At 51.8% G+C, this 56,950-nt stretch carries 57 protein-coding genes (1 of these 57 only partly in view); 36 read left to right on the forward strand and 21 right to left on the reverse strand.

The features are described from left to right. Window positions 1-40 precede the first annotated feature (40 nt). Window positions 41-709, reverse strand: a complete 669-nt coding sequence (locus tag PPL9_RS21495) for a TlpA disulfide reductase family protein (RefSeq protein WP_057464644.1) — start codon at window positions 707-709, stop codon at window positions 41-43. A gap of 29 nt (window positions 710-738) precedes the next feature. Between PPL9_RS21495 and argH the strand changes: the two genes are divergently transcribed. From argH to PPL9_RS21520, 5 genes are all read left to right on the forward strand, one after another. Then, window positions 739-2,139 carry an argininosuccinate lyase gene (gene argH / locus PPL9_RS21500; protein WP_057464645.1) on the forward strand — a complete coding sequence of 467 codons (1,401 nt, stop codon included), beginning with the start codon at window positions 739-741 and terminating at the stop codon, window positions 2,137-2,139. Between the two features lie 139 nt (window positions 2,140-2,278). After that, complete coding sequence (locus PPL9_RS21505; protein ID WP_057464646.1) at window positions 2,279-2,548, forward strand: lipoprotein; 270 nt, start codon at window positions 2,279-2,281, stop codon at window positions 2,546-2,548. A 48-nt stretch (window positions 2,549-2,596) separates the two neighbouring features. Continuing rightward, entirely contained in the window at window positions 2,597-3,868 is a 1,272-nt protein-coding gene (gene lysA, locus PPL9_RS21510; protein WP_057464647.1) for a diaminopimelate decarboxylase, read from the forward strand. 96 nt (window positions 3,869-3,964) lie between these two features. Beyond that, entirely contained in the window at window positions 3,965-6,610 is a 2,646-nt protein-coding gene (locus PPL9_RS21515) for a TIGR02302 family protein (RefSeq protein WP_057464648.1), read from the forward strand. 130 nt (window positions 6,611-6,740) lie between these two features. Next, entirely contained in the window at window positions 6,741-7,373 is a 633-nt protein-coding gene (locus tag PPL9_RS21520; RefSeq protein WP_057464717.1) for a TetR/AcrR family transcriptional regulator, read from the forward strand. A gap of 56 nt (window positions 7,374-7,429) precedes the next feature. Here the strand turns inward: PPL9_RS21520 and PPL9_RS21525 are convergent, their stop codons facing one another. The 4 genes from PPL9_RS21525 to PPL9_RS21540 form a co-directional block, all read right to left on the reverse strand. Next, a complete protein-coding gene (locus PPL9_RS21525; protein WP_057464649.1) occupies window positions 7,430-8,731 on the reverse strand; it encodes a S41 family peptidase in 1,302 nt (433 codons plus the stop codon). Window positions 8,732-8,897: 166 nt separating this feature from the next. Next, on the reverse strand, window positions 8,898-9,296 hold the full coding sequence (locus PPL9_RS21530; protein ID WP_057464650.1) for a response regulator: 399 nt from the start codon (window positions 9,294-9,296) through the stop codon (window positions 8,898-8,900). Between the two features lie 14 nt (window positions 9,297-9,310). Next, complete coding sequence (gene hpt / locus PPL9_RS21535; protein ID WP_057464651.1) at window positions 9,311-9,856, reverse strand: hypoxanthine phosphoribosyltransferase; 546 nt, start codon at window positions 9,854-9,856, stop codon at window positions 9,311-9,313. Further along, window positions 9,853-10,818 (reverse strand): zinc-ribbon domain-containing protein, encoded by a 966-nt coding sequence (locus PPL9_RS21540; protein ID WP_057464652.1) that lies wholly within the window; start codon window positions 10,816-10,818, stop codon window positions 9,853-9,855. Before PPL9_RS21540 ends, hpt begins: the two co-directional genes overlap by 4 nt. Before the next feature lie 423 nt (window positions 10,819-11,241). On the opposite strand from PPL9_RS21540, the gene ftsE reads away from it, so the two are divergent. From ftsE to PPL9_RS21565, 5 genes are all read left to right on the forward strand, one after another. Further along, on the forward strand, window positions 11,242-11,901 hold the full coding sequence (ftsE, locus tag PPL9_RS21545; RefSeq protein ID WP_057464653.1) for a cell division ATP-binding protein FtsE: 660 nt from the start codon (window positions 11,242-11,244) through the stop codon (window positions 11,899-11,901). A 25-nt stretch (window positions 11,902-11,926) separates the two neighbouring features. After that, window positions 11,927-12,973, forward strand: a complete 1,047-nt coding sequence (locus PPL9_RS21550) for an ABC transporter permease (protein WP_057464654.1) — start codon at window positions 11,927-11,929, stop codon at window positions 12,971-12,973. Window positions 12,974-13,075: 102 nt separating this feature from the next. Continuing rightward, window positions 13,076-13,783 (forward strand): ElyC/SanA/YdcF family protein, encoded by a 708-nt coding sequence (locus PPL9_RS21555; RefSeq protein WP_208988152.1) that lies wholly within the window; start codon window positions 13,076-13,078, stop codon window positions 13,781-13,783. A gap of 137 nt (window positions 13,784-13,920) precedes the next feature. Then, a complete protein-coding gene (locus PPL9_RS21560; protein ID WP_208989532.1) occupies window positions 13,921-14,628 on the forward strand; it encodes a lysophospholipid acyltransferase family protein in 708 nt (235 codons plus the stop codon). A gap of 158 nt (window positions 14,629-14,786) precedes the next feature. Next, window positions 14,787-15,158 carry a hypothetical protein gene (locus PPL9_RS21565; protein WP_208980588.1) on the forward strand — a complete coding sequence of 124 codons (372 nt, stop codon included), beginning with the start codon at window positions 14,787-14,789 and terminating at the stop codon, window positions 15,156-15,158. A 13-nt stretch (window positions 15,159-15,171) separates the two neighbouring features. On the opposite strand, the gene PPL9_RS31510 is transcribed toward PPL9_RS21565, so the two are convergent. After that, complete coding sequence (locus tag PPL9_RS31510) at window positions 15,172-15,753, reverse strand: gamma-glutamylcyclotransferase (RefSeq protein WP_348271980.1); 582 nt, start codon at window positions 15,751-15,753, stop codon at window positions 15,172-15,174. Between the two features lie 37 nt (window positions 15,754-15,790). On the opposite strand from PPL9_RS31510, the gene PPL9_RS21575 reads away from it, so the two are divergent. Further along, window positions 15,791-16,834, forward strand: a complete 1,044-nt coding sequence (locus tag PPL9_RS21575) for a DUF2125 domain-containing protein (RefSeq protein ID WP_057464657.1) — start codon at window positions 15,791-15,793, stop codon at window positions 16,832-16,834. A 14-nt stretch (window positions 16,835-16,848) separates the two neighbouring features. Here PPL9_RS21575 and PPL9_RS21580 read toward each other — a convergent pair whose 3' ends face one another. Next, the gene (locus PPL9_RS21580; RefSeq protein ID WP_057464658.1) at window positions 16,849-17,310 is read right to left on the reverse strand and encodes a GNAT family N-acetyltransferase; all 462 of its coding nucleotides are present in this window, start codon (window positions 17,308-17,310) and stop codon (window positions 16,849-16,851) included. A 268-nt stretch (window positions 17,311-17,578) separates the two neighbouring features. Here PPL9_RS21580 and PPL9_RS21585 point away from each other — a divergent pair, with 268 nt between their 5' ends. After that, window positions 17,579-18,481, forward strand: a complete 903-nt coding sequence (locus tag PPL9_RS21585) for a CoA ester lyase (protein WP_057464659.1) — start codon at window positions 17,579-17,581, stop codon at window positions 18,479-18,481. Between the two features lie 91 nt (window positions 18,482-18,572). Continuing rightward, window positions 18,573-18,779, forward strand: coding sequence for a DUF1737 domain-containing protein (locus PPL9_RS21590; RefSeq protein ID WP_057464660.1), 207 nt, complete (start codon window positions 18,573-18,575; stop codon window positions 18,777-18,779). 64 nt (window positions 18,780-18,843) lie between these two features. Here the strand turns inward: PPL9_RS21590 and PPL9_RS21595 are convergent, their stop codons facing one another. The 4 genes from PPL9_RS21595 to PPL9_RS21610 all read right to left on the reverse strand — a co-directional run bounded on the left by PPL9_RS21595 (window position 18,844) and on the right by PPL9_RS21610 (window position 25,008). Beyond that, complete coding sequence (locus tag PPL9_RS21595) at window positions 18,844-19,893, reverse strand: cyanophycin synthetase (RefSeq protein ID WP_057464661.1); 1,050 nt, start codon at window positions 19,891-19,893, stop codon at window positions 18,844-18,846. Window positions 19,894-19,965: 72 nt separating this feature from the next. Then, a complete protein-coding gene (locus PPL9_RS21600; RefSeq protein WP_057464662.1) occupies window positions 19,966-20,655 on the reverse strand; it encodes an outer-membrane lipoprotein carrier protein LolA in 690 nt (229 codons plus the stop codon). A 254-nt stretch (window positions 20,656-20,909) separates the two neighbouring features. Beyond that, window positions 20,910-23,807, reverse strand: a complete 2,898-nt coding sequence (locus PPL9_RS21605; protein ID WP_057464663.1) for a DNA translocase FtsK — start codon at window positions 23,805-23,807, stop codon at window positions 20,910-20,912. Window positions 23,808-23,811: 4 nt separating this feature from the next. Next, a complete protein-coding gene (locus PPL9_RS21610; protein ID WP_057464664.1) occupies window positions 23,812-25,008 on the reverse strand; it encodes an aminotransferase class I/II-fold pyridoxal phosphate-dependent enzyme in 1,197 nt (398 codons plus the stop codon). A 202-nt stretch (window positions 25,009-25,210) separates the two neighbouring features. On the opposite strand from PPL9_RS21610, the gene PPL9_RS21615 reads away from it, so the two are divergent. Continuing rightward, window positions 25,211-26,215: a CorA family divalent cation transporter gene (locus PPL9_RS21615; RefSeq protein WP_057464665.1), complete on the forward strand. Its 1,005-nt coding sequence runs from the start codon at window positions 25,211-25,213 to the stop codon at window positions 26,213-26,215. A gap of 59 nt (window positions 26,216-26,274) precedes the next feature. Here PPL9_RS21615 and PPL9_RS21620 read toward each other — a convergent pair whose 3' ends face one another. After that, complete coding sequence (locus PPL9_RS21620) at window positions 26,275-26,538, reverse strand: DUF1674 domain-containing protein (RefSeq protein WP_057464666.1); 264 nt, start codon at window positions 26,536-26,538, stop codon at window positions 26,275-26,277. A gap of 212 nt (window positions 26,539-26,750) precedes the next feature. Between PPL9_RS21620 and htpX the strand changes: the two genes are divergently transcribed. The 9 genes from htpX to PPL9_RS21670 all read left to right on the forward strand — a co-directional run bounded on the left by htpX (window position 26,751) and on the right by PPL9_RS21670 (window position 38,394). Next, entirely contained in the window at window positions 26,751-27,776 is a 1,026-nt protein-coding gene (htpX, locus tag PPL9_RS21625; protein WP_057464667.1) for a zinc metalloprotease HtpX, read from the forward strand. Window positions 27,777-28,079: 303 nt separating this feature from the next. After that, complete coding sequence (gene rsmB, locus PPL9_RS21630; RefSeq protein WP_082597029.1) at window positions 28,080-29,528, forward strand: 16S rRNA (cytosine(967)-C(5))-methyltransferase RsmB; 1,449 nt, start codon at window positions 28,080-28,082, stop codon at window positions 29,526-29,528. Between the two features lie 273 nt (window positions 29,529-29,801). Beyond that, complete coding sequence (locus PPL9_RS21640) at window positions 29,802-31,460, forward strand: heparinase II/III family protein (protein ID WP_057464669.1); 1,659 nt, start codon at window positions 29,802-29,804, stop codon at window positions 31,458-31,460. 163 nt (window positions 31,461-31,623) lie between these two features. Then, a complete protein-coding gene (gene purH, locus PPL9_RS21645; RefSeq protein WP_057464670.1) occupies window positions 31,624-33,240 on the forward strand; it encodes a bifunctional phosphoribosylaminoimidazolecarboxamide formyltransferase/IMP cyclohydrolase in 1,617 nt (538 codons plus the stop codon). A 168-nt stretch (window positions 33,241-33,408) separates the two neighbouring features. Further along, complete coding sequence (locus tag PPL9_RS21650) at window positions 33,409-34,938, forward strand: glycosyltransferase family 39 protein (RefSeq protein ID WP_057464721.1); 1,530 nt, start codon at window positions 33,409-33,411, stop codon at window positions 34,936-34,938. 96 nt (window positions 34,939-35,034) lie between these two features. Beyond that, window positions 35,035-35,502, forward strand: coding sequence for a GNAT family N-acetyltransferase (locus PPL9_RS21655; RefSeq protein WP_208986367.1), 468 nt, complete (start codon window positions 35,035-35,037; stop codon window positions 35,500-35,502). 113 nt (window positions 35,503-35,615) lie between these two features. Continuing rightward, entirely contained in the window at window positions 35,616-36,359 is a 744-nt protein-coding gene (locus PPL9_RS21660) for a carbonic anhydrase (protein ID WP_244273436.1), read from the forward strand. 12 nt (window positions 36,360-36,371) lie between these two features. Next, window positions 36,372-36,824 (forward strand): GNAT family N-acetyltransferase, encoded by a 453-nt coding sequence (locus PPL9_RS21665; RefSeq protein WP_057464672.1) that lies wholly within the window; start codon window positions 36,372-36,374, stop codon window positions 36,822-36,824. A gap of 991 nt (window positions 36,825-37,815) precedes the next feature. Beyond that, window positions 37,816-38,394, forward strand: a complete 579-nt coding sequence (locus PPL9_RS21670; RefSeq protein ID WP_208989533.1) for a hypothetical protein — start codon at window positions 37,816-37,818, stop codon at window positions 38,392-38,394. Between the two features lie 187 nt (window positions 38,395-38,581). Here the strand turns inward: PPL9_RS21670 and PPL9_RS21675 are convergent, their stop codons facing one another. Then, window positions 38,582-38,908, reverse strand: coding sequence for a hypothetical protein (locus tag PPL9_RS21675; RefSeq protein WP_057464673.1), 327 nt, complete (start codon window positions 38,906-38,908; stop codon window positions 38,582-38,584). Window positions 38,909-39,323: 415 nt separating this feature from the next. Between PPL9_RS21675 and rmuC the strand changes: the two genes are divergently transcribed. Next, window positions 39,324-40,937, forward strand: coding sequence for a DNA recombination protein RmuC (gene rmuC, locus PPL9_RS21680; RefSeq protein ID WP_082597034.1), 1,614 nt, complete (start codon window positions 39,324-39,326; stop codon window positions 40,935-40,937). A gap of 245 nt (window positions 40,938-41,182) precedes the next feature. Here the strand turns inward: rmuC and PPL9_RS32530 are convergent, their stop codons facing one another. Together PPL9_RS32530 and acnA are read right to left on the reverse strand one after the other, a co-directional pair. Continuing rightward, window positions 41,183-41,353 (reverse strand): hypothetical protein, encoded by a 171-nt coding sequence (locus PPL9_RS32530; RefSeq protein ID WP_161831415.1) that lies wholly within the window; start codon window positions 41,351-41,353, stop codon window positions 41,183-41,185. A 294-nt stretch (window positions 41,354-41,647) separates the two neighbouring features. Beyond that, the gene (gene acnA / locus PPL9_RS21685; RefSeq protein WP_057464675.1) at window positions 41,648-44,323 is read right to left on the reverse strand and encodes an aconitate hydratase AcnA; all 2,676 of its coding nucleotides are present in this window, start codon (window positions 44,321-44,323) and stop codon (window positions 41,648-41,650) included. A 466-nt stretch (window positions 44,324-44,789) separates the two neighbouring features. Between acnA and PPL9_RS21690 the strand changes: the two genes are divergently transcribed. The 10 genes from PPL9_RS21690 to PPL9_RS21740 all read left to right on the forward strand — a co-directional run bounded on the left by PPL9_RS21690 (window position 44,790) and on the right by PPL9_RS21740 (window position 52,026). Continuing rightward, window positions 44,790-45,230: a cupin domain-containing protein gene (locus tag PPL9_RS21690; RefSeq protein WP_057464676.1), complete on the forward strand. Its 441-nt coding sequence runs from the start codon at window positions 44,790-44,792 to the stop codon at window positions 45,228-45,230. Window positions 45,231-45,370: 140 nt separating this feature from the next. Next, the gene (gene ccmA, locus PPL9_RS21695; protein WP_082597031.1) at window positions 45,371-46,084 is read left to right on the forward strand and encodes a heme ABC exporter ATP-binding protein CcmA; all 714 of its coding nucleotides are present in this window, start codon (window positions 45,371-45,373) and stop codon (window positions 46,082-46,084) included. Between the two features lie 11 nt (window positions 46,085-46,095). Continuing rightward, the gene (gene ccmB, locus PPL9_RS21700; RefSeq protein ID WP_181951980.1) at window positions 46,096-46,755 is read left to right on the forward strand and encodes a heme exporter protein CcmB; all 660 of its coding nucleotides are present in this window, start codon (window positions 46,096-46,098) and stop codon (window positions 46,753-46,755) included. Between the two features lie 178 nt (window positions 46,756-46,933). Further along, complete coding sequence (locus PPL9_RS21705; RefSeq protein ID WP_057464678.1) at window positions 46,934-47,713, forward strand: heme ABC transporter permease; 780 nt, start codon at window positions 46,934-46,936, stop codon at window positions 47,711-47,713. Window positions 47,714-47,718: 5 nt separating this feature from the next. Further along, window positions 47,719-47,949 (forward strand): heme exporter protein CcmD, encoded by a 231-nt coding sequence (gene ccmD / locus PPL9_RS21710; RefSeq protein ID WP_057464679.1) that lies wholly within the window; start codon window positions 47,719-47,721, stop codon window positions 47,947-47,949. Window positions 47,950-47,954: 5 nt separating this feature from the next. Further along, window positions 47,955-48,548 carry a DsbE family thiol:disulfide interchange protein gene (locus PPL9_RS21715; RefSeq protein WP_057464680.1) on the forward strand — a complete coding sequence of 198 codons (594 nt, stop codon included), beginning with the start codon at window positions 47,955-47,957 and terminating at the stop codon, window positions 48,546-48,548. Between the two features lie 122 nt (window positions 48,549-48,670). Next, a complete protein-coding gene (locus PPL9_RS21720; protein WP_057464681.1) occupies window positions 48,671-49,414 on the forward strand; it encodes a DUF1223 domain-containing protein in 744 nt (247 codons plus the stop codon). Between the two features lie 168 nt (window positions 49,415-49,582). Beyond that, entirely contained in the window at window positions 49,583-50,470 is an 888-nt protein-coding gene (locus tag PPL9_RS21725) for a cation diffusion facilitator family transporter (protein ID WP_057464725.1), read from the forward strand. A 224-nt stretch (window positions 50,471-50,694) separates the two neighbouring features. Then, the gene (locus PPL9_RS21735) at window positions 50,695-51,513 is read left to right on the forward strand and encodes an ABC transporter permease subunit (RefSeq protein ID WP_057464726.1); all 819 of its coding nucleotides are present in this window, start codon (window positions 50,695-50,697) and stop codon (window positions 51,511-51,513) included. Window positions 51,514-51,651: 138 nt separating this feature from the next. Continuing rightward, the gene (locus tag PPL9_RS21740; protein WP_208989534.1) at window positions 51,652-52,026 is read left to right on the forward strand and encodes a hypothetical protein; all 375 of its coding nucleotides are present in this window, start codon (window positions 51,652-51,654) and stop codon (window positions 52,024-52,026) included. 76 nt (window positions 52,027-52,102) lie between these two features. Here the strand turns inward: PPL9_RS21740 and PPL9_RS21745 are convergent, their stop codons facing one another. The 4 genes from PPL9_RS21745 to PPL9_RS21760 form a co-directional block, all read right to left on the reverse strand. Continuing rightward, a complete protein-coding gene (locus tag PPL9_RS21745; RefSeq protein WP_057464727.1) occupies window positions 52,103-52,468 on the reverse strand; it encodes a nuclear transport factor 2 family protein in 366 nt (121 codons plus the stop codon). Between the two features lie 364 nt (window positions 52,469-52,832). Then, window positions 52,833-54,149, reverse strand: a complete 1,317-nt coding sequence (locus tag PPL9_RS21750; protein WP_057464728.1) for an ammonium transporter — start codon at window positions 54,147-54,149, stop codon at window positions 52,833-52,835. A 17-nt stretch (window positions 54,150-54,166) separates the two neighbouring features. Next, entirely contained in the window at window positions 54,167-54,505 is a 339-nt protein-coding gene (locus PPL9_RS21755; protein WP_057464729.1) for a P-II family nitrogen regulator, read from the reverse strand. A 365-nt stretch (window positions 54,506-54,870) separates the two neighbouring features. Beyond that, complete coding sequence (locus tag PPL9_RS21760; RefSeq protein ID WP_057464684.1) at window positions 54,871-55,443, reverse strand: DUF924 family protein; 573 nt, start codon at window positions 55,441-55,443, stop codon at window positions 54,871-54,873. Between the two features lie 94 nt (window positions 55,444-55,537). Here PPL9_RS21760 and PPL9_RS34315 point away from each other — a divergent pair, with 94 nt between their 5' ends. Then, on the forward strand, window positions 55,538-55,762 hold the full coding sequence (locus tag PPL9_RS34315) for a sulfurtransferase TusA family protein (RefSeq protein ID WP_057464685.1): 225 nt from the start codon (window positions 55,538-55,540) through the stop codon (window positions 55,760-55,762). Between the two features lie 21 nt (window positions 55,763-55,783). Here the strand turns inward: PPL9_RS34315 and PPL9_RS21770 are convergent, their stop codons facing one another. After that, the gene (locus PPL9_RS21770; RefSeq protein ID WP_057464686.1) at window positions 55,784-56,077 is read right to left on the reverse strand and encodes a 4a-hydroxytetrahydrobiopterin dehydratase; all 294 of its coding nucleotides are present in this window, start codon (window positions 56,075-56,077) and stop codon (window positions 55,784-55,786) included. Between the two features lie 155 nt (window positions 56,078-56,232). Here PPL9_RS21770 and PPL9_RS21775 point away from each other — a divergent pair, with 155 nt between their 5' ends. Further along, window positions 56,233-56,718, forward strand: coding sequence for a low molecular weight protein-tyrosine-phosphatase (locus PPL9_RS21775; RefSeq protein WP_057464687.1), 486 nt, complete (start codon window positions 56,233-56,235; stop codon window positions 56,716-56,718). Window positions 56,719-56,785: 67 nt separating this feature from the next. Here PPL9_RS21775 and PPL9_RS33545 read toward each other — a convergent pair. Further along, on the reverse strand, window positions 56,786-56,950 hold part of the coding region annotated (locus tag PPL9_RS33545; RefSeq protein WP_208989536.1) for a phosphatase PAP2 family protein (this coding region is incomplete at its 5' end). 358 nt of the annotated region lie beyond the right edge of the window; 165 of 523 annotated nt are visible.

Genomic DNA, 56,950 nt, shown 5'->3' on the forward strand with positions numbered 1-56,950 from the left:
TTTTGAGATGTATCTAAGTAGCCGCTACGTGAATTTCAATTCACTGAACCTTTTTCTGTCCAGCCAGCGCGGCGTTGACCAGTGCGAAGGCTTCTGGGGCTGCCCAGTCGGCAGGGCCGAACATGGTGCCGATTTCGCAGCCGTCTTCACCAATCATGATTGTGCTTGGCAGGCCTGGGGCTTTGCCTTTGGTGCGCAGGTTGTTGAAGGTGTCCATGGTGTGGTCTGAGAAGTATGCCAGATCCTTCACGCCGATATCGCTCAGGAACTTCAGTGGCTTTGGATTGTTCTCGCCGCGGTCCATGTTGACGGCGATGACGTTGAACTCTTCGCTGCCTGCCTCACGCTGCAGTTTGTCCAGATGCGGCATTTCTTTGCGGCACGGAGCGCACCAGGTGGCCCAAAGGTTGAGCAGCTTGGTGCCTTTCAGGTCTGCCATGGTGATGAAGTTGCCGTCAGCATCATTAAATTTCAGCTCAGAGAGATTCAAAGGCTTCTCGGCAGGCAGGAAAGCGGCCACTTCGCCTGTGGTCAAACCCTTGAGATTTTTTGCGGTATTCATTGAAGAAGAGCAGGCGAGGGCTTGTGGATCCTCACTTTTTTGCTGATTAAGCGCCCATACGGCTCCGCCTACGACGACAAATCCAGCTAATGCTGCAATAAGCCCTTTTCCGAGGCCGAACTTTCCGGTAACTGTCAGTTTCTTCATATTAAACCCAAATCATAATGAGGCTAGACATGAGCAACCGCATGTGGGGGGGCCGTTTTGCGGAAGGGCCAGATGCAATCATGGAAGAGATCAATGCTTCCATTGATTTTGATCGCAAGCTCTTTCAACAAGACATAGCCGGGTCCAAGGCTCATGTTAGCATGTTGGCTGCACAGGGCATCGTTAGCGCAGAAGATGCCGAAAAGATAGCTCAGGGTCTAGACACAATTCTGTCAGAGATCGAAGAGGGCACCTTTACCTTCTCTCGTGCGCTTGAAGACATTCACATGAATATCGAAGCGCGTCTGGCTGAATTGATTGGCCCGACCGCTGGCCGTCTTCACACAGCTCGTTCACGTAACGACCAGGTTGCCACAGATTTCCGTCTTTGGGTACGCGACTCTTTGGACGATCTTGAGGCACAAGTGACCGACCTGATGCAGGCTCTTGCTGAAAAAGCAGAAGAGCATGCAGCAGTTGTGATGCCGGGCTTTACACACCTTCAGTCCGCGCAGCCGGTGACTTTCGGTCACCACCTGATGGCTTATGTCGAAATGTTCTCTCGTGATCGCTCCCGTCTTCAGGATGCGCGTGCGCGTATGAATGAGAGTCCTCTTGGCTGTGCTGCGCTTGCTGGTACATCTTTCCCGATTGACCGTGAGATGACTGCGGCTTCTCTGGGCTTTGATCGTCCGACTGCAAACTCTCTTGATGGTGTTTCTGACCGTGACTTTGCCATTGAAGCGCTGGCGGATGCGTCCATCTGTGCGATGCACTTGTCTCGTCTGGCAGAAGAGATTGTGATCTGGTGTTCTGCCCAGTTCGGCTTCATCAAGCTTTCCGACAAGTTTTCGACCGGTTCTTCCATCATGCCACAGAAGAAGAACCCGGATGCAGCTGAGCTGATCCGTGCGAAGACTGGCCGTATTTATGGCGCGTTGAACTCTCTTCTCGTGATGATGAAGGGTTTGCCGCTGACCTACTCTAAGGACATGCAGGAAGACAAAGAGCAGGCGTTTGACGCTCTGCCGAACCTGTCTCTGGCTCTGGCAGCCATGACTGGCATGATGCGTGACCTTGAGCCGAATGTGAAGGTGCTGAAGAAAGCTGCTGGTTCTGGTTACTCCACCGCAACTGATCTGGCTGACTGGTGTGTGCGTGTGGTTGGTATGCCATTCCGTGATGCTCACCATGTGACTGGTGCACTTGTTAAGATGGCTGTCGATAAAGGTGTAGACCTGCATCGCCTGACATTGGAAGAGATGCAGAGCGTTGAACCGAAGATCACGGATGATGTCTACAGCGTTCTTTCCGTTGATAAATCTGTTCGCAGCCGAGTTTCTTATGGTGGCACAAGCCCGGTGAATGTGCGTAAGCAATCTCGCCGTTGGCTTAAGCAGCTTGAGCGTGAGCAGAAGACGGAAAAGTAAGTCTGTTCTTCGGATGATCTTGCAGTCATCGTTGTTACGGTGCAGAAATAAAACTGAGAGTAGGCTCGGGTTCGCCCGAGTCAGTCCTTAGGTCGAATTTCTGGTTTGGTAAGATCATCCAGATTGGAGCAGAGAAAACATGAGCTCGCAAGGCATGAAAGACATTACAAAAAGCCGTAGTTCCAAGCTTTTGATTGGCCTCACAATTGTTGCACTCGGACTGAGTGTTTCCGCTTGTGGGCGTAAAGGCAGTTTGGAAACGCCAAGCCAAGCTCGGGCGACTGCAGATGGTGCACCGCCACCCCTGAACGATGCTCCTGTACCAGAGATCCCTGGAGATAAGGACGAAAGTCTGTTTCTGGATCCGTTGATTGGTGCGGATGAGGATGATCCCGACTTCAATTTTTAGACTGGTTCGCTAAGCCCACCGGGGCGGAGCCAGCGCAGAGGACCTACATTGCATTACTTTGAGTTTAAGGATGGCGTGCTTCACGCTGAAGATGTTGCACTGAGCGAAATTGCAGCGGAAGTTGGAACACCATTTTACTGCTATTCCCGCGCGACATTTGAACGTCACTTCAAGGTTTTTGATGGTGCGTTTGATGGAATAGATCATCTGACCTGTTATGCAATGAAGGCGAACTCCAACATCGCTATTTTGACGGTGTTGGCGAAACTTGGCGCTGGTGCGGATGTTGTTTCTGAAGGGGAACTGCGCCGTGCACTGAAAGCGGGCATTCCTGCAAACAAGATTGTGTTCTCCGGCGTTGGCAAGACCCGTCAGGAAATGCGCTTTGCGCTGAATGCAGACATCCTGTGCTTCAATGTGGAATCCGAGCCTGAGCTGAAGCGGCTTTCTGCCGTTGCTTCCGAGATGGGTAAGACTGCGCCGATTTCTCTGCGCATCAATCCGGACGTTGATGCGAAGACCCACGCTAAGATCTCTACTGGTCTGGCTGCGAATAAGTTTGGCATTGCCTGGGACCGTGCGCGCGCTGTTTACAACGAAGCTGCGCAGCTGCCGGGCCTGAAAGTGACTGGTATGGACATGCATATCGGCTCTCAGATCACTGAGCTTGGGCCTTTTGATGATGCTTTGGAACGCCTTGGTGTGCTGATTGGCATGCTGAAGGAAGATGGCATTGAGATTGACCACCTTGATGTGGGTGGTGGTCTTGGCATTCCTTACGGAAGCGGAATTGAAGCGCCGCTGCCAACTGAATATGCGAAGGTTGTTCGTAAGCACATTGAGCGCCTTGGCGTGACGCTGATTACCGAACCTGGCCGTTTGATTGCCGGAAACGCCGGTATTCTCGTTACCGAAACGATTTATCGTAAAGAAGGTGAAGCGAAGAACTTCGTCATCGTGGATGCTGCGATGAACGATCTGATCCGCCCAACTCTTTATGAAGCCCATCATGACATTGGTGCGGTGAGCGAAGAGCGTCAGACCGGTGAGCAGATGCTGGCGGATGTTGTTGGGCCAGTTTGTGAAACCGGTGACTACATTGCTCGTGACCGGGAGTTGCCGAAGTTTGAGGAAGGCGACCTGCTGGCTGTTTATTCCTGCGGTGCTTACGGTGCGACCCAATCCGGCACGTACAACACGCGTCTTCTGGTGCCTGAAGTTTTGGTTGATGGCGACAAGTTTGCGATCATCCGTCAGCGTCCAAGTTACGATGAGTTACTAAATCAAGACGTTGTGCCGAACTGGGTTGAAAAGGCTTAACTCTGTTTGAAAGCCCCTTAGGTTTGCCAGATTGCTGATCTACGTTAATCGCCGTATGCTCAAAAGAAAAAGCAGGCGGCGATTAGCGAGGCCTTTGTGACCCATCAGAATGAGAATGGCGGCAATAAAAACCTAAAGAATGCCATAGCTTCTGCAAGTGAATTGCGAGAGCATAAGACGCGTTATGGCGAAGGGGCCGGGCTATTTGGCCTGTGGCAGTCCCTGTTTTCTCAAAGATTATCCTATCGATTGAAAAGGCTGGCTTTTAAAGCGCAGCTTTATTTGTTTTGGGAGCGGTTTTGGCCCGCCATTCAGGTGCCGCTTATTGTGGCGTGCCTGTATGTTGCCGTTAGCTTTTTAGGGCTGTGGCAGCTGCTTGGGTTTTATGGCTCTGCGGTGGGATCAATCCTGTTTCTCGTTGTTTTCATTTGGAGTTGCTACCCGCTTTTACGTCTGAAGCTTCCCGATGAAGCGGAGGGGCTGCGCAAGGTTGAGCTTGCCAGTGATCTACCGCACCGACCTTTGCTCTCCTACAAGGATGAGCAGGCGACCGGGATGGATGATGAAGAGGCGCTTGCGCTTTGGTCTGCGCATCAAAAGCGGTTGCGAGAGCGGCTTAAAAACCTGCGTGTTGGGGGCGTTAATCCGCGCGGGTTTGCCAAAGATCCTTATGCCCTGCGTGTTTTCGCCGTTATGTTGCTTGTGGTGGGGTATTCCGTTTCGGATGCGAACCGGTGGTCCAGCCTTTTGGCACCGTTCCAGTCTCAGGGTGTGGGAAGTGTTTTACCTGCTCGCATTGATGCGTGGGTTACTCCGCCAGCTTACACGGGTGAGGCTCCTGTTTTCCTCAGCGGGGATGCCAATCAACTGCGGGATTCTCGAGATGCGCTCTCGATTGCCAGTGGCAGTGAGGTGTTGGTGCGGGCACAGGGCACTGGTGAATTCTCCGTTGTTTATTTTTCGCGCCGTGGACAAGAAGTTTTGGAACCGGAACGTGTTCAGCCGGGAGCTGGTGAAAGCTCTGCAGAGCTGAAAACCACCGAATGGCGGTTTCCGTTGAACTCAAGCGGACGCTTGCAGATCCTTCAAAATGACTCTCCGAAATATTCCTGGAAGATTGCTATTCGCCCTGACTTGCCGCCGCGCATTCGTTTGTTTGATGATCCGGAAGAGCAGCTTTCAGGCAGTCTCAAGCTGACTTATCTGGTGCAGGATGATTACCGCGTGGTTTCTGCTGAGGCTATTATGGAGCAGGTTCAGCGCGGGGATGAGGATAAACAAGGCCGATCTCTGGTGGAGGCGCCACGGTTTAACCTGAGCTTGCCGCCCAAAGATTCCAAAATGGCTGTTGGGCAGACCTTTCAGGATTTGACGGCTCATCCATGGGCAGGTTCTGAGGTGGCTCTTGTGCTTGTTGCTCGTGATGAGGCGGAGCAAGAGGGGCGCTCGCAGCCCGTTTATATCAAGCTTCCGGAGCGCCGGTTCAATAAACCTTTGGCGCGGGCTGTTGTTGAGCAGCGCCGTAATCTCGCAATGAACGTTGAGAGCTATCCGCAGGTGGTGGATGCGCTGGATATGCTGATGATTGCGCCGGAGCGGTTCATCGATGATGCAGGGTCTTATCTGCCGTTGCGGTTTGCTTATGCCGAGTTGGTTGCAGCCAATACGGATGAACAGCTGACAGACATGCTGGACGTGTTGTGGAACGTGGCGCTGACGATTGAGGATGGTGGCTTATCTGCTGCCGAGCGGGCTTTGCGTGAGGCGCAGGAGGCATTGCGGAGGGCATTGGAACAGGGGGCTTCGGAGCAGGAAATTGCTGAGCTGATGAGTGATCTGCGTAAGGCGCTGGATGATTATCTGAAATCTATGGCCCAGCAGATGCGCGAGAACCCTCAGCAGCTTGGTCAGATGCCGATGGATGAGAACTCTCAACAGATCACGCCACGAGATCTGGATGACATGTTGCGCCGCATGGAAGAGCTGGCGAAAACCGGTTCTTTGGAGGCGGCGCGTGAGCTGTTGGCGCAGATGCAGCAGATGCTGGAAAACATGCAGAACGCGCAGCAACAACAGCAAGCGCCAAGCCAGCAGCAACAAGAGATGTTGCAGGCCCTGGAAGATCTTGGTGAGATGATCCAGAAGCAGCGCAACCTGATGGATGAAACGCACCAGTTTGATCCGGATAGCCAGCAACGCCGGCCAGGCCAGTGCAATGACCAGCAGGATAAGCGAGGTCAGGGTGGTGAGATGAGCAATGAGGAGGCTCAGCAAGCCTTCCGCGAGTTGCAGAAGCAGCAGCGCAATCTTTCTGACGACCTGCAGAAGCTGCTCGACAGCATGGCAAACAACGGTGCCAAGCCGAGCAAAGATCTGGATAGTGCTGGTAACTCCATGGAGGATGCTGGTGACGCACTTGGAGCGCAACAGGCGGATGAGGCTGTATCTGAGCAGAGTCAGGCCCTGGAATCCTTGCGCAAAGGCGCTCAGCAGCTTGCAGAGCAACTGGCCGGACAGGCTGGTGGGCAAGGGCAAGCAACCAACTCTCCGCTGAACGAGGACCCGCTTGGCCGTATGCGCCGTGTTGAGGGGCCGGAGTTTGGCAGTCAGGTGAAAGTGCCTGATGAGATTGAGGTTCAGCGGGCGCGGCGTATTTTGGAAGAGCTGCGCCGCCGGCTTTCCGATCCCGATCGTCCGCAACTTGAGCTGGAGTATCTGGAACGGTTGATGAAGCGCTACTGATTTGCGGATTCAGGATGCTTTAATGAAGAGTTAGAAAACTAGATTGATCGCGATGTCGGTCCTTCCAGTTTTCTTTGCCATTTGGCGGCTCCTTCATTGTCGTGCCCGCTTTAGCTCCTGTACTTTCGCCATGAGCCAGACAGATCCAAACAAACCTGAAGTTCTGTCACACATCATCGAAGAGGTGATGGATGACTGCATCAGGGTGTTTGTGCTTAAAGGGCTGCAAGCCTGTTCCATGGAAGACTTCTATGAGGCCTGTGGACCGCATCGGGCGTATGTGGAAGAGCACTTCACGACCAAGCAAGACTTCTGCGCTGCGGTTTTGCTGTGGTGGCTCAACAGCATTTTTGCGGAGTTGAAAAGCACCATTTCGCTGCACTCCAATCTGCATTCGGCTATCGAAGCCGTGCTTTATGAGTTCATCGATATCTGTGTCGGTCATCGTGAAAGCAAGCACGGTGATAAATTTTGTGTGCTCGACAATATGGCGTTGTTTGACGAGGAACTGCTGGCGAAGTTTGCGATGTATTATCAGGAGGGTGTGAAGCATTTTCGCCTGAAGTTCATGGATCTGAAGAGTGAGCTTAAAGACCCTGATGACATTGAGAAGCTTCTGATCTTCTATGTGATGATCCTTGAGGGGCTTTATGTTCTGATCCGGCGTGGGTTCTCCCGCAATATGCTTTTTGAATATGCTGATATGAGCCTGCATACGCTGGAATTTTATGAGAAGCGCCCGTCTGATAAGGCAGCTGATTAAAGGTCCGCAGGTATCGGCTGCGAAACTGAAGCTGAATGAGGGCGTTAGAGACCGGTTTAGCTGGTCACGGCTTGTCTGAGTAGCTGCTGTGCAAGTGTGAGGGCGGGGTCGTTGCCTTGGCGGATGTCTTCTGGTGTTGGCATAACTGGATAATCCGGATGTATCCCAACTCCTTCAAACCTTGTCCCATCTGGAAAATCAGTACGCTTTGCCGAGATTGTGAGCTGTGTTTCGGGCAGAGGTGCCTCAAAATAGGGTTGTCCGGTTGAGCCCGCGGACGCTTCTCCAACGATTGTTGCGCGTCCGGAATGTTTTAGAGGTATCAAGAGATCTTCGGTTGCTGAGCCGCTGCCAATATCAATCAGAATAATCAGCTTTCCTCGAAACGGTGTGGCACTGGCTGGGAAGGTCTCGCCGTTTGTGAGGAGATGCATGGGCGTTGTTTCAGCGTTGGGCTGGGTGTGATGTGCGGAGAGTTCTCCGTTTTGCCATGCAGCCACGCCTTGTTCAGCTTTCTCCAGTCCGGTGATCTGAGGTGTTCGTTCCATCCAGATTGCGATCGGCTCCAGGCAGAGTTTTTTCATGAGCTTCATGGGTGTGTTGCCGCCGCCATTGCCACGTAAGTCAAGGATGAGTGGGGACTGGTTGTCGATCTGGCTTAGGAAGGCGAGAGCTTGTTCCTCGTACTCTGGTTTTGAGAAGCTGCGGATGATCAGGCGTGGATGCTTTCCCGACGTGTCGAGTTCAAATGCTTTAAGACATGAAAGTGGATGCTTGTGTCCTGCGCGGGTGGTCTGCAGGCTTTGCCCGTCGTGAAGAGTGATGTTGAGTTGGTTTGGCAAAAGAAAGCTATTGAATAGCAGCAGGTTGCGTTCTGCCGCTTCTGGCTTTGAGGCGCTGACAAGATTTGTGTACCTCGCAAAGAACTCATTAGCAGGAAGGTCATTGACCTGCTCAATGACGTCTCCGGTTTTGATGTCTGTGCGGGTTGAACCACAAACCGCCCAAGCACGTTTTGAGGCTGCTACGGGTAGGGGGCGTGTCCAGAACCCGAAACCTGAGTTTTGCAAGAGCGTGAAATCAATGAAGTGAGTATGCGCGTTCTTAAGGCGAGCCAGATAGCTCTGCGTTGCGAGCAGGAAGCCACGGCGATCTTCGACGTCTTCCAATGCACCCAGATAATGAAAGTAGAGATCTGCGTTGCTGGTTTCCGGGATGTTTTCCCAATGCGCGAAACAGCTCTCTACCGCTGAATATATTCGGCTGGCTGCATAATACTTTGCTACAGGAGGAAGGGGCGCTGCCGGGTCTTCCAAGCGCATCATTGCTTGTTGAAGGACAGAAGTCTCTTGTTCCATGGGAAAGCTCACTCAAAACCAACAATGAAATATGCGCATAGAAGATCAGGAAACCCCGATTTTGTACAGCGTGTTGGATTTAGGTTTGGCGCTTGAGACTGAAAAAACAAAACGCGACCGCTCGGAGGAGGGATCGCGTTTCTTGAAACTTTATTGGGGAAGGGCTTTAAGCAAACGCGGTTTGCTGAGAGCCTTCTTCTTCTTCTGCCAAGGCAGTGGTGACGGCTTTTCTGACTTCCACCAGTGAAAATGGTTTTGTCAGAACGTCCTTCACGCATTTACCGACTTCTTCAGAGCGTTCACGCTGGTCTGCGTAACCGGTCATCAAAAGGATTGGCAGGCCCGGATAGCGAGCGCTACTTTGCATCGCAAGTTCGATACCATCCATCTCCGGCATTCTGATGTCGGAGAGCAGAAGGTCAAACCTGCCCTGCTGTTGCAGCAGTACAAGAGCGGCTTCGGCGCCATCTTCTACGGCGGTCACTTTGTGCCCGTCCAGCTCCAATGCACGTTTTACAAAGGCGCGGACCGCATCATCGTCTTCCGTCAGAAGTATGTGAGCCATTATAGCCCCCCTAGTTAGTCGTCACCTTCCTGCGGCACGTAGCCGATGAATGGTAACTGTCTCCATGCATGCCCCATGTCCATGCCGTAGCCGACGACGAATTTATCCGGACAATCAAAGCCCGTATAATCCGATTTAACATCGGCTTTTCTGTGGTTCGGTTTGTCCAGGAGTGCAGCAATCCGGACAGACTTGGCTCCACGTTCGGCGATCATGTCGCGTGCAAACTTCAGAGTGCGGCCGGATTCAAGAATATCATCGACCAAGATGACGTCTCTTCCGGTCACGTCGCTTTCGATATCGCGGAGGACTTTTACCTCTCCTGACGACACCGTTCCACTTCCATAACTTGAAAGGTGTAAAAATTCCATTTCCGGAACGGAACCTGCTCTGTGCAAAGCACGGGCAAGGTCAGCTGCAAAAATGAAGCTTCCTTTCAAGACCGCTACTACGAGGAGATTGTGAGGCTTGTCCTGTGAGATAGCTTCTGCGACGGCTTTTACGCGTGCCGCGATTGCTTCTTCATCAAACAGCACGCGGATTTCCGGGTTACCGGTCATCTAATGCTCGCTCTTTTCTTTTGGCGCTCAACAAAGCGCAATTGAATGTCGGCGGCTCGCTCTGGCGGATTGTTTAGCCGAGCTCTGAACCGGGTTTTATCACCTGGTGCAAGCCAGTCTTCTCTTGGCTCAACAATCCAGGAGTGTATCTCTTGCGTGTCCAGTGAGCGCAACGCCAGCTTAATCGCCGGAATATACGTCTCGCTTCTTGTAATATTTTCTACAGAACCTTCCACAACAAGCACGACGGAACCGTCGTCCACCTCACGGAATGTTCTCAGATCCTTAAATACAAGACCACGCAGATTTACGGTCATACCAGCCAACTGGTAAAGACCAGCCAAATCGGGGAAGGTTCTTACGATTGATTCACGGTAGTGCACAGCTGAAAAACAGAGTGCGAGTGAAGCAGCAAGAAGACTTGCGCCCAGCAGGCCTTTCGCGCTTATAACACCTGATTTGCGGGATGACTTGGTTTTTTTTCTAGATCTTCGGTTGGACTTTTGAGAGGTGCCTTCAGATTTCTTTTTATCGTCGGGTTTATCCTCTTCAGAACCCGTTGGTTCTTCTGATGCCTCATAGGAGTTGCCGGCCTTGTCACTGGACTGAGTGTCGGTGTCCTTGCCCATAGAACCGCTTGAATCTGAAGGTTCTTCCTTGGGTTTTCCTACAAGGTCTTCTTCTGAAAATGCTTCGTGACGATCTGCTTTATCGCCGAGACCAGCCCAATCGCTTTCATCCAAACTTTCGGAGAACGAGGGCTCTTTGCGGTCATCATCGGGTGTTGAATTGTTGTGTACTTCGGGCTCAGCATCGAGTGCAGCAGCCCAATCGTCCTCTACCTCTGGTGTAACCTGCCAGATATGATTGCAGCTGGCGCATTTTACTTTGCGGCCAGTCTCTCCAATTTTGTCCGTTGGGATCTCGTAGGCAGTATTACATTGAGGGCAGATAATTTTCATCGAGCGTGGTCCAAAAGCGGTTGGCCTTTAAAAGGAATGGACAAGCCGCTTAAATCCTTCATTTTCTAGCGTATTCGTCTTCGAGAGCCGAAGGAGGCTGTCGGGAACACGTCTCAGAGCCACCAAATATGCAATATACTCACAAGTACTCAACTGCGTAGGCTTTGACTAGCCTAAATACTGGTGCTTCACGTCAGGTTGAGTGACTAGAATTTATACTATCTGAAGTATGAGGACCTCTATATCCTTAATGAAGTGTTAATTTATTCGAGGGATATCCAAAGGAACAGGCTCGCATAAATTTGCAGGGGTAAGTTCAGTCAAAAATTGAACGCGAGAAAATTATTTTTTAGAGTGATTTGCACGAGTTTGGCCTCATTTTTCTGATAAGGCGAAACCTTACGTCTGCTAGGGGAATTTTCGGTGATACGCTTTGAGAATGTGGGACTTCGGTATGGCATGGGCACTGAAGTACTTCGGGATTTGACCTTTTCCATTGAGCCGCAATCTTTTCAGTTTCTCACTGGTCCTTCAGGTGCGGGCAAAACCAGTTTGCTTCGCCTGTTATTCCTTTCTATGCGCCCCACTCGTGGGTTGATTTCTGTTTTTGGCAAAGACACCACCAAGATCGCAAAGGCTGAGCTGCCATCTATGCGCCGCCGGATTGGTGTGGTGTTTCAGGATTTCCGGTTGCTGGATCACCTGACCACCTACGAGAATGTGGCTCTGCCGCACCGTGTTGCAGGGAAATCCGAGGCAGAGTACCGTCCTGATGTGATTGATTTGCTGAAGTGGGTTGGGCTTGGCGACCGTATGCATGTGCTGCCACCTGTTCTTTCCGGTGGGGAAAAACAGCGTGCTGCTATTGCGCGGGCGTTGATCACGCGGCCTGAAGTTTTGCTCGCGGATGAGCCGACAGGTAACGTGGACCCGCCGCTTGCCCGCCGTTTACTGCGTTTGTTCATTGAGTTGAACCGGCTTGGCACTTCCGTGGTGATCGCAACCCACGATTTCCATTTGCTGGAGCAGGTGGAAGCTCGGCATCTTATCCTCAACGACGGGCGGTTGGCTGTTCATGACTGATACTCAGCAAAGAAGAGAACCGCCAATGTCTGGCCCAAAGTCCGGGCCAAAACGTGCGTCAGCTGGACAAAAAAGGCCTGGCAAGCCACGGAAAGGACCGCCAAAAGGCAAGGGTGGTCGCCCGGTTAAAAAAGCGGCGGGTGCGAAACCTTCCGGTTTACGGTTTAAGCTCAAAGAAAGACCTGCCCCGATTGTTCCGCCGCAGGCGATCTCCGGTCAGGCTTTGATGCTTGTTGTGGCGATCATGAGTTTTCTGGCCTGCCTGACCGTTGGATTTGTGGCCATCGTCAATGATGCGGCGAATGACTGGACCAATGATCTGGTGCGCGAGGTCACTGTGCAGATCCGTCCTGCGGATGGCGTGAACATGTTGCAGGAGATTGATCGCACGCTGGCTCTTGTTCGCGAGTTTCCCGGTGTTGGAGATGCGCGCGCTCTTTCTGATGAAGAAACCAAGGGATTGCTTCAGCCCTGGCTTGGGGAGGGGCTTGAACTGGAAGAGCTTCCGGTTCCGCGTCTTGTTCTGGTGGAGATAGATGATCCTGAGCTGCTTAATCTGGCAGATATGAAGGCTCAGATTGAGCAGGATATTCGTGCTGCGTCGGTGGATGATCACCGTGTCTGGAATCGTCAACTTTCAGCTATGGCGAACACAGCTGTGCTTGTGGGTTTTGGTATTCTGGTGCTCGTGCTGTTTTCCATGGTGCTCTCCGTCATTTTTGCGACGCAGGCTGCTATGTCCGGTAACAAGGATGTGGTTGAGGTGCTGCACTTTGTTGGCGCGGAAGTCAGCTTTATTGCCTCCGAGTTTCAGCGTCACTTCCTGGTGTTAGGGCTTAAAGGCGGGGTCATTGGCGGTACGATTGCCGCACTGAGCTTTCTGGTTATGGGCTTCTTTGGCAGCTCGGACATCACTTCCGTTAGCGGTAATCAAGTGCAGGCCCTGTTTGGGGCGGTGCAGGTGAGTGCGATTGGGTACGTTGGAATTGTTGCTGTTGTGGTGCTTGTTGCGGTCTTAACCGCCCTGACGTCTCGTCTGGCTGTCCACAGACATTTGGCAAATATGGATTAAGTGTCGTTTTCTTTCCATTTTCGCCAGTTCTGATATGTAGTCAGGAAAATATTCGTTCAGGTTTGTGGCTATAAGCATTGTAGCGACATCATGGAGCATTCTTTGAATACGCGCGACACAGCGGCTAAATTTAAAGCAACCGGTGAGCAAGAGCCGGTACCAGCCAGCGTTGATAAACGCCCTGGCCGGAAGTCGTTTGTCCGGCGCAGTGTCCGTTTTTTCTTTTTGTTGTTTCTGATTTGCTCTGTCGTTTTTGCAGCTGGCTTCTTGTGGTTTGTGGAAGTTTTGCAGCCCTCTGTGCAGGCGGTTGTACCCAAACATGCTGATGGCATTGTTGTTTTGACGGGTGGCCGAGACCGGATTTCGCAAAGTCTGGATCTTCTGGAAGTGGGAAGCGCGAAGCGTCTTTTGATCTCTGGCGTTCACCCATCAACCAGTGCAAAGCAGATTGCGCGGCTCAATTCCAAACGCATGTGGTTGTTTGATTGCTGCGTTGATCTGGACCGAAAGGCGCTCAATACCATCGGGAATGCCGAGGAAACTGCCAACTGGGTGCGAAAAAATCAGTTCAGCTCACTGTTGGTCGTTACCAGTGCCTATCACATGCCTAGAGCATTGGCCGAATTGCAAGTTCGCCTGCCGGATGCTGAGCTTTACCCAAGTCCTGTCTACCATAAAGAGCTGGATTTAGAGCATTGGTATGAAAGTTCTTCGATAACAAAGCTTCTCCTACGCGAATATGTGAAGTATATCCTCGTTCGGCTGCGAGTTGAGCTGGACGCTGTATTCCCTGTAAAACACTCCTCTTAATTTCGTAAGATGAAATCTGAATTCACCTTGGCATAGTGTCGGGTGGAAATGGTTGTGAAGGTCCTATGCTCGTCCTGCGTTCCGTTCTTTTTAACGTGCTTTTTTACATCAGTACTCTGATCATTATGATCGCGTGCATGTTTTTGTTCATTCTTCCTGTCCGGTATTGCTGGTGGTTGCTGCCATTCTGGGGCCGTGTAGAGAAGTTTTTGTTGCGTTGGGTTGGTGGTGTAAAATCCGAGATCACAGGCATCGAAAACCTGCCAGATACGGGCTGTGTCATCGTTTCCAAGCACCAGTCGGCATGGGAAACGTTTGCGCTTGCTGAGTATTATCGTCAGCCAACGTTTATCCTGAAGCGGGAGCTGCGCTGGGTGCCATTCTTCGGATGGTATCTGATGAAGTTCCGCCAGATTCCTGTTGATCGCGGTAAAAAGGGCAAGGCCCTTGCTGCCATGGGTAAGAGAGCTGCTGAGGCGATTGCGGAAAATCGCAATATCATCATCTACCCAGAAGGAACACGCCGTCCAGCTGGTGCTGAGCCACAATACAAATATGGTATCGTGCACCTTTATAAAACGCTGAACTGCCCGATTGTTCCGATTGCTCTTAACTCAGGTGTTTATTGGCCGCGTCGCCGGTTCTTCCGTTTCCCTGGTACGATCAAAGCAGAGATCCTTGAGCCTATTCAGCCAGGCTTGCCACCGGAGGAATTCTTCAAGCTTTTGCAGGAACGGATCGAGACTGCCTCTGACCGTTTGCTGGATGAAGCAGAAAAAGATACGCCGGATAACATTATCATCAAAGAAGCTCGTGTACTTCAGGCAGAATATAAGAAAAAATAAAGATTTTGCGTGGAAATCAGATGTTTCAAAGGAAGAAGGTCGCCTTTGCCTTAAAGGCGGCTTCTTTTTTTGACAATGCTCTGGCTTAACTTGTAACATGTTCGCAGTTTGTTCTATAAAGTACTATGGGAAATAGCAGGAGAAATCAGGAGAGTGCGTTGCAGTACTCATTGTTTGATGATCGCTTGCCAAGTGGCAGGTCTCCACGCGTGTCAGAGGAGCTAGGTGCTGGCAGCCAGTTTAAATACTGGTCTGGGGCATCCGGGCATCGTTACCTCTTTACCCGGATCTCTCCGGAAGAGGTTTCTGACTATGCGGAGAACCTTGTTCTGATCACAGACAAGAAGAGCGAAGCCGTTGTCTGGCTCGGGTTTTTGGGTATGTCGAATGAAAAGACCCCAATGCCTGCGCTGAAACCTTCGCAGGGTGCATACGTACATCTTCTGGCAGAAGACAGCGCGGAGAGGGATCGCGCTCACAATGATCTGCGTACGGGGATCTTTTCTTATATCAAGCAGGAAGACGAGTAGTCGAAACCTGAAGCTATATCGAGAGTTGTCGTGCCAGCCATTCTACGTTCTGGTCTTTAATACCCATTTCCTTCATATGCGCGTGAGTGTTGAGTACATACTCCGGATTTGCGCCAGACTGACCCACAGCCCCCTTTACAATCTGCAATTGGTCTTTTAGCGGTAACGCACCTGCATATTGCTCGTGTTTCTGGTCTGCAACGAATGTGACTGCACGAACTTTGGTGCCTTCCTCGTCCAGCAAACGGACACGGCGGTGTGTTTCCAGATACACCATGGTTTGCTGTTCACGCTCGCGGAGATACCCAAGTGTGTGCTGCCAGTTTTCTGGTGAGACCCTGAATGCCATGCCGATGCAAGCACCGCCTTTATCCAGCCCAAATACCAGTCCAGGGTTGTCTTGAGTCCCGCGATGAACCCATGAATACACGCAGAGAGATCTATGAACGCCATGCAAGATTGCGGGGACTGCTTGCTCGAAAGTAAAGCCAGGGCGCCAAATTAGTGAGCCGTAGCCAAATATCCATAAATCTCGCATAACTATTTTCTCGTAGAATTCTTTGAGTGACACGCCTATCAGGCTCGTAATCAGCATGCAACTCACAGCACTGTGTGAGGGTAACGGAGAGTAGATGACTGAACCAAAAGTATCCCGGCCTCCAAGAAAGTCGGCGTATTTCGTTTTGGCGATCCTTGTCGCCTTGATTATTGGCGGGTGGTCCGCCTATTGGGCAGTTGGGCGCGGTATTGTTTCTGACGTTATTCGCAACGGTGTGAAGGTTGCTGAAGCAGACGGCGGAAGTCTTGAATGTGGTGACCAGCAACTTGGCGGTTATCCGTTCCGATTTGAATTGACCTGTACCCCGTTCCGCATGGATAAGAACGGAGAGTGGTATTTTATCAATGAGTTACGTGGTGTAGCGCTGGCTTATAACCCGACCCATGTGATCTTTGAGGCGACTGGTCCTGCTGAGGCAAACTTTGGCCAGCAGGGGCCTGCATACTCTGCGCATTGGAAAACGGCTCAGGCGAGCGTGGTGGCTGAAAACAGTAAGCCTGCCAAAATTGACGCGGTCTTTAAAGAGCCGAAGCTGACTTACACCATTGGCGAGCAGTCTGTTGAGCTGAATGCTGAGCGGACAGAAGCGCATATGCGCCGCGTTGAAGGCAATGAGGACGCGCTTGATCTGGCTGTGCAGGTCAATGGCCTGACAGCAGGTAAAGTGTCTGATGATGTGCCGCTGGATATCAGCCTTGTTATTCAGTTGCCGGAGGGCTCGAAGCTTCTGGACGGCAAAGTTCGGAATATTGCTGATTTGATGGTTGATGAAGAATTAAAGGTCAACCTCTCCAGCTTGCAGCTGAAAAGCGGTGAGTTTTCCGTCAACACGGGTGGTGATCTGGTGATTGACCGTCAGGGGCGTTTGAATGGAACGCTGCCACTGGTGATCACTGGTATTCATCAGCTGGAGGATGTGCTGCGACCATTGTTCCCACAAGGCTCCAAGATGCTTGAATCGCTGCAAAAGACTGCGATGAGTATTGGGCAGGGAAGTGCAGTAAATGGCGTGCCGACGCTCAAGATCCCAGTGACCATAGAGAATGGGCGTGCTCGTATCGCGTTCTTTGATCTGGGGCCTGTGCCTCAGCTGATCATAAAAGAAAGCGGCTCGTAAGAGCCGCTTTTGGTTTATGCGAGAGCCAGACGGTCAATCGGGACGATGAAGCTGTCTTTGTCGTCTGGTTCTGCCAGATTTTCAAAGAGGCTGTTGTCGACCTTGTTTTTGTTTGGCACCAGCCAGCGGACGTGAAGCCAGTCACGTTCTTTACCGATCCTGGAGATTTCTTCCACGAGAGTGCGACCAATGCCGGTATGGCGGTGGTTCTGTACGACGTAGATATCATCCAACTGGCCAATGCGCAGGCCAGAGATCAGGTCTGGAATGTCAAAGAAAGCGGCAAAGCCAACCAGTGTCTCGCCTTCGAATGCACCAATGATTTCGATGGACTTGTCTTCGAGCAGGCGCTCGGAAAAGACTTCGTCCGGGCGACGTGGAGCGCCGCGCTTAAGAGCTTGCGCATTCTCTGCAATGAGAGGGGCCAAGTCTGGCGCGTCACCGGGTTTTAAGGCTCTAAAAGAAAGATCAGCCATTATACCTCTTCCCGTTCCTTCGTTTGATTTTGCGTTATAGAGTGACCCCAAACATCCCTTAAAATCAAGGTGTGAAAGTCTCATAGGGCTTGGAATTTTGTGGGATGCCTAATTCCTGAGGCTGGCTTGATTTTCATCGATGCTATTATTGCGGCCAAAGACCTAGTGTTTGACGGTTCAAAACTCGCAAATAGCACGAATGGTGAGTAGTGAAGGCGGATTGACGTCTCTAAACTCAGCCTGATTTTGCAACGCAACAGGAAGTGTCATGTCTAGCTCAGAGCAAGTTCATAATATCAGACCGCGTCGTAGTGCGCTTTACATGCCAGGTTCAAACGCACGGGCACTGGAAAAGGCCAAAGGGCTGGATGTAGATGTGCTGCTGCTGGACCTTGAAGACGCTGTTGCGCCTGATGCCAAAGAGATGGCGCGCACCCAGGTGTGTGAGGCTGTCGCTGGTGGCGGTTACGGGCATCGTGAGCTTGTTATTCGTATCAACGGGATGAAGACCCCCTGGGGCCAGGAAGACCTGAGAGCGGCTGTTGCTGCCAAACCGGATGCTGTGCTTCTGCCGAAGGTGGAAAGCCTCGCTGATATCAAGCCCGTTGCTGATTATCTGACAGAGCAGGGTGCTGACAGTGTTCGCATCTGGGCGATGCTTGAAACGCCGGGTGCGATCCTCAATGCCTCCGAAATTGCTGAGGCTGCTAAGGACCCGCATAATCGTCTGGATGTGTTCATCATTGGCACGAATGATCTGAGCAAGGAGAGTGGTGCACAAATCTTACCGGGTCGTGCTGTTTTGATGCCTTGGCTGATGACCTTCCTGGCGATCGCGCGTGTTGGTGGTGGGAATATTCTGGATGGCGTTTACAACAACTTCTCTGACCTTGTGGGCTTTGCGGATGAATGTAAGCAGGGCGCTGAGATGGGGCTGGATGGAAAGACGCTGATCCATCCTAAGCAGCTTGGGCCTTGCAACACTGCCTTTGCGCCGAGTAAGGCGGATGTTGAGTGGGCGAAGAAGATGATTGCCGAGTTTGAGCTGCCAGAAAACCAGAGCAAAGGCGCCGTGCAGGTTGACGGCAAGATGGTTGAGCGTTTGCATGCAGATATTGGCCGCAAAACGGTTGCGATTGCTGAGGCTATCAAGCGGCACGTGAACGCGTAAATTTGAACTCTGCGCACGTTTTAACCTCTGGTATCTGATAGGTGTGGCTGGTAGGTTCCCGCCCACACCAGAAGAATTTAAAGGAATAAACATGCGCCTTTACCGCCTCATCACCGAACCGGATTCTGCAAAGTTTTGTCACCGCGTCACTGAAGCGCTCAACAAAGGTTGGGAACTGCAGGGCTCTCCAACCATGACTTATGACGCAACTCAGGGCCTTACCATTTGTGGTCAGGCTGTGGTCAAGCATGTTGATGGTGAGAAGTACACGCCAGAGACCAAGCTTGGCGCTTGGTAAGACACGTTTTTGATTGATGTTGGAAGTGGCGGGAATTTCCCGCCATTTTGCTTTTGGGCTGCCGTTAGGCGCTTTCCAGCATGGCCTCTAAAACACCCCGATAGACCGCTCGAATGCGATGATGATGGTTTGGGGAAGCCTGCCAGAAGTTGGTGAGGCCGGGGCCTGCATTTAGTTCCAAGACATTTGCAGGTGTGTGGTCTTTGCTGAGGTCATCGCAAAGGATATCGACGCCTGCATAGCGCAAGCCGCATATGCGCGCTGCTTCCACGGCCAGATCTTTGAAGCCTTGCGAAGCTAGATCAGTGACGTCGACCGCTTCTCCACCGGTTGAGAGGTTGGCGTTGGAGAGAAGCTGCAGGAATTCTCCGTTATGGAGAGTGGTTGCCAGATTGTAGCCAGCTTCCTGAATGGCTTTGAGGATGCGCGGGTCGTCGTTTTCAACCTTATAGCCGCCGCTGCGGGTGGTGAGGGTTTTGATTTTTGCAGCCAATAGTTCTGCAATGGTGCTGGTGCCATCTCCGATGATGGAGAGAGGGCGCCGTTCGATGATGGCCAGAATGGTTCCATCAAGTACAATCACGCGGTAGTCACGGCCTGAGACAGCTTCCTGTATCAGCATGCGGTCGTTGGATCGCAAAGCGTTTGTGAGATGGGTGTTGAGTTCCGCCTCATCAGAAATCTTCTGAACGCCAACGCCTTGGGTGCCCTCATTGGGTTTTATGAAAACCGGATAACCCAGTGACTGAGCGATCTCGTCTGCATCTGTGAGCGTGTTCAGGCTTTTGGCGACATGCGGGTTGGCGGTGCTGAGTTGCCTGATGGCTTTGTCTGAATGTATGAGCTTGAAGTTTGGGGTTGGCAGGCCAGCGTCCTGTAGCAGGCGACCGCAGAAATCCTTGTCCCGTGCAGCTTCTCCAGCTGCATAGCTATTCAGTGCGAAGGCTCCGCCCTTGATGGGAAAACGTTTGCCGCCGCCTGTTTCGATATAGCCGAAATAGAAGAACTCGCTGTCGAGAGCGAGTTTGATGCCTTTCTCCTGACACAGCTCTGCAAGCAAGCGTGGGGCAAGAGGGAGGTTCGGCAGGTCAGGCGCAACAGGGATAAACTGCATTCAAGTTCTCAAGCTAATAAAAAAGGAGCGCCGAAGCACTCCTCTTCATACATCAGAATTTTGCTTAAGGCTCTAGTTGTTGCCGCGTCGCTGACGGGAATTCGCGATGTAATCAATCTTGAACAGATCCGGGTTAGTCGCGCCGTTCTCAGTCACGTCATAGATCGCAACAGACGTGTCATAACCCTGTGCGTCGCGTACAGTCCATTGTTTGAGCTTGTAGTTTCTTGCGTCGAAAATCAGCGTCAGGCGGCCAGATGTGAAACGGGTTTTATCATCTATAGCGATTGTGATGAGGTCAGGCTCAACAACCACGTTGGTTACATTGGCGTCTGTCTTAAGGTCGATTTTATCAGCCAGCAGGAAGCGCAGCGGTGTTTGGGAAAGAGGCCAGATGTCCTGTGTCTGCAACTTACGGTCCTTCACTGAAACCATGCTGCCGTCAGCAATGATGTCGAGTGTAGAAGGCTTGTTGTAGTAGAAGCGGACTTTGCCCGGGCGGCTGATGAAGAACTGGCCTTCTACACGCCCGCCGGTTGGGCCAAACTGCACGAACTTGCCGTGCATGTTGCGAACAGAGTTGAAATACTTGCTAACGGCGTCAATGGCTTGCACGTTGGTCAGCGCGACTGGCTGTGCCTGCTGGGCTGTTTGAGCGGCGGAGTGTTCCGCTGTCAGTGGGACAGAACCAATAAAAAGCGCTGCCGCAATTGCGAGGCTTTTGCCAATCCTACCAAAAGAGATCGCCTGAGATGCAATCATAAATATAACTCCGCTGTCAAAACTCGTAGAACAACCGTAAGGCGAGTTGATTAACTCTTCTCTAAATCCAGCTTGCGGTTATTTGTGAACCCTCATTCTGAAAGGCTATCGTTACCATAAGGCGAAGATGGGGCATATGCCTCAAATTCCATAAATTCGCCTAGAGATCTCCGAAAAGACTGATCAACTTTTCGGGAGTGTTTTACAGCAGTCTCCCCGTGATTGGCTATAGGCAGACTGCTGTAAGAGAGGTATCAGAACTGTTCGCCGTTTTCTGGAAGCAGGATCTCGCGCTTACCGGCATGGTTCGCTGGGCTGATCATGCCTTCCTGCTCCATGCGCTCAATGAGAGAAGCTGCACGGTTGTAGCCGATTGAGAGGCGGCGCTGAATGTAGGAGGTTGATGCTTTGCGGTCTCTGGCGACGATTGCAACGGCCTGATCGAACAGGTCGTTGGTTGCGTTGCCGGAGCCTTGGGTCAGAGCGTCGTAACCGCCTTCAGACTCAGCGTCTTCAGTCACGTCAGAGAGATAAGTTGGTGTTCCTTGCTCTTTGAGGTGTGAAACGATGTCTTCCACCTCATCATCAGCGACGAATGGGCCGTGAACACGTTGGGTTCTACCGCCAGCAGCCATGTAAAGCATGTCACCCATACCAAGCAGCTGTTCTGCGCCCATTTCGCCAAGGATTGTGCGACTGTCGATCTTAGACGTCACCTGGAACGAGATACGGGTTGGGAAGTTGGCCTTAATGGTGCCGGTGATGACGTCCACGGATGGGCGCTGGGTTGCCATGATCAAGTGGATACCAGCTGCACGGGCCATCTGTGCCAGACGCTGGATTGCGCCTTCGATGTCCTTACCGGCCACCATCATGAGATCAGCCATCTCATCGACGACCACGACGATGTACGGCATTTTCTCCATTGGCAGTTCTTCTTCTTCGAAGATTGGCTCGCCAGTGTTTTTGTCAAAGCCGGTCTGAACGGTTCGGGTGAAGCTTTCGCCCTTCTTCATGGCTTGCTCAATGCGGGTGTTGTACCCGTCGATATTGCGCACGCCCATCTTGGACATTTTCTTGTAGCGATCTTCCATCTCACGAACGGTCCATTTCAAAGCCACAACAGCTTTGTTTGGATCGGTCACAACAGGGGTGAGAAGGTGTGGGATGCCGTCATAAATGGACAGTTCCAGCATCTTTGGATCGATCATGATCATCTTACACTGCTCAGGGGTGAGCCTGTAGAGCAAGGAGAGGATCATGGTGTTTACGGAAACGGACTTACCAGAGCCCGTGGTACCAGCCACGAGCAAGTGCGGCATGCGGGCAAGGTCGGCGATGACGGCTTCACCATTAATGGTTTTGCCAAGTGCCATAGCCAGCTTTGCTTTGGATGCGTCAAAGTCCTCAGAATCCAGAAGTTCACGAAGGTATACGGTTTCGCGCTTGGCGTTCGGCAGTTCGATACCGATGGCGTTTTTACCCGGAATAACGGCCACACGTGCAGAGATTGCGCTCATGGAGCGGGCGATGTCGTCTGCCAGACCGATGACGCGGGAAGATTTGATGCCCGGTGCCGGCTCCAGTTCGTAAAGGGTTACAACAGGTCCCGGACGAACTGCGATGATTTCGCCGCGGACGCCAAAGTCACCCAGCACACCTTCCAGAATACGGGCGTTTTGCTCAAGCGCATCTTTGCTTAGGCGTTGTTTGCCGTCGGCTTGAGGCTCAGCGAGAAGCTCAATGCTTGGCAACTCAAACGGTGGTTGCTTGATAATTGCGGTAGATCTTTTTTCCTGAGCAAACGGGCGCGGTACAGAGCGTCCCGGAGCAGGGGGTGGTGGCTGTTGTTGAGGCGCCGCCTGCATTGGTGGTTCTTGCTCATCAGGACTTGCAATGCCGATCGGTGCATCTGGCTGAGGGCCGAGATGAAGGTCTTCGCCCTCATGGTATTCATCTGGTCCGAGCACATATCCCTGTTCATCATAAACAGGTTCACCTGCAGGAACGGGCTCCCACTGTTCTTCAGGATAGTGTTCGTTTTGTGCGGCGTAATGTTGGGTGTTGTCGTGTTGTGGGTCAAACTGCACATCTGACCGCTCAGCCTGATCTTCCTGCTGATAGTAATCGCTGAGGCCATCGTCTTCGACAGGCATAAGCTTGGCCGCTACTTTGCGTCTTAAACGGGAAACCAGTCCGCCTTTTTCAGCGGGCTCATCTTCATCAGCTTCGTGCTCATCCCACTGCTGATCTGCCTGTTGGTCTTGCTGTTCTTCTTCGTAGTATTCAGGTTGCTGAGGTTGGTTTGGATCATGCGGAGCTGCTGCATAATCGTCTTCCTGCCAGTTTTGCTCAGTGACCAGCTTGCGCTTGAAGACCGTGCGCTGGATCGCGCTGGTTGCCATGAGCTTCCAGTGGCTTAGCGCGCCAATGATTGCATAATAGCGATTGTTTTCGCCGTCATAGTCTTCCTCAGAATCTTCCGTGAACGGCAACGCTTCGTGAGGAGTGTATTCATCTTCAACAGCTTCATCTTCGTTGAACTCTGCCGGGGTTGGGTCTTTGCCGATGAGACCAGCTGCGTAAGCTAATAGCACAATTGAAGGCAGACCAAGGCCGACAGCACCGGTCAGGGTTCTCATGCCGGTTGAGAGCTCTGGCAGGATTGCGGTTGGAACTGAGAAGATCCAGTCGCCAAGGAAACCGCCAAGTCCTGTTGGCAGTGGCCAGCTTGACGGAATTGGAATGGCCGCCAGACCACCTGCAAACAGCACGGTTCCGACAAGCCAGGTCAGAAAGCGTTTGCGGGTGACACCGGATGTGTATTTGAGAGACAGGCGCCAACCCCAGATGAAGATGGGCACCAGAAAGACAGCTGTTGCCAGCCCGATTGTCTGCATCAGAACGTCTGCAACAATGGCTCCAGTCTGACCCAGTGCATTGTGAATCTCCGCATTGGTTGCGTGATTCAAGCTTGGGTCGTCCGTTGACCATGTTGCGAGGGCTGCCGCCACACAGAGACCGATGACGAGGATCACCGCGCCACCAATGACGATTATATTGCTTTTGATAAAGCGCTTGATCGGGCTCTCTGTATCAGCCAGTGAAACAGAGCTTGCTTTTGGTCGTTGCATTGCAGCAGCCTGACGCATTCAATTACTCCAGAGAGTCCAAAATTCTTCGGAAAGCTTCCTTGCTGACTTCCAAAGATTCAACGAGGGCGAGGCGGATGTATTTATCACCGGGGTTGGAACCGTCCGGCATATCCGAGGCGATGTAAGCTCCTGGGAGGGACTTCACGCCCACTTCGCGCCAGAGCTTTTCAGCGATCTGTGTTCCTGAACCCCAGCGGGATACATCCAGCCAGAGGAAGAAACCACCTTCTTTGCGTACTGAGCCAAACAGAGGAGACAACATTTCCTCAGCGGCGTCATACTTTTCATTGTAGAGGCGGCGGTTTTCGATCACGTGTCCTTCGTCACCGAACGCGCGTACGGCGAGTGCTTGCACAGGCATTGGGACCTGTGGTGCTGCAACGTTGCGGAAATCTGCGAAGAATTGGATGAACTCTGGATCTCCGGCAGCAAAGCCACAGCGTGCGCCGGGGAGGTTGGAGCGCTTGGACAGAGAGTTGAATGTCACGACATTTTTCAGCGTGCCATCAAGAGCTTCTGCGGCTTCCAAAATGCCTGTTGGAGGCGTGTCGCGATAGATCTCAGAATAGCACTCATCAGCGAAGAGCAGAAAGTCGTGTTTGCGTGCCAGCTTGATGAGCTTTTGCCAATATTCCATAGGCGCAACGGTGCCTTGTGGGTTGGCGGGGGACGCAAAATAGAACGCGACGGTGCGGTCGAGCAAAGCTGGATCGATGGCATCCAGATTTGGCAAAACTCCGTCTGCTGGTTCTGGCAAAAGAATTTCGTCAGCACCCGCAATATGAGCGCCAGCACCGTAGGATTGGTAAAACGGGTTCGGCAAAATAACAGCCGGCTTGCCGTCTTTCTTCAGATAATCGCGTGCGCAAACACAGCCAAAGACAAGACCTTCGCGAGAGCCGTTGAGCGGAATAACGCTTTTGTCTGGATCGAAGGCATCAGAGAGTTGAAAACGGTTTTTGACCCATTTGCCAACAGTTGCACGGAATTCATCAGTGCCACGAATTGCTGGGTACTTGCGGAAGCCGCTCTGATTTTCTTCAAGTACTTCAATGACGTAGCTTGGAGGTTCATGACGCGGTTCACCGATTGTCATGACAATTGGATCAAGACCCGGTTCGATTCCAGCGAGCTGCTGATTCAGCCGCTGAAACGGGTTTCCTCCGCTAGATTTTTTCTCAATTTCTTTCGTGGACACAAGAATTCTCGCAGGAATGATTTACAACAAATGCTCGGAGCACCAAAACTCTAGTGTTTTTTGGTAAATTGGCTGTTAACCAATTTACTGTGCGCTAAGCTGAATAGGTGTTTCTTCTGGGGTTTGTCATCTGATTTTTTAGAAGTGTGGGTTTTGATGTGTGTGCTGAGTTAGGATCGAACTTGGGCCGAGATTTGTCGAAATGGCACAAACCACAGAAAACATTGAGGCGAGCCATATTCATTTGGATTCCTCATTTGTCATTGTTTTTTCCAAGTCAAAAGGCACGCGCAGACTCACGTTAGAACAGTTGCGTGACTATGAGCTGGAGCCCGACGAATTTTATTGGGCTTATTTGCAGCGGGTTGCCGCTCAGAACCGCGAGTTTCTTGAAGAAGTTGGGCTGGAACACAGCGATATTGATGATCTTTTAGCCCGAGAGGTGCGTCCGCATTGCCATGTGCGCACAAGAGGGGCGTTTATTGCCATCAATGTTTTCAATGAGTTGCCCAAACAAGAAAGCGGCGACATGGAATGTGCCCAGATCTGGGTGGATGCTAAGCGGATGATCTGCATCTGGCACGATCCGCTGGATGTTTTTCAAAGTTTGCTTGAGGGATTCAAGACCCGTGTTCCACCAGAAAGCACGGCAGAATTCTGGGCTCGGTTGGTGCTGGCGATTGCGGAACGTGCTGAAGAAATGGTTGAGGTACTGCAGGACAGGATCGATCATCTTGAGGATGTGGTGCTGGAGACAGGAGACCACCCTTGGGAAAGCGAACTTGCGCAGGTTCGTCGGTTAGCAACCATTGTCAGGCGCAGCATGCTGGCGCATTTGGACATCTTGAGGAATTTTGAGATTGAGAAGTTTGAGTGGGTCAATCGGATCAACAAACGTCGCGTTCGTGAGGCGGGTGACCGAGCCCTTCGAATTGCCGAGGAGATGGATGCTATCCGTGAACGCGCAGAAATAGTTCACGACCAGATCATGTTTAAACGGTCAGAGAACACCAACCGCTACATGCTGATGATGGCGGCCATTGCCGTGGTATTTCTGCCGCTTAGTTTTGTGACTGGACTGCTGGGCATCAATGTCGGTGGCATCCCAGGAAGTCATGACCCGGTTGCGTTTAGTATTGTCAGCGGACTTCTGATCATTTTCGGCGTGGGACTGTTTGCAATCGTCCGATGGTTTAGGATTTTTTAGAAGGCTGGCTCCGTGCTTAGTCCTATCAGAAAGCCGGAACCACCATTTGGGAACGGGTTTTAGAAATCGCTGGTAATGCCTTTGACTTCCCAATCGCTGTAGCGGGCAGGATCCAATCCACCGCGGCCATTGAGCTCTTTCGGCATTTCTTTCTGGGCTGCGTCGATCTCTGTGCGGCGCTCTTCAGCTTCTTTTAAAGCACGTTGGGCAGCTGGGGGCAGGTCTTCAAACCGGCGTTTTTTTGGCGCTTCTTCAATCTGCTCCGTCGTATCGACTTCTTGTGTTTTAAAGTTTTCGACGGCTGATTTGTTGTCTTTTTCCATTTCAATCCCCGTTGGCTGATGCTGCTTATCGCTGTTGTAAGCTTGCGTTTGCCATTTGGAGCTACCACTTAAGCTGGTAGTGGTAGTTTCACAATGATCGCGTAGGCTTAGATATAGGCGCGAGAGCCTGTATTTTGCAATGGGCACTGCGTTCATTGGTGGATGACCGGTAGAATTGGCGAACTAAAAGAACAGATTGGAGCATTGAAACCATGAACTATGTACGGACCGGTATGCTGCTTGCGGCGATGACCGCTTTGTTTATGGGCATTGGCTTCATGCTTGGCGGCCAAACCGGCATGCTGATTGCTCTATTGATCGCCGGCGGCATGAACATCTTCTCCTATTGGAACTCGGATCGCATGGTTCTGTCCATGCACCATGCGCAGGAAGTGGATGAACGTCAGGCCCCGGAACTTTATGGCATGGTTCGTACCATGGCGGCGCGTGCTGAGCTCCCGATGCCAAAGGTTTATGTGATCAACAACCCGCAGCCCAATGCGTTTTCGACTGGCCGAAACCCTGAGAATGCGGCAGTTGCAGCAACGACTGGTCTTCTGAACTCTCTTTCCAAAGAAGAAGTTGCAGGCGTGATGGCGCATGAATTGGCGCACGTGAAAAACCGTGACACGCTGATCATGACAATCACTGCGACGATCGCTGGTGCGATCTCCATGCTGGCGAACTTTGCGCTTTTCTTTGGAGGAAACCGCAACAATCCGCTTGGTCTGATTGGGTCGATTTTGATGATGATCCTTGCACCAATGGCGGCGGCTTTGGTTCAGATGGCGATTTCCAGAACACGTGAATATGCGGCTGACCGTATGGGTGCGCAGATTTGTGGTAACCCGCTTTGGCTTGCTTCCGCTTTGCATAAGATTGCTGGTGGCGCGGCACGGGTTGTGAATGAAGATGCAGAACATAACCCTGCAACGGCGCATATGTTCATCATCAATCCGCTTTCCGGTCAGAATATGGACAACCTGTTCTCGACACATCCGAACACAGATAACCGGATTGCGGCGCTTCGTCAGATGGCTTCTGAAGCTGGCTTTACTGAAACGCGTAGTTCTGGTGGTGGTCATTTTAATGTACGCGAGACGTCACAAGCTCAGCCGCAGCGTGAAACACGTCGCCCAAGTGGCCCATGGGGAGCATCCCGCCAATCAGGCCAGCGCGGTGGGAATGACCAGCCTAGTCGTGATGAACCGCGGAAGCCCAAAGGGCCATGGGGCTAAAAGCAAGGGAAATCTGCGAATGCGAACCGTCTCTCGCATTTGCTTTGTTGATTGTACCGTGTTTACCTGAATAACTATTCGCGCTTCCCAAATTGTCTTTGCAATATTAAAGGTTCTGTGGTTAGCCGAGCAGGATTTGACAGTTCTCCTTTGGTTACAACTGGCAGTAATCCGCCGAAACTCTAGTGGAACCTGATGAAACCGGTTGGCCTCTGAGTGAGGCTCTTCACACAAGAATGCATCTTTAAAAGAATAGATGGCGCCGAAGGTCTGGCGACACATTCTGGAATACATGGATCAACGATGAGCGCAGAGCGTAAGAATACATCCTCTCAGGACAGAAACTCCAAGTTCAAGGGGAGAAAGCGTTCTGGAGCACAGAAGACTCCAAGAGACAATGACAGAGCTTCTGAAACGGAGAGCGTAGAGGGCACCTTTAAAGATCCCGGCTATGCTACTCGTAAGGTTGCCACCGATCTGATTGGTAAAGTTTTGAGCAAGCGCATGCCACTGGATGGTGAGCTTGATCTGAACAATGGTCATCCAGGTTATAAGCGCCTTGAGCCGAATGATCGAGCGCTTGTTCGTGCAATTATTGGCACTGCGCTGCGTCGCCGTGGTCAGATTCAGGATGTGGTTGATCGCTTTCTTGACCGTCCTATTCCTGAGAAAACCGGTCGCGTTCTGGACATTCTTCATGTTGCCATGGCGCAGTTGTTCTTTATGTCCGTGCCGGATCACGCAGCGGTTTCCCTTGCTGTGACGCTCGCTGGCCGTGATGCACGTGCCAAGCCGTATAAAAACCTCGTCAATGCTGTTCTACGCCGTGCAACACGTGAAGGTGCAGCGATAATTGCTGAACAAGATACTGCGAAGCTGAATGCTCCTGATTGGATGTTTGCACGCTGGTGCGAAGTTTATGGCGAAGAAGCTGCGCGTGCGATGTCCTCTGCGCATATGCAGGAGCCGTATCTGGACCTGAGCGTGCCAGCAGACCGTGATGATTGGGCAGAAAAGCTGGGTGGTGAAGTTCAGCTGGGTTACTCCGTACGCTTGCAGCCAGATGGGCCGATTGAAAAGCTGGAAGGCTTTGAAGATGGCAAATGGTGGGTTCAGGATGCTGCAGCTGCAGTTCCGGCTCGTTTGCTGGGTGATATCAAAGGCAAAGTGGTTGCTGATTTGTGTGCCGCCCCCGGTGGTAAGACCATGCAGCTTGCAGCCGCAGATGCTGATGTGACAGCTGTCGATATCTCAGCCCGTCGTTTGCAGCGTCTGACACAGAATCTAAAGCGTGTTGGTTTGGAAGCTGAGACTGAAGTTTCTGATCTTCGTGAATTTGTACCGGTTGATCTTTTTGACGCGATTCTTCTGGATGCACCTTGTTCTGCAACCGGTACCATTCGCCGTCACCCAGATGTGGCATGGCTGAAGCGTGAAGATGATGTGCTCAAGCTTGCTGACCTACAGTACGAGTTGCTTGAAAAAGCACTGGGTTGGTTGAAGCCGGGCGGAACTCTTGTCTATTGCACCTGTTCGCTGGAACAGGAAGAGGGTGAACTGCAAGTTCAGCGCTTGTTGCTGGAGCATCCTGAGGTGCAGCGTGTGCCTGTAACAGCTGATGAGCTGGGCGGCGTTGCTGAGGCGATTAATTCTCAAGGCGACTTCCGTGCGATGCCAGGTCAGAACCCATCCTCAGGTAAAACATCTGGTGGTCTGGATGGCTTTTTCGCGGCTCGTTTGCGTCTCTCTTAAAAAGAGCTGGTGGAATGTCACCAAGGATTTGCGCAAAGTGGGCATGGTTAACGAGATTTAAAGAGCTTGGGCGCAAACCATTTGTTAAGTTTGTTTAGAGCGTGTTGTTGCAAATCGCTTTCTTGCTCACGCTCTAAATCTTTGTTTTTGTGCGTATCCTTATCTGAAACCGAAACTGCTTTTCGGGGATACGCTCTAATGGAGTGCTGAAGGGGTATGACGGGCGCAACGGTGTCTGAAAGACTTAGAATCCTTAGTCTTTTGACACAAAACATGGCTCAAAACAGTCTGAACTGGGCGCGAGGGGGATCTATGTTCCGCTTGTTCTCGTTTGGAAGTGCGCCATCGCGTCTGCTTATCGCTCCTCAGGATTTGCGCACTGCAGATGCTACAAACGCCGCTGACATTTATGCTGGCCGGTTCCTGTTTGCCGGGCACCTGGTTGAGGTGGGCGGGCAATCTCCGTTTGATGTTGAGCCGCCAAATCTCCAATGGTCAAAAGCGCTGCATGGGTTTTCCTGGCTTCGCCATTTACGTGCTGCTGAGACCAACATGGCACAGCAAAATGCCCGTGCCTTGGTTGAGGACTGGATCAGGTCCTGTGGTCGCTGGCATGATAGCGGTTGGAAGCAGGAAGTTGTTGCGCGCCGTGTGTTGAGCTGGATGGCTCAATCTCCGTTATTGCTGACCGGATGTGAAGCGGATTTCTATCGTGCCTTCATGCGGTCGCTGTACCGGCAGGTGCGCTATCTACGCCGGACTATGAACAAAGCGCCGGATGGCTTGCCGCGTCTGACAGTTGCCATGGCGAATGCTTGTGCAACGGTTTCTATGGATGGGCAGGGGCGTCACGTCAAACAAGCTCTGAAGCGTCTTGATCAGGAGTTGAAGCGTCAAATCCTGCCGGATGGTGGTCATATCTCCCGGCATCCCGGTGCGATTATTGAGATCCTTGTTGATCTGCTTCCAATCCGTCAGGCGCTCGTGATGCAGGGGCAAACGGTGTCTCCAGTCATGATGGAATCCATTGACCGCATGATGCCGATGATCCGTTTCTTCCGTCATGGTGATGGATCCTTTGCTCACTTCAATGGCATGGCTTCTACGCCGGGTGATGTGGTTGCGACCATCCTTGCTTATGATGATGCACGTGGAACACCGCCTGTTAGTGCACCGCATTCCGGCTATCAGCGTCTCACTGGTGGTGATAGCCTTGTGATGATTGATGTGGGAGCGCCGCCGCCAACGCGTTTCTCCAGCAGTACGCATGCCGGTTGTCTCTCCTTTGAGTTCTCCTCAAAGCGCAATCGCATTGTGGTGAACTGTGGCGTCTCTACACGAGAGCAAGTTGCCTGGAAGATGGTGGCTCGTTCCACCGCTGCACATTCAACAGCCGGGATTGGTGATACGTCTTCTTGCCGTTTTCTGACGTCCTCTCGTTTTGATAAGGTGTTGGGTAATCCGGTGTTATCCGGTCCCAAAGATGTTGAAGCGGAGCGACAGGACACGGACCTTTCTGACCGTGTGATTGCGAGCCATGATGGTTATGTCGAGCGTTATGGCATTGTTCATGAACGTGATCTGACGCTGTCGCGTGATGGAACAGTTCTGGATGGAATTGACCGGTTCAAGCCAACGTCTGACAAGACAGAGGAAGAGACAGTCACGATCCGCTTCCACCTACACCCACAGGTAAGCTGCACCATGTTGCCATTGGGTGATGCTGCTGTTTTGCAGTGTGCGGATGGTGAAGCCTGGGAGTTTTCTGCTGATGGGATTGAGTTCTCTGTTGAGGAATCAATCTACCTGTCAGACGTTTTCGGTCACCGTCAAACGCAGCAGATTGTTCTTAGTGTTGGTGTAAAAGAAGCGCTGAGTGTGACCTGGATGCTAAGAAAGACAGCCTCTGCCAAGGCGCGGCGGAAGACCTAACGTCATTTGTGCTCTTGCCCTTTAGGGGATGTAAACTGCTCCTAAAGGTTACCCGTCAAACCGCTCTCAATCCCCATAAAATGGGTTCCCACAGCTGTGAATAAGTGTTATTTGGCGGGCGTCAAAACCCTTCCATTTTCTCTAAGAGAGTAGGCTTTTACCCATGGCCGTTGTCTCCAAAGGCGTTCCGATACCTGAACTCGTATCGGTTAAGCGTGCGCTTCTTTCTGTCTCCGATAAAACCGGTCTTGTTGAGTTTGCGAAAGCGCTTTCCGAACGTGGAGTTGAGCTGATCTCAACAGGCGGAACTCGCAAAACGATTGCTGAGGCTGGCCTCCCAGTTAAAGATATTTCCGAGGTTACTGGTTTTCCTGAAATCATGGATGGCCGTGTTAAGACGCTGCATCCTATGGTACATGGCGGATTGCTGAGCATTCGTGATGATGCTGAGCATGTTGCTGCGATGGATGAGCATGGCATCACTGGTATCGACCTGCTTTGTGTGAACCTTTATCCATTTGAAGATACGGTTGCATCTGGTGCTGACTACGCAAACGGTGTCGAGAATATCGATATTGGCGGTCCGGCGATGACACGCGCTGCTGCCAAAAACCATGCCTATGTAACCACTGTTGTTGACCCAGCTGATTATGCTGCTGTGGTTGTGGCGCTGGATACGCATAACGGTCAGTCTCCAATTGCTCTCCGTAAGAAGCTGGCGCAGAAGGCTTTTGCTCGTACCGCTGCTTATGATGCTGCTGTTTCCAACTGGATGGCAGAGCAGATTGATGAGGCGGCTCCGGATTATCGTGCGATTGGTGGTACGCTGAATGAAGTGATGCGCTATGGTGAGAACCCGCATCAGGCAGCAGGCTTTTATGTAACCGGTGAGAAGCGCCCAGGTGTGGCGACGGCTCGTCAGGTGCAGGGTAAGCAGCTCTCTTACAACAACATCAATGATACGGATGCAGCGTTTGAGCTTGTTTCCGAGTTTGATCCGGCTCGTACGGCAGCAGTTGCTATCATCAAGCATGCGAACCCATGTGGTGTTGCTGAAGCGCCTACGCTGAAGGAAGCCTACGAGAAAGCGCTGGCGTGTGATCCGGTTTCTGCGTTTGGCGGCATTGTTGCGCTCAACGGGACTCTGGATGCGGATGCTGCTGCTGAGATCACCAAGATCTTCACTGAGGTGATTATTGCTCCTGATGCGACAGAAGAAGCGATTGAGCTGGTTGCTAAGAAAAAGAACCTGCGCTTGCTCCTGACGAATGGTCTTTCTGATCCACGTGCCAAGGGTCTGTTTGTGAAGACTGTTTCTGGTGGCTTGCTGGTTCAGGATCGCGACAGCGGTGTTGTTGATGATCTGGATCTGAAGGTGGTGACAAAGCGTGCTCCGTCTGATCAGGAACTGGCAGATCTGAAAATGGCCTTCCGTGTTGGCAAGCATGTGAAATCCAATGCGATTGTCTACGTCAAAGACGGCGCAACTGTTGGCATTGGAGCAGGGCAGATGAGCCGCGTTGACAGTGCTCGCATTGCAGCACGCAAAGCTGAAGATGCCGCTGAGGCTGCTGGCCTTGCTGAGCCGTTGACCAAAGGTTGTGTGGTTGCGTCTGATGCGTTCTTCCCGTTCGCTGATGGTTTGCTTTCCGCTGCTGAGGCTGGTGCCACTGCTGTTATTCAGCCTGGTGGTTCCATGCGTGATGATGAAGTGATCAAAGCTGCTGATGAAGCTGGCTTGGCAATGGTCGTTACTGGAATGCGCCACTTCCGTCACTAAAGGGCAGCATCCTTTATAAATTCTGGGCCTTCGCAGGTTATGCTTGCGAAGGCTTTTTTATTGGCCGCGGGTTTTAATTAAAGCTGAAAGCCAATGCTTAGTTGTAATTGGTATGATGGAGGGAACGAAAACAAGGCGCAAAAGCGTCGATAACTGCGCATGGTACAGATGCTGCAAGATCAAAGTTTCCTTCCCAAACTTCAACGCGTCATAGTCTCGGATAACTGGGCTACGTTCATCGCGAAACACTTTGTCTGGCTTCTTGCTGGATACTTCATCGTCCAGACCATTATTCGTTATTTTGCGTCTCCCGTATTGGGCCTGGATGAAGCGGAGCAGATTATTGCGGCTCAGAGTTTTCAGCTTGGATATGGCCCGCAGCCGCCACTTTATACTTGGCTGACAATCGCTTTCTTCTGGGTGTTTGGAGAAGGGCTCTTTGCAACGGCTCTTCTTAAAAACACCTTGTTGTTTCTCGGCTATCTGGGTGTTTGGCTCACAGCGCGGAAGGCCTCTGATCCGACGTTGGCAGCTATCGGGACGGCCTCACTTATCTTTCTGCCGCAGATCTCCTGGGAATCGCAGCGGGCGTTGAGCCATTCAGTTTTGATGTTCGCGTGTTCTGCATGGACGGTTTATCTCTTCCTGACTTGCATCGAAAAACCAAGCTGGTGGCGTGCTGTTGTGTTTGGTGTTGTGATCGCAGCAGGTGCACTTTCCAAATACAACTATATGTTTTTGCTTGTCGCTTTGATCGTAGCTGGCTTTTGCATTGAGGACGGGCGCAAGTTCCTACGTTCAAAATACATTCTTGGTTCTGCTGCTGTTGCCGTCGTGCTTTTGCTTCCTCCTGCTTTCTGGATGTTTGAGAACCAGGACCTCATCTATGCACGTGTCCATAAGTTCGGAATCGAAAAGGTTGAACGGCATTTTCTGACCGGGTTTATCTCTCTGGTAAATGCAGCTTTGCAGTTTGTCATTGTGGCTGTGGTCCTGTTCTTTTGCGCATGGGCGACGAGCTTTTATTGGAAGGATGCTGAGCAGCACGACCAATATGTGAATGAGACCATTCGCAAACTTCTCACGCTTGTCGTTATCTTTGGGCTGGTTATTGCTGCTGTGTCTGTTGTTGCAAGTGGCGCGACCAATGTGAAAGATCGATGGCTTCAGCCAATCCTGTTTCTTGCTCCGCTGGTTGCTTCGCTGTGGCTGTTTGCTGAGGTCTCAATACGTCAGGCCAAGATCATTCTTGGAACAGCTAGTGTGCTGGCAGTGCTGATCGTTGTGCTCATTCCCTTCAACTTTGCTTTTGGCAGTTTTAAAAAGCCAAGTGCGCATTCGCTTCCTTCTCAGGCAATTGTTGATACGCTGGCGCAGTATGGTGTGCGAAGTGTTCTGACTACGTCTCACAGCATTGCGGGTAACATTGGCGACCTGAAACCGGGTTGGGCAGTAACCATTCCAGAGTATTCCGGAATCGATATCAATTACGCCTATCCGGTTGCGATCCTTTGGAAGGGGCACTCCAAGGCTGTCCCTGAGAACATGTCTGCCCTTTATCAGAAGCTTAAAGGCAAGCCGATCCCTAACAGTGAAATCCATAAGGAAGCTGCGCCTTACTATCATTGGTCGGAATATCCGTTCGAGTATAGCTTCATCATTGTTGAGGGGAATAATCAGGCTGCCTCACAGCATTAGAGTTATACGGCTAAATTCTCCCAGTTTTGAGAATGGGTGGATGCTCTGAAAATTGGTAGGCTGGTCATTGCGACTTGAGATCAGGGAGATGGGTCCGTGATATTCGATGAGATTACAGTGGAACCTGCCAGAGAAGCGGATGCGCATCGCTTGGGTGAGCTCGTCTTTGCGATGGAAAGCGAACTTTGGCCGGAAGATGAGCTTGATGTTGGGCAGTTCAAAATGACGGCTGAGGATATTCTGTCTGATGATGGCTCTCGCTATTGGGCTTATCTGGCGCGGTCTCAGGGGGAGCTTCTCGGGCTCATTACACTGTCGGAAAAGAAGGCCATTTATGCTGGTGGCAGGTTTGGTGAAATTGTCGAGTTTTACGTTGTGCCGTCTGGCCGGTGTGCCGGAGTTGGCAAGATACTACTGCAGCAGGCGGTGTTGAAGGGGCAGGAGATGGACTGGCCTTACCTGGAAGTGGGAGCGCCGCATCAGCCAGCCTGGAAAACGACGCTGAGTTTTTATCTTAATAACGAATTCAGAGAAATTGGTCCGCGGCTGGAAAGAGAAATTTAGGTGCGATTGCGAGTTCTTTTCGTTTAGGGCTGTTTCATTCAATTCAACAACAGAATGTCCAGAATGGGCTCTTAGGCTGGCTGCAACTTTTGTTGTTTGGCCAGGAGAAGCCTATGTGTTGGATGTGCAATGACAAAGCGGGTTTGGTTGGATCACCAGCGCGCCGCAAGTTTTTGAAAACGGCTGGTGTGTTTGGTGCCGCTTTGGCAACGGGTGGTGTTGGTGCTGTTTCGTCTGCCAGTGCGCAGGAGCCGCCTATTCCTAAAAACGAGATTGGTGGTGAGGCTGCTCTTAAGCGTTTGATGGATGGTAACAAGCGCTATGTTGAGGGGGATGTCACTCCTGCTGATTTCCAGAGTACCCGTGCAGCACTGGCTGCTGGGCAGAACCCGTTTGCGGCGATCCTTGGCTGTGCGGATTCCCGTGTGGCGCCGGAGCTGGCGTTTGATACGGGGCGTGGGGATCTCTTTGTCGTGCGTGTCGCCGGTAATGTTGTGACGCCGGAAGGGCTGGCGAGCCTCGAGTTTTGTGTTGATGTGCTGGGTACGCAGCTCATCATGGTGCTGGGTCACGAGAAGTGCGGTGCTGTGAAGGCGGCGATTTCTTCTGTTCAGAGTGGCAACCAATTTCCCGGTCATATTCAAACGCTTGTTGAGCTCCTTCGGCCTCCTGTGCAGCAGGCGCAGGGTGAGAAGGGAGATGTTCTCGTCAATGCCATCAAAGCCAATGTGCAGTGGGGCGTGACGGCTTTGCAGCAGGCATCGCCTATTTTGGACAAGCACTTCAAGGCGGGGACGTTGAAGGTGGTTGGTGGGGTGTATGACCTTGATACGGGCAAAGTTACAATGGTGACATAAGAGGGATCGCAGATGGTTGTTCCCATAATCAGGGTGTCTGAAGCGAAGGACCTTCCGGCTTTGCTGGAGCTTGAAGCGCATTATATGGCGGAGCTGGAACCGCAGAACTTTGAGCGGTGGAAGACGTGTGAGGCTGTGCATCGCAAGCGGATGGAAGAGGCTTTGCTGCGCACCTTTGCCGCTGAAATGGCAGATGACATCAAAGGCTATTGCTATTGGGGGCTTCTGAATGACAGTGCCCATATCTTCAACGTGTATGTGCATCCGGATTTTCGCCGCTATGGTTTGGCGAAGTATCTGCTTGAGCGCACGGAGGAAGATATTCAGCGCAAGGGCTTTAGCCAGTGGACGTTCAACCCGATCAAGACCCACCCTGCGAAGGTGTTCATTGAGCAGCTTGGCTATAGATTGCAGTGGGAAGATACGGATCGGCTTCACATGTTCAAGGAGAAGGCGGCGGCGTGAGCCTTCCTGTTTTGCAAACAGCTTTAGCACCGCTGGAAATGTCCGGCGGTGTTTTCACGTGAAACTCCCAAAATGGGGAGGGCAAGGCGAGCAGGCAGTGCCTGCGCATTTTATTGGTTATGAGTCTTCGGCATTGGCTGTCGCCTTGCCCGGGCATTTTGGTATGGACAACATCGCCTCTTATCCTGAAAGGCACGATAGCCAGTTTCCTGGAAGGACGATGGCTTATTCCAGCAAGTTTCCTTACTAAAACAGTTCCTTCATCCCTGACACGCAACCACTCTGACTGGTTCGTGTCACCGCGTGATGCCCTTCAGACTTGGGCCCTTCCTCTCAAACCATGCGGTCACGTTTGAAAATCGGTTCCACCGGACCTTTGAAAGATACGTTACTTCTCTCAAAAGCCCCACCCAGCCTACGACAAACTGACGGACGGTCCGCCAGCAGCCCGTTACGTAGGCATGGGAGTTAGTATGGCGGCATCTTTGGCCAAAGGGGATAAGTTTTTTGCAGGCCTCTCCGATGTCATCCCGATCCTCAGGGGCAGTGGCTGCATAATGTGTGCGGGTGTTTGTGAGGCAGCGATGGCTTTTGAGTGTGGGAGAGCATGAGAGAATAGAGCCGAGAGGGTTATGGTTATGGGTCCCGGGTCTTCGCTTTGCTGCGCCCGGGATGACACAAGGGGAGGTTGCGGATGAGGGAACCACAAAGGGCTTTTGTGGGGATTTTAAAGCGCTGCTTAGGTGATGTTGAGCGGTGGCCTCCCGGTGTCATCCTGGCCACCGAGCCGGGACCCACGGGAAGTGGCTGCATAACGTGAGCGGGTGTTTGGTGGAAGACGCTGTTGGGCGTTGATTAGGCGGATAACCGGGTGTGTGTTTGGCGAAGGTCAAGTGAGGGGTGGGGTGACGGGTGTATGAGTGGGACCTGCAGAGTGTAGTGGTGAGGTGCCGGGAAGGGTGCTTTCCGGGCGATTAGAGAGGTGTTTTCGTTGAAAGTTTCGTATCTGGCTCTCAGTCTTTTGGGTGGGGCAATGTTGTTTGCCGGTGGTGCGCAGGCGCAAGGCAAAATCACCAATCATCAGACCGAGGGAAACCTGCAGGTGACCCATAATGTGGGCTGTATTGCGCGGGAGGACGCCAAGACGAGTTACACTCCGGCTGACCTTTATGCGTCGATTTTTGATTGCATTGAGAAGGAGCAGTATGGCTCTGCCGTTGATCTTTATGTGATGGCGTTTGCGCGTGGCACCTTTGATATGCAGCGGGTGAAGGATAAGAGCGCGTATCAGGCGCTTTCTGTGCTGCGGATGGTGACTTTTCAAAGGATGAACGAAGCGCAACGCACTGCGTTTGGTGCAGCGCTGGAAAATTACAGCAAGGATGGCATTGCTGAGGCCTGTGACTTTCTGCAGGGGCAGGATGCGCCGGATTATTACCCTAAATACATGATTGCGCATGGTATGGGCGCGTTTACGAACAAGGACGATGACGGGCTGGTCACGCCGTTTGATGCCGCTGCTGCATGGCAACTGACCCTGACAAAAGCCGGCATTTGCGCTGGTAAATAAGCGCTGGCCTGCGGAGGGTGGTGGCTCCGCAGGCCAGCAGGGTGCTTTCCGCGAGGATGCGGGGTGTAGGTGCGTTCTCGCTTCCGGCACCGGAGCGGATGGCAGTGTTGCCAAATGCTCTTACACAGTGCGCCTACCTTTGCTCCACGTGGGCAGGTTCCCTTGCTTTGTGGAGCGCTGGGTGAGCTTACTCAGGAAGCGGAATTTTGGTGTTTATCGGCTGCGGATGAGCGACCCGCTCTCCTGCGTATTCCCGAAAAGCACTAGTGGTTTTCGGATTAGGATACGCATTAGATAAAGTTCCGCAGCGTTTTTGGAGTGCTCCCAGTCGGTCGTGGAAGGCATGGTGCAAAGTGAACAAAGCATCGCGTTCGCTGCTGTGCTGCAGTCTCTCAGTCAGCAATAAGTGCTGCATATAGCTGAGATTTTGCAGGTCAGAGACGACGACGAGGACTTCGTCTATTTCATTTTGGAACGTATTTGTGGTGCCACAGGCACATGCGGAGTCGGTCATTCTCAATCCCTTTGTCTTTACAGGGTTGAACAACCGCGCGACAGCAAGACTTTCTAGGGCCCACTGGCGAGCGGGAGGCTAGAAACCTGTAAGACAGACAGGCGAGTTTATTCCCCTCCGAAGAAGGTATTGTATTCACCGCCCTCCCGCTCATAGCAAAGGGTTTGCGCGCTACCTATAAAGCAGGCACAAAAAATCCGCCAGTTAACGGGAGCGGTTACCGCTGTCTTAGAGGAGGTTTCTAGGCCTCATGTATGAATGTGGAATGAAAACCTGAGGTTGTCAAATTGTCGGTTTTGACGAGGGTGTGGATGGTGGGGGAGAGAAATAAAACCTAGAGATGTGCATTGTTCATTGAAACTTTGATTAAAATAAGCTCATTATCATAGTGTTCAACTTCTAGTTGGTGATTATGATGGAAAATTTTGCTGAAGTTAGTGTGATTGTATCGGGTATTTCGTGTCTTTTGATATTGATTGTATTGCTCAAGATTCGAAAGATTGGCGAGAGTAATGATGAGGTTAAAATTGCAGAAGATCTCTCTCATGTTAGATCTTCTAATAGTGATATTTCAAATAAAATTGATATCCTAAAAGAACTTATCAGCTCAAATAATGAATCAATCAATTCTCATCTTAGTAAGCAACGTGAGGAATCTGGCAATAGTGCATCCACTCTTCGGAAGGAGGTTGTAGAAAGTATAAATAAACTTTCTGATTCAAATAGAGATCAGTTCAAGCTGTTTGGTAATACTCTGAATGATCAGTTAGATAAATCTACAAAAGTACAAACTCAATTGGCCAAGACACTCAGCGAACAACAAGATGCGTTGAAGCAAAAATTAGATGAAAAGATCAAAGATCTGAGAACAGATCTTGAATCTCAAATCCAATCGCTTTCAAAACGGAATAGTGAAAGGATTGGTGAACTCACAAGTGTGCAGAAGGAGCAGTTTGAACTCTTTACTAAAACATTGAGTGAGGGACAAAAACGGCATGATTTAGGACAAGAGAAACTCACTAAATCGCTAAATGAACAACAAGAAGCGTTGAGAAGCAAACTTGACTCGAAGCTCAAAGATCTCAGTGATGAAAATGCGAAGAAGCTTGATGAAATGCGGAAGACTGTAGATGAGAAGCTACAGTCTACTCTTGAAAAGCGTCTCGGAGAATCGTTCAAGCAAGTAAGCGACCGCCTTGAGCAAGTTCATAAAGGGCTAGGCGAGATGCAAACGCTTGCTGGGAATGTCGGAGACCTGAAAAGAACACTCACAAATGTTAAAACTCGCGGTACATGGGGAGAAGCACAGCTAGCGAGCTTGCTTGCTGATATGTTGACTGCTGATCAATATATAGAAAATGCTGAAGTTAAGAAAAACTCTCTTGAACGAGTAGAGTTTGCAATACAGTTGCCGGGGAAAGATGAAGATGAAGCGTCGGTATTGCTACCGATAGATTCAAAGTTTCCGGTCGAAGCTTATGAGCGACTGCGCGATGCCGCCGAAATTGGTGATAAAGGGCCTGAAGAGAAAGCAGCAGCAGAACTGGAGCGAAGCATTGTTAGTTTCGCAAAAACAATCAGTACAAAATATATAAATCCGCCAAGTACTACCGATTTTGCGATTATGTATCTGCCAACGGAAGGACTTTTTGCTGAAGTTCTTCGCCGTCCAGGGCTTGCTGATAAACTTCAAAGAGAACTCCGAGTTATAGTAACTGGCCCAACGACATTTGCAGCACTTCTCAGTAGCCTGCAAATGGGTTTTCGTACTCTTGCTGTTCAAAAAAGATCCAGTGAAGTTTGGCAGGTACTGGCCGCAGTAAAGACTGAATTTGGAAAATTTGGGAAAACCCTTGCTAGTGTTCGGAAAAAGATCGATGCAGCAGGAAAAGAGTTTGAGAATGTAGAGGTGAGGACCAGAGCTTTAGATCGTAATTTGAGAACGGTTGAAGCTCTGCCTGAAACTAGCTCAGAAGAGGTTCTAGGTATTCAGGCAGCAATAAAAGAAGGTGCATTAGATCCAGTTTGAAGCAAAATTCATTGCTTCGTGAGGCTATGTGCAAGAAGCGGGTCCTCGAAGGACCCGTTTTCATATCTGAGTGATGCTTTAGTACGTTGTAGAGTACATCGGCGGCTTCGGTGCGTTCCAGTAGGGTTGTGGCTAAGGTTTGAGCGCGTGGCTCTGGGTCCCGCATCGCGCTGTGCTTGTGCGGGATGACGGGGGGAGCTGCTCTTTGTTTAGGGTAGCGGTGGAAAGTTGTTTGTGTTCTGGCGTTATGGTTCCGAGGAGCCTTCGTGCCGGTCGCTAAAGTTTGCCCAGTTGTTGCTTTCAGTGAAACTCCCGTCTTTCAGCGCTTTTGATCTGCGAAAATAACCGAGATAGAGGAAAACAGCGCCAATGAGCAGAAGGATGCTGAGGCGGAGGAAAATGGATGTTGCTGTCAAAGTGACTTCCAAATGAATGTAATTTTTATGAGATGCATCTTATGCGGGAAAATTGACTTTGTGTAGCCTCCCGCCGTCTTCCCGCACTTGATGCGGGATCCAGCGCGGGGGGTGGTTAAGGTTTGAGTGTGTGGCTCTGGGTTCCGCATCGCGCTGCGCTTGTGCGGGATGACGTCGGAGGGGATTGCTTGTGTGGGATGACATCGGTGGAGGTGGTGGCTCAGAAGGTAGGGCCGCCAATGAAAAACGGGCCTTGGAGGGCCCGTTTTTGTGTTTGTGGTGTGTCTGGCAGTTTTAGCCGGAGACTAAGTTTCTCAGGACGTAGTGGAGGATGCCGCCGGCTTTGATGTATTCTAGTTCGTCTTCGGTATCGATGCGGCAGAGGGCTTCGATGGTTTTCTTAGTGCCGTCTGCGAATTCGACCTGAATGTCGACCATCTGGCGGGGTTTGAGGTCTGCTACGCCGAGGATGGTTACGCGCTCAGTGCCATCGATGCCGTGGGACTGCCAGCTCTCGCCCTCTTTAAACGTGAAGGGCAGGACGCCCATGCCGACGAGGTTGGAGCGGTGGATACGCTCGAAGGATTGAGCGATGACAGCGCGCACGCCTAGCAGTTTGGTGCCTTTTGCCGCCCAGTCGCGGGAGGAGCCCGTGCCGTATTCCTTGCCAGCAAACACCACAAGCGGGGTGCCAGCGGCCTTGTATTCCATGCAGGCGTCGTAGATCCAACGCTGCTTGCCGTCCTTTGTGGTGTAGCCACCTTCCACACCCGGCACCATCTGGTTTTTGATGCGGATGTTGCCGAAAGTGCCGCGCATCATGACTTCGTGGTTGCCACGGCGGGAGCCGTAGGAGTTGAAGTCTTTTGGCGCGATCTGATGGGATTCAAGGTACTGACCTGCCGGGCTGTCTGCCTTGATCGCCCCAGCTGGGGAGATGTGGTCGGTGGTGATGGAATCCAGGAACAGACCCATGACTGCCGCGCCCTCAATATCGGTGAGGGGTGCTGGCTCCATGGTCATGCCTTCAAAGTAAGGCGGGTTTTGCACGTAGGTGGATGCTGGTGGCCAGCCGTAGGTCATGCCGCCTTCCACCTTGATGTTCTGCCAGTGCTCGTCGCCCTTGAACACATCGCCGTAACGCTCTTCAAACATCTCTTCCGTGATGGAGGAGCGGATGAGGTCGGTGATCTCTTCCGTGGTTGGCCATAGATCCTTCAGGTAGACGGGGTTGCCGTCCTGATCTTTGCCGAGCGGGTCTTTGGCCACGTTGATGTTGAGCGAGCCAGCGATGGCGTAGGCGACAACCAGTGGCGGAGAGGCCAAATAGTTGGCGCGTACATCCGGATTGACGCGGCCTTCGAAGTTGCGGTTGCCCGACAGCACGGAGCACGCCACGAGGTCGTTGTCGTTGACGGACTTGGAGATTTCCGGCGGCAGCGGGCCTGAGTTACCAATACAGGTGGTGCAGCCGTAGCCGGTGAGGTTGAAGCCGAGGGCGTCGAGGTCTTCCTGAACGCCAGCTTTTTCCAGATAATCCGTCACCACCTGAGAGCCGGGCGCTAGTGAGGTTTTCACCCATGGCTTAACCTTGAGGCCCTTGGCGCGGGCTTTGCGGGCCACCAGACCAGCGCCGATGAGAACGGACGGGTTGGAGGTGTTGGTGCAGCTTGTGATCGCAGCGATGACGACGTCGCCATTGCCAAGGTCATGGTCGCGGCCTTCCACCGGTGCGCGTTTGAACTCTTCGCCTGCCTTCTTGAATTCCTCCGCCATGGTTTTGGCAAAACCTTCTGAGGCGTCAGCGAGGGAGATACGATCCTGCGGGCGCTTTGGTCCGGCGATGGATGGCACAACGGTGGAGATGTCCAGCTCAAGCGTATCGGTGAAGGTTGGCTCCGCGTGGGTGTCGCGGTACATGCCCTGCACCTTGGCGTATTCCTCCACCAGCGCGATACGGTGGGCGTCGCGGCCCGTGGACTTGAGGTATTTGAGGGTGTCGCTGTCTACCGGGAAGAAGCCACAGGTGGCGCCGTATTCCGGTGCCATGTTGGCAATGGTGGCGGCGTCTTCCAGCGAGAGGTTGTCGAGGCCGGGGCCGTAGAACTCTACAAACTTGCCGACAACGCCCTTCTTGCGCAGCATTTCAACCACGGTGAGCACGAGGTCGGTCGCGGTGATGCCTTCTGCCATTTCTCCGGTGAGTTTGAAGCCGACGACTTCCGGGATCAGCATGGAGATCGGCTGGCCGAGCATGGCCGCTTCGGCCTCAATGCCGCCCACGCCCCAGCCGAGGACCGCAAGGCCGTTGACCATGGTGGTGTGGGAATCGGTGCCGACGAGGGTGTCCGGGTAAGCGACGGTTTCGCCGTTTTCTTCTTTCGTCCAGACGGTCTGGGCGAGGTACTCAAGGTTGACCTGGTGGCAGATGCCGGTGCCTGGAGGAACAGCGCGGAAGTTATCAAACGCAGACTGACCCCAGCGCAGGAACTCATAGCGCTCGTTGTTGCGCTCGTATTCGCGTTCCACATTGAGCGCGAAGGCAGAGGTGGTGCCGAAGTAGTCCACCATGACGGAGTGGTCGATGACAAGATCAACGGGAACCAGCGGGTTCACCTTTTTCGGGTCACCGCCGAGGCTGACGGCAGCATCGCGCATGGCGGCAAGGTCAACAACGGCTGGCACGCCGGTGAAGTCCTGCATGAGCACGCGGGCAGGGCGGTAGGCGATTTCGTGGGTGGAGGTGCGGGTGGTGAGCCATTCGGCGACGGCGCGAATGTCGTCCGCGGTGACGGTGCGGCCATCTTCAAAACGCAGAAGGTTCTCTAAAACCACCTTCAGAGAGAAAGGCAGCTGGGAGACGCCCTTAAGGCCGTTCTTTTCTGCTTCGGGAATGGAAAAATAAGTATAAGACTTGCCGCCGACTTGCAGCGTTTGTTTGGCTTTAAAACTGTCTAGAGATTGTGTCATTCGGCGATCTCCTTATTTCGTTTCCCGCTGTGAACAGGAAACGGAGCTTTGAGCTGGCGAACCTCTCCGATATCTCCCGGAGTTTGGCGGTTCGCCGTCATGGCGTTGGCTTGATCATTTAACAAATGCATTAAAAGCGCTTCTTGAAATTCAATCAGCTTATAGTTGTCGTCCCTATAGCGTCTTTCTGACGCAGGTTCCAGCTGAACCGCAGCGGAAGGCTAATAATTTACCTAGGGTGAGATTAGGCCGGAACGGGGCGCTCGATCAAGCGGGTTTGGGTTTGTATCAATCACATTATATACAACGGTATACAATGTGTCTAGCCTGTGATTTGGTCCTTTGTGGCTTTAAAGGCTCGGAAGGGGATTATCGGTAGGATGCTTCTGGTTCACCTAAGAATAATCGCCGGAAGTGGCGAAAAAGTGCGCAGAGAATAGCTGAAAACAACAGAAAGGCGTTTCCCATGAAATCTGCAGTTTTGGTTGGTGCTTGTTGTCTGGTGTTGGGCGGATATGTCATCAGCGCCCTGGCCGAGGAGAATGGAGAGGCTTACTCGAACACCGAGGTTTTGCTGCATAAGAGCGAGACGACGATTACAAAGCAGCCTTTGTTCTATCCGACTGGTCGGCAGGCTCAGGTGACGTCCCTCATCATTACGCTGGCACCGGGAGAGGCTGTTAAAGAGCACATGCATCCCATTCCTCTTTACGGATATATACTTGATGGTGAGCTGACGATCACCTATGAGAAAGAGGCTCCTCTGACCTTTAAAAAGGGGGAGGCGTTTATTGAGGCCGTCAATACCTGGCACTACGGTAAGAATACCGGAACAGAGCCAACGCGAATCCTAGCTGTGTTTATGGGAGCGAAGGATTTGCCGAATGTAATACGGCCTCCTGAATAAAGTGGTTTGCGCAAAGACGGGATCATGCAAACTGCTTTAATTCTTTGTTGGAGCGTATCTTATCCGGAAATCGGATCCACTTTCGGGATACGCCGTCAGTTTGGTAAGCAGTGTGAGCTGCTGTGGTGGTTTCGGGCGCGATGAACCAATTGAAGTTAGTCTGTCAGGGTGTTGCATGTGATCGCGGTGGCCGCAGAGTTTTGAACCATGTCGACTTTGAAGTTGGTTCAAGCGAAGCTCTGATTGTCCAGGGTCCCAATGGTGTCGGTAAATCCAGTCTGCTGCGCGTGATTGCAGGACTGGTTGCGAAAGCGAACGGCACGATTGAGCTGGAAGGTGGCATGCCCGAGCGCTCCGTTGCCGAGCATTCGCACTATTTCGGGCACCTTGATGCATTAAAGCCGTTGCAATCCGTCCTTGAAAACCTGAGTTTCTGGCGCGATTTCTTTGAGCCTGCTGCTTTTGGTGGCGGCAAAGTGCGTGAGAGCATGAGCGAGCTGGAAGCGCTGGATACTCTTGGTATCGCGCATACTGCCAGTTTGCCTGCAGGATACTTGAGTGCTGGTCAGCGCCGACGCCTTTCGGTGGCGCGCTTGCTGGTGGTGCCGCGTCCAATCTGGTTGCTTGATGAGCCGACATCCGCGCTTGATAAAGCCTCTGAAGAAGTGTTGCTGGGGTTGATTGCCGATCACATCCACGCTGGTGGCCTTGTGATTGCTGCAACGCACCTGCCGCTCAACCTGCCAAACACCAAGTTCCTCAATCTGTCGCCTGTGACGACCGAGAGTGAGCATATGTTTGCCGGAGCGGATCTGGACGATTATTTCGACGAAGACGAGCAGGACGAGGGCTGATCATGAGTTGGATGAAGAGTCTTTTTGTCCGTGAATACCAACTGGCGAACCGCGTTGGTGGTGGTGCGCTGATCGGTGTTCTGTTCTTTCTGGCTGTGGTGACGATCTTTCCATTCGGTGTTGGGCCGGACATGATCCTGCTGTCTCGCATTGGCGCTGCGATCCTTTGGATTGGCGCATTGCTGTCGACTTTGCTGGGATTGGATCGCCTGTTTCAGGCTGATCGCGAGGATGGAAGTCTCGAACTTCTGGTGATGTCCGGGCGTTCGCTTGAGCTGGTTGTGTTGATTAAATGTGCTGCCCATTGGGCGGCGACGGGTCTGCCGCTGGTGTTGGCGACGCCGGTTTTGTCTCTGTTTGTGGGTCTGGATTTCCAGAGTATCGTTCTGGTGACCCTGACCTTGCTTGTTGGCGCTCCCGCATTGACGCTTGTTGGTGCGGTTGGCGCTGGTGTTACCGTGTCCATGCGGCGGGGTGGGGTGTTGCTCTCCATTCTGGTTATTCCGTTGGCAATTCCAATCCTGATCTTTGGTGTGAGTGCCGCGACAGCGGGAGCGATCGACTCCAATAACTTCCTCGTTCCGTTCCTGTTTTTGTGTGCTCTGACACTTTTTGGTCTTGTTGTTGGACCTCTCGCAGCAGCTGCAGCGCTTCGCGTTTCTGGTGACTGATGACGGCAGCCGTGAGGCTGCTGAAATTGCCAGAAGCGTTAAGTCTATGTAAAATCGTCTAAAATGGGTGAAATCCCGAAGAAGTGAAGCGTCAAATTGCGCGTAATCAATGACTGTGATGGGTCCGTGACACTATGTACACATTGATGCTTCGTCATTCTCAGTTTAGAACGGCTCTATGACCTTATACGATCTTGCAAACCCAACCCGGTTCCTGAAGCTTGTGAAAGCGGTGCTTCCCTGGCTTATCGTTGCGACGGTCGCTGCGCTTGCAGTTGGCTTGTACTTCGCGTTTTTTGTTGCGCCTGAAGATTATCAGCAAGGTCAGACAGTGCGCATTATGTTTGTGCATGTCCCTGCTGCCCAGCTTGCATTGATGTGTTATGCAATGATGGCACTTTCTTCGATTGGTTCTCTGGTCTGGAAGCATCCGCTGGCTGATGTTTCGGCTAAGGCGTCTGCACCTATTGGTGCTGCATTCACATTCCTGGCTCTGTTTTCCGGCGCTGTCTGGGGCAAGCCAATGTGGGGCACCTTTTGGGTCTGGGACGCAAGATTGACCTCCTTCCTTGTGCTGCTGATTATGTATCTTGGCATTATCGCGCTGTGGAAGGCGATTGAAGATCCTATCAAGGCTGCAAAAGTAAATGCGATTATCACGTTGGTTGGCGTGATCAACGTCATCATCATCAAGTTTTCCGTTGAGTGGTGGAACACACTGCATCAACCGCCGAGCATTATTCGTGCTGATGGCCCTGCCATTCACTCTTCCATCCTTATCCCGCTTGGTTTGATGGCTTTGGCTTTTGTGCTTTTGTTTGTGACTTTGCATCTGATGAGCATGCGTAACGAGATTATGCGCCGTCGGATCAGAGCAATGCGGATGCGTGCAGCATCCGTTGCTCCGGCTGCGTCCAGCAGCACGGTCACGAAAGCAGCTCCTGCTGGTGCGAGGTAAGGACAATGGATTTTTCAGAGTTTGGTCGTCACGCTGAATATGTGATTGCTGCTTATGCGATGGCTGCACTTGTTATTGCTGTGCTGATTGTCTGGGTGCGCTCAGACAAAACTCAGCTGGACAAAGAGATGCAGGCGTTGGAAGCAAGCGGCATTCGTCGTCGTTCCACACGCCGTGCTGGTCCTTCTGTCAGCCAGGTGGTCTCTGCAGGTTCTGATGAAAAGAGTGAGAGCTAACAGGAATGGCTAGTGAAATGGACGAGGAAAAGAAATCAGGCATTTCTCCGCTGTTTCTTCTTCCGCTGATTGTTTTTGGTGCTCTTGCGGTTCTGATGGGTTTCATGATGCTTTCAGGCCATGACTCTAAAGAACTGCCATCTGCCTTGATTAATAAGCCGGCACCTGAGTTTGCGCTTCCTCCTGTTAAGGGGCTGGAGCGTGATGGGCAGCAGGTTCCCGGGTTCCAACGCAGTGATCTGCTTGGTCAGGTGACTGTGGTGAACATCTTTGCATCCTGGTGTGCGCCTTGCCGTGCAGAACACAAATACTTGATGGATCTTGCCAAGGATGATCGTTTTGAGATTGCTGGTCTGAACTACAAGGACACTGACGTTAAGGCGAACCGGTTCCTTGCTGAGCTGGGCAATCCTTATGATCGCGTTGGTTTTGACACTGGCCGGGCTGGCATTGAATGGGGCGTTTACGGGGTTCCTGAGACGTTCATCGTCGATGAGAAGGCTCAGATCCGCTATAAGTTTATCGGTCCATTGAGTGCCGCCAGCTATCGAGATGTCTTCTTACCAGAGCTTGAAAAAGTGCTGACTGAGTCCAAATAGAAGCAGTGCCCCTGATGCCTTCGGTTTTCAGGGGCTCACTGTGATGTGATTCTACAGTTATCTGGTTATTGTTTAGGTTAGCGCTGCATCAGCGATGACTTGAACAATTGCGAAGGGCCGAAATGCGGTGGTTTTCTGTAAATAGATTGACGGGTGTTATTCTCGCAGCGGGAATTGGTTTTGCGACCTCTCTCTCAGCTCAGGCGGAAACACCAAAGGCTGTGGTTGAGCTGTTTACCAGCCAGGGCTGCTCGTCATGTCCACCTGCGGACCAGTTTCTGGAGGAGCTTGTCTCAGACCAGAAGGATGTGGTCACCCTCTCTTACCACGTAGATTATTGGGATTACTTTGGCTGGAAGGACACTTTGGGTTCTCCCGTGTTCACTCAGCGCCAGAAGGATTATGCCAAGAGCCGTGGTGATGCGCAGATCTATACGCCTCAGGTTGTTGTGAATGGCCGTGGGCATATGGTCGGCAGTGATCGTGGTTCTGTGAAGAATGCGATCCGCAAATCCTCTGGCATGAGCGTTCAGGTTGAAGCGATGCTTGATGACAACGCGCTTGAAGTTCAGCTCTCTGGTTCCTTGAAACAGCCAGATAAGAAGGCTGACGTTTATCTTCTTGGAATTGACAAAGAAGCAGTTGTAGAGATTCAGCGCGGTGAAAACGCTGGCACAACGCAGACTTATAAGAACGTGGTGCGCAGCATCATGCCGATTGGCATGTGGTCTGGTACTGCTGAAGTGTTCCGTTTGCCACGGACCGCTTTGAAGATGTTCGATTCCAAGAACTGGGCTGTTTTGGTTCAGACAAACTCCGGTGAGATGCCAGGCGAAATCATTGGTGCAGCTTTTTACGACAAGTAGAATTGGCCGATAAATTGCGAGTGATTTTCATTTGCAAACATTGAGTGCAAATAAGCATAAAAACTGGCTGTTTGACCCTGTTCCATTGTTTAATATGCCACTGAAACCTGATAGAGGACGATAACTTTCTAAGCAGTCGTCGAGTTTGAATTAGGGTGGATGTGGCACATGGACCAGAGCATGCGCTTTGCGCTGGGCAGCATCGTCATTGGCATACTGGTATTTACTCTTAAATACTTTGCCTTTGCGTTGACTGGCTCCATTGCGTTCTATTCCGACGCTCTTGAAACCTCCATCAATATTGCGAGTGCTTCTGCTGCTGCTGGTGCTTTGTATCTGGCGCGCAAACCTGCTGATCAGAACCATCCCTATGGGCACTACAAGGCAGAGTATTTTGCTGCTGTTCTTGAGGGTGTTCTGATTGTTCTGGCGGCGATCCTAATCCTGCGCAAAGCCTATATGGGTTTGACTGAGCCTTATGAGCTTGAGGTCAATTTTCAGGGTATCGCGCTGAACTTCCTGTCTTCCGTTATCAACCTGTTCTGGGCAATGGCCTTGATGCGCATCGGTCGAGCACATCGCTCACCTGCGCTGCAAGCGGATGCCCGGCATATCATGACGGATGTTTATACATCTCTCGGTGTGTTTGTTGGTATCGCTGCTGTGTGGGCAACAGGCTGGCAGATGTTTGATCCGATCCTTGCGGGGATTGTTGCGGTTAACATCATGTGGTCCGGTTGGAAGCTGGTGCGTGAATCTGTTGGTGGCCTGATGGATGAGGCGGCTCCCGAAGAGGAGCAGGAGGAAATCCGGGCGTTGATCTCCAAGTTTGGAGATGGTGCGCTGGAGGCTCATGACTTGCGGACCCGACATGCTGGACATGTGACGTTTGTTGATTTTCATCTGGTTGTACCAGGTGAGATGAGCGTTCTGGATGCCCATGCGATTTGTGATCGTATTGAGGAAGGCATCGCAGAAAAGATGCCGGGCGCACGTGTGACCATCCATGTTGAGCCGGAAAATCATGCCAAGCATTCAGGAATTGTGGTTTTATAGGCACTTAGAGAGCTTGAAACCTGGACTGCGTAGTTCTACGGTGTTTCCGTTGTTGCTGCGTTCTGTTGGTCTGGCTGCCTTTTGCCTTCTCTCTGGAACGATCCTTTAAAGCAGTTTGCCCGGAAACGGGGCCACTCCTACTGCTTTCAGTATTGTTGATTGCGTCTTTGTCTTCGAAAACCATGCTTCGTGGTGGGGGACTGCGCTTCGTTTCTGAGATGAATATGCCCCGCAAACATTTCTTTGATCACCTTATTCTGCTTATCGGCGTGTTTTTGATCGTCGGGCCGGTGATCGTGATCGTTTTTTCTTCAACGCACTCTGGCGCTACGCTTGGTCAGGATGGCCTCCAGTTTCTGCCGGGGCCTTATGGGGTGGAGGTGTATAGCCGGGCGCTGTTTGAAGGGCGTGGGTTTACTGGCGGTGTCACTGGCATAACCATGGCGTTGAACTCGCTCTATCTGGCCGCAGGGTTTGCACTGGCAAAAGTGGCTGTTTCTCTGTTGGCAGCGTATGCGCTGGTGTTTTTTCGGGTGCGCTTTGGGACGTTCTTTTTCTGGGTGATCCTTTGCAGTTTGCTGCTGCCTTTGGAATCCCGGTTTCTGCCGACATATGCTGTGACCAGCAAGCTTGGGCTCGTGAACTCCTATCCGGGCTTGATGTTGCCGCTGTTGGCTTCTGCGGTTGGGACATTCTTCTTCCGCCAGTTTTTTCTGGGAGTGCCGACTGAGCTTTCTGAGGCTGCGCGGATTGATGGGGCAGGGCCGATCAAGTTTTTGAAAGACGTTCTGGTGCCTGCATCTGCACCGATGATTGCAGCGCTCGGTCTGCTGATGTTTGTGCAGGGATGGAACCAGTATCTGTGGCCTGTGATGGTTTCCAGTGAGGAGACCAGAATGACATTGGTGCAGGGACTTAGCTTGGTCGGGCGCACAAGCCCGCAAGGTTTGGCGCTTGCTGTGCTGGCCATGTTGCCACCGATCCTGCTTGTGGTGTTCTGTCAGAAAGCCTTTGTGAAAGGGCTGACTGATGGGCGTCAATGATCACAGAGAAATCTCAAAGAGACCATAATTTCTGTCTTCTTTGAGACAGCGCTGCTTTGCGACCTTGCTACTTCTATGTGGGTTACAGGTATCTTGTGAGCTTTGCTCCAGATGCGTCTCACGGAAGAAGGTCTCGGAATGATAATGCGTGGTTTCAAAGCACTTGCTGTTGCTGCTTCAATCGGTTTTGTCGGGTTGGTCTCTCAAAGCCCTGCTTATGCATGGGGTGAGTTGAGCTGCTCAGATCTGAATGCGACTATTTCAGACATCGATGATATTTCCGATGAAGTCTTCTTTGAAGGTAGCGTTCGTGCTGGCTCAAGTGCTGATGGTGTTCTGGGTCAACTGATTGATGTGGGTCGCTTGCTGAGCGAGCTGGAGGGTGATGGTAAACTGGACCGCGCGGTTGACCGGTTGGAAGATGCATGGATCGATGAGGACTGGAGCGGCTACTCCTTTGCTCTGGATGATATCGCAGATCGTCTGGACTACTTTTACTATCGCGACTGCTGAGCAAGTGCCTCAGCTTTCGAGCGATGCGACCAAGTCCGGCCATGTGCCGGGCTTTTTTGTGATCTGCCTCGTGATCTCAAGATGCGGCGCTGAAGTAGTCTTCTCGCAGCAGCGCGGTACCGTCTGATTGCAGAACCCAGAGTTCTTTGGAGATGTTGCCGTGGGCTTTGTTCATCTTCCAGTCAGAAGAAAGGATTGCGGAGCTTTCGCCTGATGCGACGATTTTGGGGTTGATGTACTCGATTTTTGAGAAGCCTTCCCGAATGAGCATTTGCCAGAACTCGAGAATTTCGGCTCGTCCGTGATAGGTGCCAAAGGGTTTGGCCTCCATAACAGCGTTTGCCTCATAGCAGTTGGCACAAGCTTGAGCATCACCCGCATTGAACGCGTTCTGCCACTTCTGGCTGGCCTCTTTAACTGCTGCTTCCAACTCACTGTTCATCATTGGACTCCAAAGCTCGGGCGCTTGCGCCTCTTTGTTTGGACGTAGGATGAAGAGCGAATCTTGATTAGAAATGGACGTATATGGCATTCCTGAAAGTACCACCTATGAAAGGTGAAGTCCGTCTTTCAAATGTGGTAGGCGGATTTGAACCGACTAGTAAGCTGGGGTATCAACATTCCTAAGCTTTTGGGTTGCTTTGATTTTGTAGTATTTAGCGTTTGAACACAGAGCTATCTATTGAGAGAAAATGATAGGCTGGCAAATGCTGCTATAGAAAAAGCCCGGCGGTGGTTGCCGGGCTTTGTGATTTCATCTTTTAGTTCTGGGAGAGTGTTTTGATCCTCCCAGAATTGGTGCGAACTCAGAGGCGCTGGGAGCCGGTTCCGAATTCTGGATAGGCTTCTACACCAATTTCAGCTTTGTCGAGGCCCATGGCTTCGTCTTCTTCTGTGACACGCAGGCCGACCACCAACTGGATTGCATACCAGACAATGGTGGAGGCCACGAAGGTGAAGATGCCGACGGCTGCAACGCCGATGAATTGGGTAACGTAAGACGCGTCAGAGTTGGACAGCGGCACGATGAGCGTTCCCCAGATGCCAGCCAGCAGGTGAACCGGGATTGCGCCAACCACATCATCGATCTTCAACTTGTCGAGCATTGGTACTGCGAAGACGACAATTGCGCCACCAACGCCACCAATTATGACGGACTGGAGTACGCTCGGAGCCAGTGGTTCAGCGGTAATGGAAACAAGACCAGCCAATGCACCGTTCAGAGCCATTGTAACATCGACCTTCTTGTAGAGGGCCTGTGTCAGGGCAATTGCGGAGACTACGCCGCCCGCAGCAGCCATGTTGGTGTTTGCGAAGATGCGGGAGATGTCTGTGACGTCACCAATGGTGCCCATTGCGAGCTGGGAAGCGCCGTTGAAGCCGAACCAACCGAGCCACAGAATGAAGGTGCCCAGAGTTGCCAGTGGCATAGAGGAACCCGGCATGACGTAGACCTGACCGTTTTTGCCGTACTTGCCTTTCCGCGCGCCGAGGATGATTGCGCCGGACAGTGCTGCCCAGCCACCAACGGAGTGGACGAGAGTGGAACCAGCAAAGTCGGCAAAGCCTATTTCAGAGAGCCAGCCAGCACCCCACTGCCAGGAGCCGGTGATTGGGTAAAGAACACCTGTGAGGATGACAACGAAGATCAGGAAAGCCCAGAGCTTGATGCGCTCTGCCATGGTGCCCGACACGATGGAGGCTGTGGTTGCGCAGAAGACCATCTGGAAGAACCAGTCGGACGCTGTCGAGTAGCCTGCGTCCAGAGCATCGCCGCCGACAGGGTCAAAGGAGTATGGGCCAAAGGAACCCATGAAGCCGCCATCAACGCCAGTGTACATGAGGTTGTAGCCGGTGATCCAGAACATCAGACCAGCGATGGAGTACAGGGCGATGTTCTTAAGGCACTGCATTGAAACGTTTTTGGTGCGGACGAGTCCAGCTTCAAGCATGGCGAAGCCTGCAGCCATCCACATCACCAGAAAGCCGCCAATCAGGAAGAGCAGGGTGTTGAAGATGTAGGCGGTGTCGACAGCTAAGGCGTACTTTTCTTCTGCCATAACTGGAGCTGCGGAAAGTGCCAGGAGTGAGCCTGCGGCGACAAGGGTGGAGGTGCGTTTCATATTCTCTGTCCCCTTCATTATATTGCTTCTGCGTCGGCTTCGCCGGTGCGAATACGGACGACCTGATCAATGGAGTAGACGAAGATTTTGCCGTCACCGATCTGGCCGGTCTTCGCTGCACTGCCAATGGCTTCGACAACTTTGTCTGCCATGTCTGTTGCAACTGCGACTTCGACCTTCAGTTTTGGGAGGAAGGTGACGGCGTATTCTGTGCCGCGGTAGATTTCGGTGTGCCCCTTCTGCCGGCCATAGCCTTTGACTTCGGTTACCGTGAGCCCCTGGATGCCTAAAGTGGTGAGTGCGTCGCGCACTTCATCCAACTTAAAGGGCTTGATGATTGCCATAATGATTTTCATGTCAGATTCCCGTTCCCCTCTCTCATCGATTGCGCCGTAAAGAGTTCTGGAGACCTCTTTGGGACCGGGAAAGTTGCCAGTTATCTGGTCGTTCTCAGAATGCCCGGCCGGCACGCTTGCCCTCTCTCTTTCAAGGAGCGTGCCAGTTTTGAGAAATATCGATTTTTACGTAGATTTTGGAGGACGGAGGTGTTGGAATAAACTTGAAAATTCAGCGGCTTGATTGAAATTTAATTTTCTTGTTGTGACGTTGACGTAGTTGGGAGGCGCAGAATGTGACTGTCAATAAAATAAGCAGAGCCATAAAATGACTCTGCTTATTTTGTAATCATGTATGGTATGTGTTTAATTTTTGATCAGATTGCTTATGCTCTGAAACCACCAGAGGCGAGAAACTCAGTTTCTTCTGGTGTTGAGGTTCGACCGAGCACTTCGTTGCGGTGAGGAAAGCGGCCAAACCGGCGGATCACGTCCATATGGATTAGCGCGTAATGGTAGGTGTCCTGATCGCCAAGACCGCGGAACAGGTCTACGCTCAAATCCTGCATGTCCATCTCTTCAGAATGCTCAAATGGCAGGAAGAAGAACATGCGATAGCCCATAGGAAAGGCGGTATGGAAGTCCTTGTTCAATGATTCAAGAGCGACTTTTACAGCTTTGGGATCGGATGCAAATGCTTTTGAGGAGCCGCGGTAGATGTTGCGCGGGAATTGGTCGAGCAGCAAAAGGAGGGCCAAAGTGCCGTGAGGCGTCGCTGTCCAGGTGTCGTAATCTCCGCGATTGGCGGCTTCTACGTCGGCTTCAAAGTTCTCACGAATTTCCTGATCGAACGCTTCGCCGCCGTTGAACCATTTGGGGCCGCCTGCCGTCCACCAGAAGTCCAGAATCTCAAGCGCTTCGCTGGTCTCTGTTTTTCCGTCCAGTTCCATCGTCGCCATGGTCTACTCCCCAATATTCACTTTACTGTTGCGCAAAGTTTCGTTAGCCCAGCATCAAACACAGTGCCACACTCGAGTACCTGGTGAAACATTGGTGGAAGATTCAAATATTTTGGACCTGAGAGGTCTCAATTGCCCACTACCGGTGATGAAGACGCGCAAGCATCTTAAGCGTATGGCAAAAGGCGAGCAGCTTGTTGTGAAAGCTACTGATCCAATGTCTGCAATCGATATTCCACATATGTGCCAGCAAGACGGCCATGTGCTGATTGAGAATAAGATGGTAGGTGACGTGCGTCAGTTCAAGATTGAATGCTGATTGCGCTCTTCCTGGAAAAGATTAAGCGTCACACAGCCTGTCCAGTTTGCGGGCGAGCTTGAAATCCAACTCGGTCAGCCCACCTGCATCATGGGTGGTAAGTAACACATCCACTTTGTTGTAGGTGTTCGTCCATGTAGGATGGTGGTTCATCTTTTCTGCCAGAATTGCAGTGCTGGCCATGAAGCCAAATGCACGTGCGAAGGACCGGAAGGTGAACGTGCGTTCTATCGCGTTGCCATCTTCAGACAAGGTCCAATGCGGTAATTCTGCTAGGGCAAATTCTTTTGCGGTAGAGGTTAACAGCTCGGGCACAAGACCACCTTTGGTTTTGTTGCAAGGGGTGTCTCAGATTTAGTAGGTTTTTCTGACTCGCAAAATCCATGGATATTTGAGTAGATCCGCGCGAAAGTCTGGAGCAAAGATTTCGGCTGGGTTAAATATTCGGGCAGTCAGATTTGGAGGGAGCAGTGGTCTTGTTGCAGCGTCGTGTACTGTTTGTGTGTCTTGGCAATATTTGTCGTAGTCCGTTGGCAGAGGGTGTCTTCCGTCATCATGTCAAACAAGCTGGACTGGAAGAGCAGATTTACGTGGATTCCGCTGGAACTGCGAACTGGCATAGTGGCAAAAAGCCGGACATCCGCAGCATCCAGACAGCGCAAAAGCATGGCGTTGATATTTCTAAACAGGAAGCGCGCCAGCTGATTGATGAAGATTTCGAGAAGTTTCATTACATCATTGCGATGGATGCCAGCAACCTAACGAATATTCAGTCTAAAGCGCCGTATTTGCATACAGCAAATGTGCGCTTGCTGCTTCAGGATGAGCAGAAGGATGTGCCGGATCCGTATTACGGAGCGAATGAGGGCTTTGATGAGGTGTATGATCTGGTGAGCAACGGGACTTACAATCTGCTTCAGGAGATCCGTGAGGAGATGGAGCCGACCGAGATTTAAGCTCTTTGCAAGATATTGAAGAAAAGCTCCGCAGTTGGTTGCGGAGCTTTTTTGCTTTTTGGGCTGATTATTTGAATTTGCGCAGGAAGCTTTTGCTGCTTCGTGCGCACCAGCAGGCAGCGCGGCCAAGTTTGGCACGCAGCCAGTTGCCACCTTTGGTGAAGGAGGTATCCAGATTAGCGGGCTGGGCCCATGTTGGCGTGCGCTGGTATAGGTAGTGATAGACACCCAC

It is taken from the genome of Pseudovibrio sp. POLY-S9, from assembly GCF_001431305.1.
Lineage (GTDB): Bacteria > Pseudomonadota > Alphaproteobacteria > Rhizobiales > Stappiaceae > Pseudovibrio.

Coding starts and splice junctions, on each gene's coding strand:
- PPL9_RS21495 (WP_057464644.1), bottom strand. CDS start 709: ATGAAGAAACTGACAGTTACCGGAAAGTTCGGCCTCGGAAAAGGGCTT.
- argH (WP_057464645.1), top strand. CDS start 739: ATGAGCAACCGCATGTGGGGGGGCCGTTTTGCGGAAGGGCCAGATGCA.
- PPL9_RS21505 (WP_057464646.1), top strand. CDS start 2,279: ATGAGCTCGCAAGGCATGAAAGACATTACAAAAAGCCGTAGTTCCAAG.
- PPL9_RS21520 (WP_057464717.1), top strand. CDS start 6,741: ATGAGCCAGACAGATCCAAACAAACCTGAAGTTCTGTCACACATCATC.
- PPL9_RS21525 (WP_057464649.1), bottom strand. CDS start 8,731: ATGGAACAAGAGACTTCTGTCCTTCAACAAGCAATGATGCGCTTGGAA.
- PPL9_RS21530 (WP_057464650.1), bottom strand. CDS start 9,296: ATGGCTCACATACTTCTGACGGAAGACGATGATGCGGTCCGCGCCTTT.
- hpt (WP_057464651.1), bottom strand. CDS start 9,856: ATGACCGGTAACCCGGAAATCCGCGTGCTGTTTGATGAAGAAGCAATC.
- PPL9_RS21540 (WP_057464652.1), bottom strand. CDS start 10,818: ATGAAAATTATCTGCCCTCAATGTAATACTGCCTACGAGATCCCAACG.
- PPL9_RS21550 (WP_057464654.1), top strand. CDS start 11,927: ATGTCTGGCCCAAAGTCCGGGCCAAAACGTGCGTCAGCTGGACAAAAA.
- PPL9_RS21560 (WP_208989532.1), top strand. CDS start 13,921: ATGTTTTTGTTCATTCTTCCTGTCCGGTATTGCTGGTGGTTGCTGCCA.
- PPL9_RS31510 (WP_348271980.1), bottom strand. CDS start 15,753: ATGCTGATTACGAGCCTGATAGGCGTGTCACTCAAAGAATTCTACGAG.
- PPL9_RS21575 (WP_057464657.1), top strand. CDS start 15,791: ATGACTGAACCAAAAGTATCCCGGCCTCCAAGAAAGTCGGCGTATTTC.
- PPL9_RS21580 (WP_057464658.1), bottom strand. CDS start 17,310: ATGGCTGATCTTTCTTTTAGAGCCTTAAAACCCGGTGACGCGCCAGAC.
- PPL9_RS21585 (WP_057464659.1), top strand. CDS start 17,579: ATGTCTAGCTCAGAGCAAGTTCATAATATCAGACCGCGTCGTAGTGCG.
- PPL9_RS21590 (WP_057464660.1), top strand. CDS start 18,573: ATGCGCCTTTACCGCCTCATCACCGAACCGGATTCTGCAAAGTTTTGT.
- PPL9_RS21595 (WP_057464661.1), bottom strand. CDS start 19,893: ATGCAGTTTATCCCTGTTGCGCCTGACCTGCCGAACCTCCCTCTTGCC.
- PPL9_RS21600 (WP_057464662.1), bottom strand. CDS start 20,655: ATGATTGCATCTCAGGCGATCTCTTTTGGTAGGATTGGCAAAAGCCTC.
- PPL9_RS21605 (WP_057464663.1), bottom strand. CDS start 23,807: ATGCGTCAGGCTGCTGCAATGCAACGACCAAAAGCAAGCTCTGTTTCA.
- PPL9_RS21615 (WP_057464665.1), top strand. CDS start 25,211: ATGGCACAAACCACAGAAAACATTGAGGCGAGCCATATTCATTTGGAT.
- PPL9_RS21620 (WP_057464666.1), bottom strand. CDS start 26,538: ATGGAAAAAGACAACAAATCAGCCGTCGAAAACTTTAAAACACAAGAA.
- htpX (WP_057464667.1), top strand. CDS start 26,751: ATGAACTATGTACGGACCGGTATGCTGCTTGCGGCGATGACCGCTTTG.
- rsmB (WP_082597029.1), top strand. CDS start 28,080: ATGAGCGCAGAGCGTAAGAATACATCCTCTCAGGACAGAAACTCCAAG.
- PPL9_RS21640 (WP_057464669.1), top strand. CDS start 29,802: ATGGCTCAAAACAGTCTGAACTGGGCGCGAGGGGGATCTATGTTCCGC.
- purH (WP_057464670.1), top strand. CDS start 31,624: ATGGCCGTTGTCTCCAAAGGCGTTCCGATACCTGAACTCGTATCGGTT.
- PPL9_RS21650 (WP_057464721.1), top strand. CDS start 33,409: ATGCTGCAAGATCAAAGTTTCCTTCCCAAACTTCAACGCGTCATAGTC.
- PPL9_RS21660 (WP_244273436.1), top strand. CDS start 35,616: ATGTGTTGGATGTGCAATGACAAAGCGGGTTTGGTTGGATCACCAGCG.
- PPL9_RS21665 (WP_057464672.1), top strand. CDS start 36,372: ATGGTTGTTCCCATAATCAGGGTGTCTGAAGCGAAGGACCTTCCGGCT.
- PPL9_RS21675 (WP_057464673.1), bottom strand. CDS start 38,908: ATGACCGACTCCGCATGTGCCTGTGGCACCACAAATACGTTCCAAAAT.
- rmuC (WP_082597034.1), top strand. CDS start 39,324: ATGGAAAATTTTGCTGAAGTTAGTGTGATTGTATCGGGTATTTCGTGT.
- acnA (WP_057464675.1), bottom strand. CDS start 44,323: ATGACACAATCTCTAGACAGTTTTAAAGCCAAACAAACGCTGCAAGTC.
- PPL9_RS21690 (WP_057464676.1), top strand. CDS start 44,790: ATGAAATCTGCAGTTTTGGTTGGTGCTTGTTGTCTGGTGTTGGGCGGA.
- ccmA (WP_082597031.1), top strand. CDS start 45,371: ATGAACCAATTGAAGTTAGTCTGTCAGGGTGTTGCATGTGATCGCGGT.
- ccmB (WP_181951980.1), top strand. CDS start 46,096: ATGAAGAGTCTTTTTGTCCGTGAATACCAACTGGCGAACCGCGTTGGT.
- PPL9_RS21705 (WP_057464678.1), top strand. CDS start 46,934: ATGACCTTATACGATCTTGCAAACCCAACCCGGTTCCTGAAGCTTGTG.
- ccmD (WP_057464679.1), top strand. CDS start 47,719: ATGGATTTTTCAGAGTTTGGTCGTCACGCTGAATATGTGATTGCTGCT.
- PPL9_RS21715 (WP_057464680.1), top strand. CDS start 47,955: ATGGCTAGTGAAATGGACGAGGAAAAGAAATCAGGCATTTCTCCGCTG.
- PPL9_RS21720 (WP_057464681.1), top strand. CDS start 48,671: ATGCGGTGGTTTTCTGTAAATAGATTGACGGGTGTTATTCTCGCAGCG.
- PPL9_RS21725 (WP_057464725.1), top strand. CDS start 49,583: ATGGACCAGAGCATGCGCTTTGCGCTGGGCAGCATCGTCATTGGCATA.
- PPL9_RS21735 (WP_057464726.1), top strand. CDS start 50,695: ATGCCCCGCAAACATTTCTTTGATCACCTTATTCTGCTTATCGGCGTG.
- PPL9_RS21740 (WP_208989534.1), top strand. CDS start 51,652: ATGATAATGCGTGGTTTCAAAGCACTTGCTGTTGCTGCTTCAATCGGT.
- PPL9_RS21745 (WP_057464727.1), bottom strand. CDS start 52,468: ATGAACAGTGAGTTGGAAGCAGCAGTTAAAGAGGCCAGCCAGAAGTGG.
- PPL9_RS21750 (WP_057464728.1), bottom strand. CDS start 54,149: ATGAAACGCACCTCCACCCTTGTCGCCGCAGGCTCACTCCTGGCACTT.
- PPL9_RS21755 (WP_057464729.1), bottom strand. CDS start 54,505: ATGAAAATCATTATGGCAATCATCAAGCCCTTTAAGTTGGATGAAGTG.
- PPL9_RS21760 (WP_057464684.1), bottom strand. CDS start 55,443: ATGGCGACGATGGAACTGGACGGAAAAACAGAGACCAGCGAAGCGCTT.